General features: G+C 58.5%; 52 protein-coding genes (1 of these 52 running past the window's edge). 13 read left to right on the top strand and 39 right to left on the bottom strand.

Going from position 1 to position 57,671, the window contains the following annotated elements:
• From tilS to ruvC, 12 genes are all read right to left on the bottom strand, one after another.
• A protein-coding gene (tilS, locus tag AC2FFB_RS18810; protein WP_496694666.1) for a tRNA lysidine(34) synthetase TilS crosses the window boundary here: on the bottom strand, window positions 1-626 show its 5' end (the start). It extends 628 nt beyond the left edge of the window; only the first 626 of its 1,254 coding nucleotides appear in the window; it begins with the start codon at window positions 624-626; its stop codon lies off the left edge, out of view.
• On the bottom strand, window positions 623-1,447 hold the full coding sequence (ybgF, locus tag AC2FFB_RS18805; RefSeq protein ID WP_496714296.1) for a tol-pal system protein YbgF: 825 nt from the start codon (window positions 1,445-1,447) through the stop codon (window positions 623-625). The genes tilS and ybgF overlap by 4 nt, the downstream gene beginning before the upstream one ends.
• Window positions 1,448-1,451: 4 nt before the next feature.
• Entirely contained in the window at window positions 1,452-1,961 is a 510-nt protein-coding gene (pal, locus tag AC2FFB_RS18800; RefSeq protein ID WP_281973807.1) for a peptidoglycan-associated lipoprotein Pal, read from the bottom strand.
• Window positions 1,962-2,049: 88 nt separating this feature from the next.
• Window positions 2,050-3,369 (bottom strand): Tol-Pal system beta propeller repeat protein TolB, encoded by a 1,320-nt coding sequence (gene tolB, locus AC2FFB_RS18795; RefSeq protein WP_496875295.1) that lies wholly within the window; start codon window positions 3,367-3,369, stop codon window positions 2,050-2,052.
• Window positions 3,366-4,445: a cell envelope integrity protein TolA gene (gene tolA / locus AC2FFB_RS18790; protein WP_496875294.1), complete on the bottom strand. Its 1,080-nt coding sequence runs from the start codon at window positions 4,443-4,445 to the stop codon at window positions 3,366-3,368. The genes tolB and tolA overlap by 4 nt, the downstream gene beginning before the upstream one ends.
• A 9-nt stretch (window positions 4,446-4,454) precedes the next feature.
• Window positions 4,455-4,931, bottom strand: coding sequence for a protein TolR (tolR, locus tag AC2FFB_RS18785; RefSeq protein WP_142640204.1), 477 nt, complete (start codon window positions 4,929-4,931; stop codon window positions 4,455-4,457).
• Between the two features lies 1 nt (window position 4,932).
• Window positions 4,933-5,628, bottom strand: coding sequence for a protein TolQ (tolQ, locus tag AC2FFB_RS18780; RefSeq protein WP_142640185.1), 696 nt, complete (start codon window positions 5,626-5,628; stop codon window positions 4,933-4,935).
• Window positions 5,629-5,733: 105 nt separating this feature from the next.
• Window positions 5,734-6,117 carry a tol-pal system-associated acyl-CoA thioesterase gene (gene ybgC / locus AC2FFB_RS18775; protein ID WP_142640183.1) on the bottom strand — a complete coding sequence of 128 codons (384 nt, stop codon included), beginning with the start codon at window positions 6,115-6,117 and terminating at the stop codon, window positions 5,734-5,736.
• On the bottom strand, window positions 6,114-6,737 hold the full coding sequence (locus tag AC2FFB_RS18770; protein ID WP_496875293.1) for a hypothetical protein: 624 nt from the start codon (window positions 6,735-6,737) through the stop codon (window positions 6,114-6,116). Before AC2FFB_RS18770 ends, ybgC begins: the two co-directional genes overlap by 4 nt.
• A 61-nt stretch (window positions 6,738-6,798) precedes the next feature.
• Window positions 6,799-7,818 (bottom strand): Holliday junction branch migration DNA helicase RuvB, encoded by a 1,020-nt coding sequence (gene ruvB, locus AC2FFB_RS18765; protein WP_142640179.1) that lies wholly within the window; start codon window positions 7,816-7,818, stop codon window positions 6,799-6,801.
• Window positions 7,819-7,822: 4 nt separating this feature from the next.
• Complete coding sequence (gene ruvA / locus AC2FFB_RS18760; protein WP_496714303.1) at window positions 7,823-8,500, bottom strand: Holliday junction branch migration protein RuvA; 678 nt, start codon at window positions 8,498-8,500, stop codon at window positions 7,823-7,825.
• On the bottom strand, window positions 8,497-8,994 hold the full coding sequence (ruvC, locus tag AC2FFB_RS18755) for a crossover junction endodeoxyribonuclease RuvC (RefSeq protein WP_142640175.1): 498 nt from the start codon (window positions 8,992-8,994) through the stop codon (window positions 8,497-8,499). Before ruvC ends, ruvA begins: the two co-directional genes overlap by 4 nt.
• 333 nt (window positions 8,995-9,327) lie before the next feature.
• Here ruvC and AC2FFB_RS18750 point away from each other — a divergent pair, with 333 nt between their 5' ends.
• A complete protein-coding gene (locus AC2FFB_RS18750; protein WP_142640173.1) occupies window positions 9,328-9,540 on the top strand; it encodes a DUF1127 domain-containing protein in 213 nt (70 codons plus the stop codon).
• 102 nt (window positions 9,541-9,642) lie between these two features.
• Here AC2FFB_RS18750 and AC2FFB_RS18745 read toward each other — a convergent pair whose 3' ends face one another.
• The 4 genes from AC2FFB_RS18745 to AC2FFB_RS18730 all read right to left on the bottom strand — a co-directional run bounded on the left by AC2FFB_RS18745 (window position 9,643) and on the right by AC2FFB_RS18730 (window position 14,542).
• Window positions 9,643-9,987, bottom strand: coding sequence for a hypothetical protein (locus AC2FFB_RS18745; protein WP_142640171.1), 345 nt, complete (start codon window positions 9,985-9,987; stop codon window positions 9,643-9,645).
• Between the two features lie 107 nt (window positions 9,988-10,094).
• On the bottom strand, window positions 10,095-10,967 hold the full coding sequence (locus AC2FFB_RS18740; RefSeq protein WP_142640169.1) for a 50S ribosomal protein L11 methyltransferase: 873 nt from the start codon (window positions 10,965-10,967) through the stop codon (window positions 10,095-10,097).
• A gap of 66 nt (window positions 10,968-11,033) precedes the next feature.
• Complete coding sequence (locus AC2FFB_RS18735; protein ID WP_271952281.1) at window positions 11,034-12,266, bottom strand: MFS transporter; 1,233 nt, start codon at window positions 12,264-12,266, stop codon at window positions 11,034-11,036.
• An 80-nt stretch (window positions 12,267-12,346) separates the two neighbouring features.
• Window positions 12,347-14,542, bottom strand: coding sequence for a primosomal protein N' (locus AC2FFB_RS18730; RefSeq protein WP_496694661.1), 2,196 nt, complete (start codon window positions 14,540-14,542; stop codon window positions 12,347-12,349).
• Between the two features lie 88 nt (window positions 14,543-14,630).
• On the opposite strand from AC2FFB_RS18730, the gene fsa reads away from it, so the two are divergent.
• From fsa to AC2FFB_RS18710, 4 genes are all read left to right on the top strand, one after another.
• Complete coding sequence (gene fsa, locus AC2FFB_RS18725) at window positions 14,631-15,284, top strand: fructose-6-phosphate aldolase (protein WP_496875292.1); 654 nt, start codon at window positions 14,631-14,633, stop codon at window positions 15,282-15,284.
• Between the two features lie 197 nt (window positions 15,285-15,481).
• The gene (locus tag AC2FFB_RS18720) at window positions 15,482-16,189 is read left to right on the top strand and encodes a DUF484 family protein (RefSeq protein WP_142640161.1); all 708 of its coding nucleotides are present in this window, start codon (window positions 15,482-15,484) and stop codon (window positions 16,187-16,189) included.
• Window positions 16,186-17,106, top strand: coding sequence for a tyrosine recombinase XerC (locus AC2FFB_RS18715; protein ID WP_496694660.1), 921 nt, complete (start codon window positions 16,186-16,188; stop codon window positions 17,104-17,106). The genes AC2FFB_RS18720 and AC2FFB_RS18715 overlap by 4 nt, the downstream gene beginning before the upstream one ends.
• A 67-nt stretch (window positions 17,107-17,173) precedes the next feature.
• Window positions 17,174-17,869 carry a CDP-alcohol phosphatidyltransferase family protein gene (locus AC2FFB_RS18710; RefSeq protein ID WP_496694659.1) on the top strand — a complete coding sequence of 232 codons (696 nt, stop codon included), beginning with the start codon at window positions 17,174-17,176 and terminating at the stop codon, window positions 17,867-17,869.
• Between the two features lie 2 nt (window positions 17,870-17,871).
• Here AC2FFB_RS18710 and AC2FFB_RS18705 read toward each other — a convergent pair whose 3' ends face one another.
• The 10 genes from AC2FFB_RS18705 to AC2FFB_RS18660 all read right to left on the bottom strand — a co-directional run bounded on the left by AC2FFB_RS18705 (window position 17,872) and on the right by AC2FFB_RS18660 (window position 30,358).
• The gene (locus AC2FFB_RS18705; RefSeq protein ID WP_496694658.1) at window positions 17,872-18,339 is read right to left on the bottom strand and encodes a hypothetical protein; all 468 of its coding nucleotides are present in this window, start codon (window positions 18,337-18,339) and stop codon (window positions 17,872-17,874) included.
• 76 nt (window positions 18,340-18,415) lie between these two features.
• On the bottom strand, window positions 18,416-18,871 hold the full coding sequence (locus AC2FFB_RS18700) for a methylated-DNA--[protein]-cysteine S-methyltransferase (protein ID WP_496690477.1): 456 nt from the start codon (window positions 18,869-18,871) through the stop codon (window positions 18,416-18,418).
• A gap of 132 nt (window positions 18,872-19,003) precedes the next feature.
• Window positions 19,004-21,916, bottom strand: a complete 2,913-nt coding sequence (gene ileS, locus AC2FFB_RS18695) for an isoleucine--tRNA ligase (RefSeq protein WP_496875291.1) — start codon at window positions 21,914-21,916, stop codon at window positions 19,004-19,006.
• Between the two features lie 163 nt (window positions 21,917-22,079).
• On the bottom strand, window positions 22,080-24,773 hold the full coding sequence (locus AC2FFB_RS18690) for a DUF2339 domain-containing protein (protein ID WP_496875290.1): 2,694 nt from the start codon (window positions 24,771-24,773) through the stop codon (window positions 22,080-22,082).
• Window positions 24,774-24,868: 95 nt separating this feature from the next.
• Window positions 24,869-25,348: a DUF2269 family protein gene (locus AC2FFB_RS18685; protein ID WP_496690495.1), complete on the bottom strand. Its 480-nt coding sequence runs from the start codon at window positions 25,346-25,348 to the stop codon at window positions 24,869-24,871.
• The gene (locus AC2FFB_RS18680) at window positions 25,348-26,655 is read right to left on the bottom strand and encodes an SDR family oxidoreductase (protein WP_496714309.1); all 1,308 of its coding nucleotides are present in this window, start codon (window positions 26,653-26,655) and stop codon (window positions 25,348-25,350) included. Before AC2FFB_RS18680 ends, AC2FFB_RS18685 begins: the two co-directional genes overlap by 1 nt.
• A gap of 91 nt (window positions 26,656-26,746) precedes the next feature.
• Complete coding sequence (locus tag AC2FFB_RS18675; protein ID WP_281973820.1) at window positions 26,747-27,457, bottom strand: VIT1/CCC1 transporter family protein; 711 nt, start codon at window positions 27,455-27,457, stop codon at window positions 26,747-26,749.
• Between the two features lie 54 nt (window positions 27,458-27,511).
• A complete protein-coding gene (locus AC2FFB_RS18670) occupies window positions 27,512-28,501 on the bottom strand; it encodes a YcjF family protein (RefSeq protein ID WP_142640202.1) in 990 nt (329 codons plus the stop codon).
• Entirely contained in the window at window positions 28,494-28,949 is a 456-nt protein-coding gene (locus AC2FFB_RS18665) for a GNAT family N-acetyltransferase (protein WP_271952301.1), read from the bottom strand. The genes AC2FFB_RS18670 and AC2FFB_RS18665 overlap by 8 nt, the downstream gene beginning before the upstream one ends.
• Entirely contained in the window at window positions 28,946-30,358 is a 1,413-nt protein-coding gene (locus AC2FFB_RS18660) for a YcjX family GTP-binding protein (RefSeq protein WP_496875289.1), read from the bottom strand. The genes AC2FFB_RS18665 and AC2FFB_RS18660 overlap by 4 nt, the downstream gene beginning before the upstream one ends.
• 108 nt (window positions 30,359-30,466) lie before the next feature.
• On the opposite strand from AC2FFB_RS18660, the gene truA reads away from it, so the two are divergent.
• Window positions 30,467-31,234 (top strand): tRNA pseudouridine(38-40) synthase TruA, encoded by a 768-nt coding sequence (gene truA, locus AC2FFB_RS18655; protein ID WP_142640134.1) that lies wholly within the window; start codon window positions 30,467-30,469, stop codon window positions 31,232-31,234.
• Here the strand turns inward: truA and AC2FFB_RS18650 are convergent.
• The 5 genes from AC2FFB_RS18650 to AC2FFB_RS18630 all read right to left on the bottom strand — a co-directional run bounded on the left by AC2FFB_RS18650 (window position 31,231) and on the right by AC2FFB_RS18630 (window position 35,435).
• Window positions 31,231-32,133: a nickel/cobalt transporter gene (locus AC2FFB_RS18650; protein WP_142640132.1), complete on the bottom strand. Its 903-nt coding sequence runs from the start codon at window positions 32,131-32,133 to the stop codon at window positions 31,231-31,233. The genes truA and AC2FFB_RS18650 overlap by 4 nt on opposite strands.
• Complete coding sequence (locus tag AC2FFB_RS18645) at window positions 32,118-32,765, bottom strand: DUF1007 family protein (protein WP_142640130.1); 648 nt, start codon at window positions 32,763-32,765, stop codon at window positions 32,118-32,120. Before AC2FFB_RS18645 ends, AC2FFB_RS18650 begins: the two co-directional genes overlap by 16 nt.
• A gap of 73 nt (window positions 32,766-32,838) precedes the next feature.
• Window positions 32,839-33,627 (bottom strand): thioesterase family protein, encoded by a 789-nt coding sequence (locus AC2FFB_RS18640; RefSeq protein WP_496824845.1) that lies wholly within the window; start codon window positions 33,625-33,627, stop codon window positions 32,839-32,841.
• Between the two features lie 26 nt (window positions 33,628-33,653).
• Complete coding sequence (locus AC2FFB_RS18635) at window positions 33,654-34,889, bottom strand: acyl-CoA dehydrogenase family protein (protein ID WP_496875288.1); 1,236 nt, start codon at window positions 34,887-34,889, stop codon at window positions 33,654-33,656.
• 189 nt (window positions 34,890-35,078) lie between these two features.
• Complete coding sequence (locus AC2FFB_RS18630) at window positions 35,079-35,435, bottom strand: hypothetical protein (RefSeq protein ID WP_496701077.1); 357 nt, start codon at window positions 35,433-35,435, stop codon at window positions 35,079-35,081.
• A 174-nt stretch (window positions 35,436-35,609) separates the two neighbouring features.
• Here AC2FFB_RS18630 and AC2FFB_RS18625 point away from each other — a divergent pair, with 174 nt between their 5' ends.
• From AC2FFB_RS18625 to AC2FFB_RS18615, 3 genes are all read left to right on the top strand, one after another.
• Window positions 35,610-36,443 (top strand): bifunctional allantoicase/(S)-ureidoglycine aminohydrolase, encoded by an 834-nt coding sequence (locus AC2FFB_RS18625; RefSeq protein ID WP_496679189.1) that lies wholly within the window; start codon window positions 35,610-35,612, stop codon window positions 36,441-36,443.
• Between the two features lie 81 nt (window positions 36,444-36,524).
• Window positions 36,525-36,845, top strand: coding sequence for a hypothetical protein (locus AC2FFB_RS18620; protein WP_142640120.1), 321 nt, complete (start codon window positions 36,525-36,527; stop codon window positions 36,843-36,845).
• 54 nt (window positions 36,846-36,899) lie between these two features.
• Window positions 36,900-37,886, top strand: coding sequence for a type I glyceraldehyde-3-phosphate dehydrogenase (locus tag AC2FFB_RS18615; RefSeq protein WP_496875287.1), 987 nt, complete (start codon window positions 36,900-36,902; stop codon window positions 37,884-37,886).
• Between the two features lie 40 nt (window positions 37,887-37,926).
• On the opposite strand, the gene AC2FFB_RS18610 is transcribed toward AC2FFB_RS18615, so the two are convergent.
• From AC2FFB_RS18610 to puuE, 3 genes are all read right to left on the bottom strand, one after another.
• On the bottom strand, window positions 37,927-39,354 hold the full coding sequence (locus AC2FFB_RS18610; protein ID WP_142640116.1) for a nucleobase:cation symporter-2 family protein: 1,428 nt from the start codon (window positions 39,352-39,354) through the stop codon (window positions 37,927-37,929).
• 63 nt (window positions 39,355-39,417) lie between these two features.
• A complete protein-coding gene (locus tag AC2FFB_RS18605; RefSeq protein ID WP_281996058.1) occupies window positions 39,418-39,900 on the bottom strand; it encodes an ureidoglycolate lyase in 483 nt (160 codons plus the stop codon).
• The gene (puuE, locus tag AC2FFB_RS18600) at window positions 39,897-41,315 is read right to left on the bottom strand and encodes an allantoinase PuuE (RefSeq protein ID WP_496696890.1); all 1,419 of its coding nucleotides are present in this window, start codon (window positions 41,313-41,315) and stop codon (window positions 39,897-39,899) included. Before puuE ends, AC2FFB_RS18605 begins: the two co-directional genes overlap by 4 nt.
• A 209-nt stretch (window positions 41,316-41,524) precedes the next feature.
• Between puuE and uraH the strand changes: the two genes are divergently transcribed.
• Window positions 41,525-41,881, top strand: coding sequence for a hydroxyisourate hydrolase (gene uraH / locus AC2FFB_RS18595; RefSeq protein WP_142640109.1), 357 nt, complete (start codon window positions 41,525-41,527; stop codon window positions 41,879-41,881).
• Window positions 41,882-42,022: 141 nt separating this feature from the next.
• Here the strand turns inward: uraH and AC2FFB_RS18590 are convergent, their stop codons facing one another.
• Window positions 42,023-42,943 (bottom strand): LysR family transcriptional regulator, encoded by a 921-nt coding sequence (locus AC2FFB_RS18590; RefSeq protein ID WP_281973831.1) that lies wholly within the window; start codon window positions 42,941-42,943, stop codon window positions 42,023-42,025.
• 96 nt (window positions 42,944-43,039) lie between these two features.
• Between AC2FFB_RS18590 and AC2FFB_RS18585 the strand changes: the two genes are divergently transcribed.
• From AC2FFB_RS18585 to AC2FFB_RS18575, 3 genes are all read left to right on the top strand, one after another.
• Window positions 43,040-44,263, top strand: a complete 1,224-nt coding sequence (locus tag AC2FFB_RS18585; RefSeq protein ID WP_496692314.1) for a urate hydroxylase PuuD — start codon at window positions 43,040-43,042, stop codon at window positions 44,261-44,263.
• A 156-nt stretch (window positions 44,264-44,419) separates the two neighbouring features.
• Window positions 44,420-46,225 carry an autotransporter assembly complex protein TamA gene (locus tag AC2FFB_RS18580; protein WP_271952324.1) on the top strand — a complete coding sequence of 602 codons (1,806 nt, stop codon included), beginning with the start codon at window positions 44,420-44,422 and terminating at the stop codon, window positions 46,223-46,225.
• Window positions 46,222-50,295, top strand: coding sequence for a translocation/assembly module TamB domain-containing protein (locus tag AC2FFB_RS18575; protein WP_496875286.1), 4,074 nt, complete (start codon window positions 46,222-46,224; stop codon window positions 50,293-50,295). The genes AC2FFB_RS18580 and AC2FFB_RS18575 overlap by 4 nt, the downstream gene beginning before the upstream one ends.
• Before the next feature lie 457 nt (window positions 50,296-50,752).
• Here the strand turns inward: AC2FFB_RS18575 and AC2FFB_RS18570 are convergent, their stop codons facing one another.
• The 4 genes from AC2FFB_RS18570 to AC2FFB_RS18555 all read right to left on the bottom strand — a co-directional run bounded on the left by AC2FFB_RS18570 (window position 50,753) and on the right by AC2FFB_RS18555 (window position 57,464).
• Window positions 50,753-51,685: a LytTR family DNA-binding domain-containing protein gene (locus AC2FFB_RS18570; protein ID WP_496714320.1), complete on the bottom strand. Its 933-nt coding sequence runs from the start codon at window positions 51,683-51,685 to the stop codon at window positions 50,753-50,755.
• Between the two features lie 311 nt (window positions 51,686-51,996).
• The gene (fdhF, locus tag AC2FFB_RS18565) at window positions 51,997-54,780 is read right to left on the bottom strand and encodes a formate dehydrogenase subunit alpha (protein WP_496875285.1); all 2,784 of its coding nucleotides are present in this window, start codon (window positions 54,778-54,780) and stop codon (window positions 51,997-51,999) included.
• A 13-nt stretch (window positions 54,781-54,793) separates the two neighbouring features.
• Window positions 54,794-56,497 (bottom strand): NAD(P)H-dependent oxidoreductase subunit E, encoded by a 1,704-nt coding sequence (locus tag AC2FFB_RS18560; protein ID WP_496875284.1) that lies wholly within the window; start codon window positions 56,495-56,497, stop codon window positions 54,794-54,796.
• Between the two features lie 85 nt (window positions 56,498-56,582).
• Window positions 56,583-57,464, bottom strand: coding sequence for a LysR family transcriptional regulator (locus AC2FFB_RS18555; protein WP_496694643.1), 882 nt, complete (start codon window positions 57,462-57,464; stop codon window positions 56,583-56,585).
• Between the last annotated feature and the right edge of the window lie 207 nt (window positions 57,465-57,671).

Raw genomic sequence — 57,671 nt, 5'->3', positions numbered from 1 at the left:
TCGGACAAGCCGGTCAACGCGTCGCGCGCCTTGATACGATCAAACCGCCGGTCGTGATTCGATGGATCCTCGATCCAATCTGCCCCAATCTTGGCAAGATAATCGCGCAGTTGTTGCCGGGTGATCCCCAACATCGGCCGCAGCAGCATGATCCCTTGATAGTTCCGCATTGCGGGCATGCCGGACAATCCCGTCACACCAGCAGCGCGCGCCAATCGCATCAGCATGGTTTCGGCTTGATCATCGGCGGTGTGTCCCAGGGCAATCGCGCCGATCTGCCTGTCACGCGCCCAGTCTGACAGCAACTGGTACCGGGCCTGCCGCGCCCTATCCTGCAGGTTACCTGTCTGGTCCCACCCCTGCCAGTGCAACGTCTCATGTGGAAGGCCCAGACCCTGGGCAAGCTGCGCCACCCAATCTGCCTCCGCCACCGCTTCGGGGCGCAGATTGTGGTTCACCGTGGCGACAAACAGCTCAACCTGTTCCTCTTGGGCGATGTGCTTCAACAAACTCAGCAAAGCAACTGAGTCACCGCCACCGGATACCGCAACGCCTAGACGGCGCGGAAGGTTTTCCGGCAATCGCGCGCGGAGTTCGGATTTCAGGAGTGTGCCTTGTGTGGTCAAGTACAACCCAGTGACGTCATTTCCTGCGTGGCACTGGAGACCAATACCGAGGCCGGGAACCGGACGCTAACCTCGCTCAGTGTGATACACGCCTGTTCGGTCTGTCCCAGACGGCCCAGCGCAGCACCCAGTTCGAACAAAGCCTCAGGCGCATAGGCGCCTTCGGAATCACCCGTGAAGCTGGCCAGAAAAGCCCTTGCAGCTTCGCGGGTGTCGCCAATGCCTTCCAACGCCTGCCCGCGCTTTAGGTGTGCTTCGGGCGCAAGCGGGCTTCCGGGATATGATGTATCGAATACTGCGAACTGATCCGCGGCGGCCTGGAAGTTTCCATCGGCCAGCGCCTGAGCAGCAGCATTGAAATCCGCTTGCTCGCCTACTGCCAACTCACCCAGGTCGGAATCGGTTGGCGCTGTCGGAGCAGCAGGGGCTGCGGATGTGATGTCCGTTTCTCCGCCCAGAGTTGTTGTATCACCGAGCGTACTCAGGTCGCCGCCTTCCAGTTCGACCAAGCGAAACTCAAGATCACCGATGCGGTTGGTGCCGTCGGTTACAATATTCTGTACACGCTGGTTCAACTGCTCGGTCTGGCGCGTCAGGCGCTGCAACTCGGCCTCTATGGCATCAACGCGTTCAAGTATCGAACTGCCGGACAGGTTCGGGGCCGGAGAGCCGGTTGTTGAAAACTCGCGCTTGAGCCGCTGAATTTCCACATGCAGCACCGTCAGTTCCTGCCGGATATCCGCCAAGGTTTGCTGATCCTGTGCTTGTGCCAAACCGGCGGTCGCCAAAACTGCGGCCAGAACCCATCCTGCTAGTTTCATCGCCTTATCCCAACGTTGATCCGGTCAGCACCGTCACTGCACGACGGTTTTTCGAATAGCAGTCCTCGGTGCTGCAAATCTCGATCGGACGCTCTTTGCCAAAGCTGACAGTTGTCAGCCGGTTGCCCGCTACTCCGCGGGAAATCAGGAACTCGCGGGCGGCATTTGCCCGGCGCGCACCCAGTGCGAGGTTATACTCACGCGTGCCCTGCTCATCCGCATGGCCTTCGATCGTTGCCACAAAGTCGGGGTTGGCCATCAGCCAGTCGGCCTGCCCCTGCAGCACTGACTGCGCCTGCGGAGTAAGCGTCGACTGATCGACCGAAAACAGAACCCGGTCACCAACAGTTTGCTGGAAATATGCAGGCGAGCGCGGATCACTTGGAGAGCCCGCGGCCAGCCCGCCGTTTGCGCCATTGCCAAAGCCGCCGCCCAGCGCAGACGGATCGTTATTGGTGCAGGCTGCCAACGCGCCAAACACACCTAGTGCTAGGATTTTGCCCAATACGTTCATCTCAGGTGCCTCGTTGTTTTTTCTCTTTATTGCCGTCTCTGTAGCACAGTGCAGGTTCCTTGTGAACTTTTCCTGCCAGCAGCCGTGATCAATTCTGCAGTGGGCCCCATGACGGATCGCTGCCCCCATCCGGGGTGCGGATCGGGCGCAGGTTGCGTCCCGAGATATCCACCGAATACAGCGTCGCCCGGCCACTTGCGCCCTGGGTTTCTCGGGTGAACATGATCACGCGACCATTAGGGGACCATGTCGGTCCTTCGTCCAGAAACGACGAGGTCAGCAAACGCTCTTCGCTGCCATCTGTTCGCATGACACCGATATGAAATCGGCCTTTGTTCTGCTTGGTAAACGCAACCAGATCGCCACGGGGGGACCAGACCGGCGTTCCATAACGGCCCTGACCAAAGCTGATCCGCGTCGCCTCACCCCCGTTTGCGGGCATGATGTAAAGCTGTGGCGTGCCCGAACGGTCGCTTTCAAACACGATCTGGGAACCGTCTGGCGAATAGCTGGGGGCGGTTTCGATCGCGGGCGTATTGGTCAGCCGCACGCTTTGCCCGGAAGCCAGATCCATTTTCCACAGGTCCGTATTGCCGCCCTGAATAAGTGAATAGACGATCGACCGTCCATCCGGCGAAAACCGGGGCGAAAAGCTCATCGTGCCGCCCTGGGTGTTCAACTCAGTCCGCCTGACCCGCTCGATATCCAGAACATAGATGCGCGGTTGACCGGATTCGTAACTGGTATAAAGCAGTTGATCACCGGCAGGTGAAAAGCGTGGTGCCAGAACAATGGCTGAACTGTCGGTCAGGTACTGCACATTCGCGCCGTCATAATCCATGATCGCCAGGCGCTTCAGGCGCTGATCCTTGGGACCACTTTCAGAGACAAAGGCAACACGACTATCGAAATAGGCGCCCTCGCCCGTTACACGGTTATAGACTTGATCCGCCACTTTATGGGCCATGCGCCGCCACCCTTCAGTCGTCCCGGCAAACTGCAGACCGTTGCCCAGCTCCTGCCCAGAAAACACATCCCAGACCCTGAACCGCACCGTCAGGCGATTGCCCGACACATTCACAGCACCTGTCACCAAAGCCTCGGCATTGATGGCTTTCCAATCCGCGAACCGAACGGGATCTTCAAAGCTGGCCACTTGGCTGATGAAAGCATCAGACAGAATTTCGCGGAACAGCCCTGTTCCGGTTAGATCGGCGGCCACAACCCGCGAGATATCCTGGGCATATTGCGCAGCTGCTGTGCTGTCCGGCACAAAATTCGGAACCGAAAAGGGCAAGGGTTCGATAATCCCCTGATCCAATTCCAAGCGAAGCGGTCCACTTTGGGCGTGAACAGGTGCCGACACCAGTGTCAGGCCAAGCAACAGGCTGGTCAGAAGTCTCATCATTTGATCCGCATCCTCTCGGGATTGAATGTAATCTCAATATCCTGCCAATGCTCGTATTTATCGGTTGGCAGGTCATAACCTTTGGCTCCACAGCGCAAAATGGCACGTCGAGCGGCCTCATAGGCTTGTCTGGCTGCGCCGTCAGAACCGCCTGAGCTGTCGATCATGCGCAAGCTGCCACCAACCACCTTGCCATCAGGGGTCAACGAAAATCCGACAACAACAACTGTCTGCAGAGCATCCGTGGACAAGGACCCAACGTTCCAGCATTGGGAAACAGCCAATCGCATCGCGTCCTTTTCGCCGCTGGTCAAGGGCGGACCAGAGGGTTCACTCCCTTGTCCCAACGCCTCGGCCAGCGCATCGTTGATGGCTGTTTCCGTCTGCGCGGGCTCTGTGGGTTCGGGCTCGACCGGCGGTGTCGGGCGGTTGGGACGGGTCCGCGGGCGCGGCGATGTTCGGGGGGCGTTTTCCTTGGGCTCTTCCGCTTCGGTCACAATCTCGTCAGCCTTTTCCTCGGGGGCGGTCTGATCCTGCTGTTCCTGCTGGGTCTCGGCTCCCTCGTCCAAAGATACGGCCGGGGTTTCGATTTCATCAGGCGCGGCCTCGGGCGGAGGCGGCGCAACCGGCACCGGCGCAACATTCTCGGCCGAGCTGGGCTGTGCTTCTGGCCCAGAAGGCACCGTAACGTCGACGATCTCGGGGTCAGGCGTGTCCAACACCGGTGGCTGTTCAATCACCACCGGTACTGGCGGCGGCTCAACCGGTTCAGGCTCAGGATCCGGGTCCGGGTCGGGTTCAGCAGGTTCCGCCTCTTGCAACGAAGGCTGCTCCTCCACTACCGGTTCCGGCGCTGGCTCCTCTTCTGTTGGGGCTTCGGGCGGCTGTAGCGCTGTTGGCGTTGGCACTTCGGGCGCATCCCGCTGAGCGGTCATTGCCGCAAATTGCTCAGCCGAAATGACCGACACGTCCTGCACGGCCATAGGCAACGGTTCGGACCGGAAGGTACCGCCAAAAAATGCCCAACAAATCAGACTGACATGGGCAATCGCCGAGATCTTGGTGCCGGTATCCACCGTGCGGCCTCACTCTCCACCGTCGTCCAGTGTCGGGCCGCCCGTATCGGTCACCAGCCCCACATTGGAGAACCCACCCGCATTAAGCGCGCCCATTACCTGCATCACCTGCGCATAAGGGATCGCACCATCCGCGCGCAAAAACACTCGGTCGCTACTGCGTTCTGCTGCGATGGCGCGTAGTTTGCCAATCAGCTCTTCGCGCAGAATATCCGTGGTTTGGATTTGCACCCTGCCATCCGCGGTCAGCGTGACGGTCAAAGGTTCCTCGTTATCGCCGGGCAGCGCACTGGCCGCCGTTTTGGGCAGATCAACAGGCACACCAACAGTCAGCAAGGGCGCGGCCACCATGAAAATGATCAGCAGCACCAGCATAACGTCCACAAAGGGTGTGACGTTGATCTCAGCCATCGGCTGCGCGCGACCGCGACGCCGACCCCGCCGGCGTCCATTCCCGCCCGAGGATTGCTGAACCGCAGCCCCCATCTCAGCTGTCCAGCTGGCGCGACAGAATGGTGGCGAACTCATCGGCAAAGGCTTCATAGCCTCCAACGATCCGATCACTATCTGCGCTGAGTTTGTTATAGAAAATCACCGCCGGAATCGCGGCCAACAGGCCCAGGCCGGTGGCCAGCAACGCCTCGGCAATACCGGGCGCGACAACAGCCAGGTTGGTGTTCTGCTGCTCGGCTATCTCGATGAACGCATTCATGATACCCCAGACCGTTCCGAACAGACCAATGAAGGGTGCAGTTGAGCCGACAGTGGCCAGAATGGGCAGGCCCTTTTGCAGCGCCTCGGCCTCTTTCGCGATGGCCACATCCATCGACCGATCAATGCGTGCGGTGGCACCAGCTATCAGCCCGCCATCAGTGCGGTGCGAGCGGCGCCATTCGATCATGCCCGAGGCAAATATCTTCTCCGAACTGCCATCGGGTTGGGTACCGATCTGCTCGAACAGTTCATCCAAGGGGTTCCCGGACCAGAAAGCCTCATCAAAAACCTGAGCTTCACGCCTTGCAGCACGGTAATTGATCAGTTTCTGGATGATGATCCCCCAGGACCAGACTGATGCGCCAATCAGCATCAGCATTACCAGTTTAACGATAAAAGTCGCGCGGGCAAAAAGCCCCCACATGGAGAAATCGATCTCCTGCGCCAGCGCCAGCGTTTCAGCTTCCATGAACCTGCTCTTTGTTTTGCCTGACAGCCTTACGGCCTTGTTTTGTCAAACGCTAACGCAGATGGGGGCGAATTGCCAACAGAACCACCCGGGCCCTGCAAATTGTTACAACAATGCGCGAATCTCTGCCGGAAGGCGTACGGGCTTGCCCTGCGCATTCATACAGACGGCGGTAACGATGGCGCGAAAAATCTCCTCTTCGCCCCGTTTGACCACTTGCGCCATGATCAGACGGACACCGGACAGAGACTTGATTTCGGTCTCGATCTCCAGATCGTCGTCAAATTTGGCCGGGGCCAGGTATTCCGCCTCGATCCGGCGCACGACCCAAACGATACCTGCGTCACGCATGGCATTCTGGTCATTGCCCAGGCGCCGCACATAGTCCGACCGGGCGCGTTCGATGTATTTCAAATAGTTAGCGTGATAGACCACGCCGCCCATATCGGTGTCTTCGTAATAAACTTTAACGGAATAGACGTGCTTCATTGCGGTTGATCCAATCTGGCAAACAATCTCAGCGCATGAGAGGCATCCTGCGCCGCGCCCGGCAGGACAGGATCGTATGCCGCCCGGATCAACCAGGCAATGTCTGGTCGCAATATCGTCGCGTCACCCGCCACTGCCAAGGGCGACTGGTTGCGAAAAGCGGTATCGGACCAGAGCAGCACCGTTTGCACCACCTGGCTGAGCGCAAGCGTTTCAGCGGGGACTTGCGACAATTCATTGTCCATCCGCAAAAACACAAAGGCCGCACGAATGGCGCCGTCTTCTTCAAAACGGAATATCCGGTACTGGTTGGCATCGGCCGCGATCAACCGATCAACCAACGGCCCCAGATCAGGGACCAAACGGTCCAGATCGGGCACTTCTGTCAGTTCTTTCCAGTCGCGGAAGAAAAAGACCATGCAGTTGGCGCCAAGCTCGGGGTCGGTTTCTGCCATCTGATGCCCTGCCAGTGTTACCACTGCCTCGAACGCGCCTTTGACCGTGGCCAAACTTTCATCTTCGACCCCAAAGACGATCGGCACGATGGGGCGGCCCCAGCGCGCAAACAGGAACTCTCCGCTTTCGCGGGTGAACAGGGCTTGAATGTCGTCGGGTGTCACGCGCAATCCTCGGCAATCGGACAATGTTTGGCGAAACCCTTAAAAGCTCGCAGGCTCGGCTTCAACCAAACAGATCGTTTTGCCCCTTGGGTGCGGCCATGCCCAGATGCGTCCACGCCTTCTGCGCCAGCATCCGGCCACGCGGTGTGCGTTGGATCAGGCCTTGCTGCAAGAGGAAGGGTTCGATCACCTCCTCCAGCGAGTCCCGGCTTTCCGACAGAGCTGCCGACAAGGTTTCGATACCTACCGGCCCGCCCGCGTAATTCTCGGCGATCAGCTTCAGATACCGGCGGTCCGCGCCGTCCAGCCCCAGATGATCGACCCCCAGCCGCGTCAACGCCCCATCAGCCAAATCGCGGGTGATCCGTCCATCGCCTTCGACGATTGCGAAATCCACCACCCGCCGCAGCAGGCGCCCGGCGATCCGAGGCGTTCCGCGTGACCGGCGCGCGATCTCTCGGGCGCCGCTGTCATCAGCCGGTGCCCCAAGCTTGCGCGCGTTGCGGGTGACAATCTCGTGCAGTTCATCAACGGTATAGAACTGCAGACGTGTCGGGATGCCAAAGCGGTCGCGCAGCGGCGTGGTCAGCAGCCCCATCCGGGTGGTGGCCCCGACCAGAGTAAACGGCTGCAACTCGATCCTCACCGTGCGCGCGGCCGGGCCTTCACCAATCACCAGATCCAGCTCGAAATCCTCCATCGCCGGGTACAGGACCTCTTCGACCGCTGGATTCAATCGATGGATTTCGTCAATGAACAGCACATCGCGCGCTTCCAGATTGGTCAGGATCGCCGCCAGATCGCCCGCCTTTGCCAGAACCGGGCCAGATGTCATCCGAAAATTCACCCCCAACTCACGCGCGATAATCTGCGCCAGCGTGGTTTTGCCCAGACCGGGAGGGCCATGGAACAGCGTATGATCCATTGCCTCACCCCTTTGGCGAGCGGATTGGATAAAGATACGCAGATTGGCGCGCGCCTCGGCTTGACCGATGAATTCGTCCAGTCCCTGCGGGCGCAAGGCGCGGTCATTGTCTTCCGGCAACGGCTCGGGGCGCAGGGTGGGATCGGCATCTACCATTCAATCACCCTTTCGGAGCCAATAGTTTCAAAGCAGCGCGGATCAGGTCCGCCTCACCCGCTTCGGGCAAGCTTGCCGCGGCTTCGGCCACGGCTGACGCGGCCTCGGACGGGCCATAGCCCAGATTGGAGAGTGCCGACAATGCCCCGGCAGATGCTGCTGCATTACCTGATGCGCTTATGGTGAGCCGCTTTGGTACAGGTGTCGGTTCAGTCAGTTCCACCACATCCAGCGCGGGGCCATCCAATGCCTCGGTCACCGTGCCGCCCATGGCCATAACGCCGGGTGCCTTGTCTTTGAGGTCCAGCACGATCCGCTGCGCGGTTTTGGGGCCCACGCCCTTGGCTGCCTTGACCGCCCCCCAATCGCCCAGAGCAATCGCCCTGCTGACACCATCGGGGCCCAAGGCGCTGAGGATTGCAAGCGAAACCTTGGCCCCGACCCCTTGCACCGAGCACAGCAGGCGATGCCATTCCTTCTCGACCAGCGAAAGGAACCCGTAAAGCTGCATCAAATCCTCGCGCACCACCATGTCGGTGTAGATCGAGATCGCCTCACCCACGCCCGGCAGCGCAGCCATCGTACGGTCCGAGCAATAGACCAGATAGCCGACCCCACGCACGTCGATCAGCACGTGATCCGCCGCGCGGTAATCCAACCGGCCTGTCAGCTTGCCAATCATGCCCGCACCTGTTTCATCCGCGACTGTGGCGTTGCCCCGTAAAAGGAATGACAGATCGCTATCGCCAGCGCATCCGCGGCATCCGCGCCCTTGGGCTGACAGCCCGGCAGTTGCAACTTGACCATATGAAGAACCTGTTCCTTTTCGGCATGGCCCACGCCCACAACCGTTTTCTTGACTCGATTGGGCGCATATTCTCCCACTGGCAATCCGGCCTGCGCCAGCGTCAACAACGCCACACCCCGCGCCTGACCCAGCTTAAGCGTACCGGCCCCGTCCTTGTTCACAAAGGTCTGTTCGATGGCGGCCTGATCGGGCTGATGCTCGGCAATCACTTCGACGATCTGATTGTGGAGCGATAACAACCGCTCTCCCAGATCATCCCCGTCCGATTTACATAACCCATTGGCAACATGACTGAGACGGCTGCCATGTGATTCGATGACGCCCCATCCCAGGGTCCGTAGCCCCGGATCAATGCCCAGAATTCGCATATATAGCCTCGGCCTGCTCGGGTTTGTGTGTTCTTTTTTACCGACTAGCACGAAACAAGAACATTTTCCAAGCGAATTGACTAATGGTCAGATTGCGACACGGTCGTCCTGTCTCCGACAGAATGGGCTGATTACGACCGGAAAAGGTCGGGTTTCGACCAGTTTGATGAAGGCAAAATTGCCAATAAATTAAGGCGTTTCCATGTTTTTCGAGCATTGCAAAAAACGCATAGGACACATGCAATTTCTATGCTTGTGCAGTCAGAAAACCATCCCTAAATGCCCGTCAGATCGCAAGATCAGAGTTTAACACAAACCGGAAGGAAACAGGATATGGCTGCACTGGACACAACCCGCACCACCACTGGCTCATTTGGCCTCGTCGGCCGTATCGGCGCGACTTTCGCAATGGTCGTAAACGCCGTTGTCGAATGGAATGATGCCCGCGTTACACGCAACGCGCTGAGCGGTCTGTCGGACCGCGAGCTGGAAGATATCGGCCTGTGCCGTGGCGACATTGAAATCGTCGTTGAAGGCCGCCGTTAAGGCAAAGCAAACCTACCGTTGATTTTCCCCCTCTCCCTCGGGGCAAAGAAGAACGCCGCGTATCCCCGGATACGCGGCGTTTCTATTCAAAACGGAAGAAACTTAGCGGAGAACTTTGCTGAGTTGAGACGAGAGGGCCTGTGATACCGGGTCGATCTGCATGATCCATGCCCCCGCCTTCTCCACTTCGGTCCCTTGCGCAAGGCTATCGACACGATACTGGTAGGCCGACGACCCCAAGCTGGTCAGCAAAAGCGTTTTGAAGGCGAACAGCCCAGCCAAGCAGATCAGCAGAGCCTTTGCAGGCACCGCGGACTGAACCCGCTGTGGTTTCATAACAACCAGGCCATCTTTGCGCATAGTCGCACGATAACCACGGGTCATCTTCGAATGTTTCTTGTTCAGCCGATGAACGCGCTGATCAAATTCAATTTGTTTTCCAGTCATGGCAGCCTCCAAATCAACCGCCCCCCAATTCCACGTCATTGACGGTAAAAACAGATTGCGACAAAAAAGAGGCGAAACCCCACAAAACTCCTGCAAATGGCCCGATTTTAGCCCTGTTTGGTTAAGACTAGCGACGTCCATTCACCAATTTGGTCATTTCTAGAGGCATTGAAGCCATTTTGGAGATAAACGGAAACAACGTCCTCGGCTTGCTCGTTAAGGATTCCCGATAGAATCGCCTTACCCCCAACCCGCAGATTCGCTGAAATTTCGGGCGCCAGGGCCACCAATGGGCCCTTGAGGATGTTGGCGAATATCAGGTCATAGGGCGCAAGAGATTTCAGCTCCGGATGATCAAACCCCGCAGCCTCGACACATTGAACCTTCCCTGACATGCCGTTTGCCTTCAGGTTGGCTTCGGCGACGTCGACGGCGACCTCATCAATGTCGCTGGCGATAATGTCGCCATCCCAAACGCGGGCTGCAGCCATCGCAAGAACGGCGGTGCCGCAGCCGATATCTGCAACTTTTGTCGCGGTAAAACCCTGATCGAGCAGAAAATCCAGAGCCTTGAGACACCCAAGGGTGGTGCCGTGATGCCCGGTACCGAAAGCCATTGCAGCCTCAATCAACAAAGGGATACGGCCTTCGGGCAGCTTGTCGGCATCGTGACAGCCATAGACGAAAAAGCGGCCAGCCTCGACAGGCGCCAATTCACGGCGGACATGGGCGACCCAGTCGGTTTCGGGCAGTTCCGAGATTACAAAGGGTTTGGATCCGAACGCAGCCGCCAGAACCGCCAGTGCCGTTTCATCCGGCGCTTCGGTGAAGTAACCGCCAATCTCCCACAGGCCCGAACCATCTTCGACTTCGAATACGCCCACGCCCGTGGGTTCGGGATCAAGACGCTCCATGGCTTCGCCCAGACCATCGGCTGATTTTTTGCCGGTCAGGGTGGTAAGCGCGGTGAATGTGGGCATGGGAGCCTCCTGTGTCAGCTGACACAGCGCCTAGGGTGCGGGCCCGCGAAGGTCAAGCATTGGCAGCTATTCCGCCGGAGCGGGCGCGTATTTCGACAGTATCGTCTCATTCCCAAGCTCTGGGTGGCGCGGGATCAGCAGCGACAGCGATAACGAAATCAACGCCATCGCTGCAGCCACCGCAAAGACCGCTCCGGGCGAGTACACCCAGAGCAGGCCCAGAAGCGCTGGTAGGAATACCGCGGCGATATGGTTGATCGTAAAGGCAACCGCTGCGGTTGGCGCAATATCTGCCGGATCGGCAATTTTCTGGAAATAGGTTTTAAGCGCCAGAGCCAGCGCGAAAAGCACATGGTCAATCACATAGAGAGTAGCCGCCAGAACAACGCCCCAACCGAACCAATAAATGCCGCCATAGGCTGCAAATACAACTGCCAGGCCTGCATATTCGAAAATCAAAGTGCGACGTTCACCGAATACGGACACAGCTTTGCCTAGCATCGGCGCAACCGAAATGTTGATAACCAGGTTGATCAAGAAAAGACCGGTGAGTTCGTGGACCTCAAACCCGAATTTCTCGACCATCATGAAACCGGCGAAAACGACAAAGATCTGACGACGCGCGCCCGCCATGAACTGAAGCGCATAGTACAGCCAGTATCGGCGGCGCAGCACAATTTTTTTGGTTTGCGGAGTCGGCGCGTCGAACTGCGGATAGGCGACCAGACAGAACAACGCCAGCAAAGCCGTCAGCCCACCCGCAGCCATGAATACAGTGTTATAGGACAGATCGAACCGATCCCACGTCAGGACAATCAGCCCATAGATAACCAATGTCGAAGCTGATCCCATGGCGACCATCCAGCCCAGAAATTGCGGCGCTCGGTCCTTGGGCAACCATTGCAGCTGAAGGGATTGGTTCACGGTTTCATAATAGTGGAACCCGATCGAGCTCAGCAGTGTGACGAACAACAAGCCACCAAGGCTTGGGAACCACGCTGTCACCGCAGTCGCAACACCCAGCATGATCAGCGAGATCATCGCCAGCACCTGCTCCCGAACAAACAAGATCACGGCAATTACGCCTACAGCCAGAAAGCCTGGGATCTCGCGCACGGTATGCAGCAGGCCGATGTCGGCACCGTCGAAATTCGCCACTTCAATAACGAAATTATTCAACAACGCGCTCCATGCGTTGAAAGCAATGGGCATGGTCAGTGCCATCACGAATAAAAGCGTGATGGGACGGCGCCAGAACGGAAGGCTTTGCGCCTCGGAAAGTGGCATGGGTTTCAGCATGAGAGTCCCTCTACGCCCATTTTCAGGTTTTGGCGAGTGGGAAGAAGGGCACGCACATTGGCTCTGCATGAATGCAGAGGTCAGTAGAAATTTTGCGGGTCAATATCAACGGTCAGCCTGATGTCGCCCTTCAGCCGCAGCGGTGCTATCCAACGGGCGATGGCATCCTGAATTGGCGCTCCTTTGGGGGCTTTGACCAGCAGCCGCACCCTGTGTCGCCCGCGGATACGCGCAATGGGCGCAGGCGCTGGACCAAAGACCAGCGCACCGATCTGCCGCAACGGGGCGTCGTTGCGGGCCATGGCGTTGCCGATGTCAAAAACGGGACCGACCTCGGGGCCAGACAGAACGATACCGGCCATGCGTCCATAGGGGGGAACTCCGGCTGCCAACCGCCCGGCCGCTTCGGCTTTCCAGAACCCCTCTTCATCGCCCGACAGGATGGCGCGAATGACGGGATGTTCCGGCTGGAACGTCTGCAACAGCGCCTGTCCGGGCTTATCCGCCCGCCCAGCGCGGCCAGCCACCTGCCGCATCAGCTGGAATGTGCGTTCGGCGGCGCGCAGGTCCGCCCCATGCAGGCTGAGATCGGCGTCAATGACACCCACCAATGTCAGTTTCGGAAAATTGTGCCCCTTGGCCACCAGCTGCGTACCAATGACGATATCGGCGTCACCGGCAGCAATCTCTTCGATCTTTGCTTTCAATGCGCGCGCCGATCCGAACAGATCGGATGACAGCATGGCAATATTCGCCTCGGGAAATGTTGCCTCAGCCTCTTCAGCCAGCCGTTCGATCCCCGGCCCGACCGGGGCCAGCTTGCCCTCGACCTGACAGGAGGGGCAGACCTCGGGCATGGGTTTGGTCTCACCGCATTGATGGCACATCAGACGCTTGAGAAACCGGTGTTCAACCATGCGTGCATCGCAGTGATCACAGGCAATCTGCTCGCCACAAGCCCGGCACAGGGTGACCGGCGCATATCCCCGGCGGTTAATAAACAGAAGGGATTGTTCACCCCGCTCGATCCGCTGATGGACGGCCTGCCGCAGCGATGGAGAAATCCACGTCCCCGGCTGCATCTTCTCGGCCCGCATGTCGATGGGCTTCATCTCGGGCAACACCGCATCGCCAAAGCGCGAAGTCAAATCGAGCCGTTCATACTTGCCCGCCTCGGCATTGGCCCAGCTTTCCAGCGAGGGCGTCGCGCTGGCCAGAATCACCCGCGCGCCACAAATGGCCGAACGCAGAACAGCCATGTCGCGGGCGCTGTAGTGCACCCCGTCTTCCTGCTTGTAGGACGTGTCGTGTTCTTCATCGACCACCACAAGCCCCAGATTGCGGAACGGCAGAAACAAAGCGGATCGCGCGCCGACAACCAGTTGTGCGTCCCCCTGCCCGACCATGCGCCAGACCCGGCGGCGTTCGGTCATGGTCGCGCCCGAATGCCATTCGGCCGGGCGCGCGCCAAACCGTGCCTCGACCCGCGTCAGAAATTCCGCAGTCAGCGCAATTTCGGGCAACAGGACCAAGGCCTGCCGCCCCATGCGCAGGGTTTCGGCGACGGCTTCCAGATAGACCTCGGTCTTGCCGGAACCTGTTACGCCCTTCAAAAGCGTCGTGCCGTAATCACCCGTCCGCTGCCCGGTTTGAAGCCGCAAAACCGCCGCTGCCTGATCTTCGGTCAGGTCCTTGCCCGGCAAATCCGGATCAAGATGCGGATAGGGCAGATCGCGCGGGCTGTTCTCTTCGCGCACGGCACCCTGTTTCACCAGCCCCTTGACAACCGAGGACGTCACCCCCGCCTGTTCGGCCAGTTCCTTCAGCGTAAAGGCCAACCCGCCGTAGTCGCGCAGCACCTCCAACACACGGGTCCGCGCGTCGGTCACCCTGTCAGGGTCCCTGTCGCCAAGCCGATAGACCTTGCGCATCGAAGGCGGATCGCCCAATCCGGGCGCGCGCGTGGCCAATCGCAACATCGCAGGCATCGGAGTCAGCGTGTAATCGGCGACGCGCCCCAGAAACAGGCGCATCTCTTCGCGCATCGGCGCGACCTCCAGAACCCGGATCACCGAGCGGGCCTTGGCAAGGTCAAAGCCACCCTGCCCCGGCCCCCAGACCACGCCCAAGACCTTGCGCGGGCCCAGCGGCACCTCGACAAAAGCGCCCAGAAAGCACCCGCCCTCGGGCGCCTTATAGTCGAGCGTCCGGTCCAGCGGTTGGGCGGTCAGCACCGCCACCAGCTCACCTTGATCGAAAAACTCCTGAGTGCTCAATGCATATCCTTGGCAAGGGGTTCCAGCATGGGTCTCTTTGAGGTAAAGCCATCCGCGACCAAGGCCAACCCATCAAAGGACTGCCCGCATGAAATTCTTCGTAGACACAGCCGAGATCGACGCAATCGCCGAACTGAACGATCTGGGCATGGTGGACGGTGTGACCACCAACCCTTCGCTGATCCTGAAATCGGGCCGCGATATTCTGGAAGTGACCAAGGAAATCTGCGATCTGGTCGACGGACCGGTCTCGGCCGAGGTCGTGGCAACCGAAGCCGACAATATGATCGCCGAAGGTCGCAAGCTGGCCAAGATCGCCCCGAATATCGCTGTCAAAGTGCCGCTGACATGGGCGGGCCTGAAAACCTGCAAAACGCTTAGTGACGAAGGCCAGATGGTCAATGTGACCCTCTGTTTCTCGACCAATCAGGCGATTCTGGCCGCCAAAGCCGGCGCAACTTTCATCTCGCCCTTCATCGGGCGTCTGGATGACATCAACCTAGATGGCATGGACCTGATCGCTGATATCCGTCAGGTCTATGACAATTACGGATATGAGACCGAAATCCTCGCCGCCTCGATCCGCACCGTGAACCACGTGACCGACAGCGCCCGCATCGGTGCCGACGTGATCACCGCACCACCCGCCGTGATCAAAAAGCTGGCCGATCATCCGCTGACCGACAAAGGCCTTGAAACCTTCCTGTCCGATTGGGCCAAAACGGGTCAGAAAATCCTCTGATTCTGCGCGAACCCGCGCGGCGCCAGGGGCGCCGCGCTCGGCCCAGCTGCTTTGAATCTGATCTCGGATCAGATCTCTGCAGACCGGAGTTTTCCCGACCACATTCCCCGCGAAATTCAAATTGACGCTCATTTTTCCCGAGGCAGATCCGGCAAGCCGTGCTATAACGCCGAAAAATAAAAAAGACCGGACAGGACATGAGCAGCAACACCATACTCAAGGACACCTTGCGCGAGGCGATTCTGGCCGAACCAGATGCCATTCTGGATGACAAGGACCTGATGCAGGCCCTCGTCACCGCAAATGAGCAGGCGCGTGGGAATAACGTCATCGACCTGCGCGGCATAGCCATGCAACGGCTCGAGGCCCGGCTGGACCGGCTGGAGGATACGCACCGCTCGGTCATTGCGGCAGCCTATGAAAATCTGGCAGGCACAAATCAGGTTCATCGGGCCATTCTTCGGCTACTTGAACCGGTCGGATTTGAGGAATTCCTGCAAATACTTGGTGCAGATGTGGCTGACATACTGCGTGTCGAACGCATTACGCTGGTTCTTGAAACGACGGCAGTCCAGAAAGACCCGGCTATCTCAAGACTGGCTGGCGTGCTGGCCATCGTCGAACCCGGTTTCGTCGACAACTATCTGACCTTTGACCACAGCGGCCCAGCACGCGAGGTCGTCTTGCGTGAAATCATCCACCCCGCGCACAGGATATTCGGCAGTGATGCGGATCACCTGCGCTCCGAAGCTTGTCTGAGGCTGGATTTGGGCGAAGGCCGCCTGCCTGGCATGATCATCATGAGCGCAAAAGACCCCAGGCACTTTACGCCAAAGCTGGGCACGGATCTTCTGACTTTCTTTGCTGGTGTCTTCGAACGGTCGATGCGCCATTGGCTGTCGTGAGCCTTATTTCTCCGGCTTGTCGTGACGCACTGCAAAACTGGCTTGATGGCCTGGGGGCCTTGTCAGGCCGGTCCGAAAACACGCTGACCGCCTATCGGGGGGATGTGTCCGAATTTCTGTCCTTCATGACACTGCACCATAGCGAAAGTCAGGGGATGGCGGCGATTGCACGGATTACGATCTCGGACATGCGGGCATGGATGGCCGATCAGCGCGCATCCGGCGTTGGCTCGCGCTCGCTTGCGCGCAAACTCTCCGCCGTAAAAACCTTCTACCGTTGGCTTTCGGAGCGTGAAGGGTTTGAGCCGACCGCAGTTCTGTCGACCCGCGCCCCCAAATTTACCCAAAAACTCCCTCGACCCATGGCCGAGGATGCCGCACGTGCGATGATTGAAACGGTCGAGATGCAATCAGCCAGCGACTGGGTTTCTGCCCGCGACGTTGCGGTCGTTACTCTTTTATATGGCTGCGGCTTGCGTATTTCCGAGGCTCTCTCACTGACCGGAGCGGATACCCCTTTGCCCAACTCGCTGCGGATCACCGGCAAGGGCAACAAAGAAAGGATCGTTCCGGTCCTGCCAGTCGCGCAAACAGCTGTAGATCAATATGTAAAGCTGTGCCCCCACCCCCAATCCAGGGAGAAGGCACTGTTTCGCGGGGTTCGCGGAGGCCCCCTGAACCCCCGAGCCATTCAGGGGGTGGTGGCCAAAGCGCGCCAGCAGCTTGGGCTGCCTTCCACTGTAACACCCCATGCCATGCGCCACAGTTTCGCGACCCACCTGCTGTCTGCGGGCGGTGATCTACGCACAATTCAAGAATTGCTGGGCCACGCATCGTTGTCCACCACCCAGGCATATACTGCGGTCGACACGGCGCGCCTGATGGAAGTTTACAACCGCACCCACCCAAAAGCCTGAGCAAACGCTATCCATATTGACCGGGCTTTTGGTTTGCATCTGGCCCGTGCATCATTCAAGAGACACCATGACACACAGATTCAAAGCTCTTTCCGTACATCTATTCACCGCGACCGGCGCCGTATTTGCAATGCTCGCCATGCTGGCCGCCGTCGAAGAGAAATGGAGCCTGATGTATCTGTGGCTGGTCGTCTCGTTTATTGTGGACGGTATCGACGGCCCCTTGGCGCGGCACTATCACGTCAAAAAGAACGCCCCGGAATTTGACGGGGTGCTTCTGGATCTGATCATTGATTACCTGACCTATGTGTTCATCCCGGCCTTTGCCCTGTTCAAATCGGGCTTGATGGACGGCTGGACCGGCTGGTTCGCCATCATCGTCATCACCTTTGCCAGCGCCATGTATTTCGCCGACACGCGGATGAAAACGAAGGACAATTCCTTTTCCGGCTTTCCGGGCTGCTGGAACATGTTCGTCATTGTGATCTTCGCGCTCGAGCCCAGTTTCTGGGTTATCCTGCTGCTGGTGACGCTGCTTTCGCTGGCAATGTTCCTGCCATTGAAGTTCATCCACCCGGTGCGCACTGAACGTTGGCGCAATGTGTCATTGCCGATGGCATTTGCCTGGACCTTCTTCGCCGGATGGGCTGCCTGGGTCGATTTCCACCCCGAAAGCTGGGCCCATTGGGGTCTGGTGATCACCAGCTTGTATCTGGTGTTCGCAGGAATTGCCCAGCAGGTGATCCCGCCACGCAAAGCATAAGGTCACAGGACCTCCTGCACCTCGAACTCGGTTCCGTTATGGGCGAACACATCACCCTGTTGCAGGCCAGCCATCGCCAGGTAAATCGGGCTTTGGGTTGAGATGCCCATATAGGTTTTGCCGTCCACTTCGAACCGCGTGGTCGAGACGCAGACCACAAAGCGCCGGTTGTTGAACTTGACCACCGCACCCGGTTGCACCCTGTCGGTCAGATCAAAATCCGTATTCTCGATTACATCGATCTTGGCATGATGCGCATGCACCGGCGCATCGAAGGCTGCTGCCAGATCGGCATTCTCGCGCGAGGCTGCGATGTCATCCTTGTCATGCCCTTCCCGGTCATCAAGCTGCGAATCTTTCAGGAAAGCGTCGTAATGCGCCAGTGCGGTCGCAAGCTCTTGCTCCTCAAGCGACATAAGGCGGTCGATGATGGCCTTTTTACGAACTGCCAAGTCTGGTTGATCGGTCATACCATGCGATCCTTTGAAATCTCTATTTGAAACAAATTGGGCATCAACCAGCGGGATTGCAACAGAATTCCGCTTGCTAGATCAGCAGACCGGCGGCGCGTTCATGGCGCAACAGCGCGACTTTGGTTTCAATCCCGCCATCACCTGAAAACCCGCCCAGCCCGTTTGCGGCCAGCACCCGGTGGCAGGGGATAATCACCGGAATGGGATTGGCGCCACAGGCCTGCCCCACAGGTTGCGGGGGCTGACCGAGTTCCTTCGCGAGATCACCATAAGTTCTGGTTTCGCCCAGCGGAATGGCAAACATCAGGTCGCAAACCTGACGCAGGAATTCCGACCCCTCGATACGGTAAGGCAGATCGAACCTGTCCAACCGCCCCTGATCATAGGCGTGCAGCTGCGCGGCGGCCTCCTGCAACAGGGGCGTGACTTCGCCCTGATTGCCGCCATTCCAGATCAGACGCGTCACCGCGCCATCTGTTTCTTCAACACCCAAAGTCCCGAAACGGGTCTCAACCGCAATCATTCCCATGCGAACAGGCTGACAGAAACCGCGCGCATCACAACCCGAATTCTGCGGATCCGGATCTTCATCTGGCCAAAAATACCTCGGAGCGCGAGGCAGAGCCTCGCAAAAGACTCCGCCTCTGCCGCAGAACGTCGACTAGTTCAGCGCGTCGTTACAGCGCCCGCACACGCCGTCATGTGCATGGCGCCCCACATCAGGCAGGATTTTCCAGCAGCGCTGACATTTCTCGCCCTCAGCCTTTTCGAACACCACGGCCACGCCCTCGATTTCCGGCACGCGGAACGCCTCGGCCGGGGCCGGATCTCCGGTGACGGTCAAACCGGACGTGATGCACATGTCATCGACGTCAAACGTTGCCAGAAGATCGCGGGTTTCACCATCTTCGACATGCACGATCGGTGCGGCCTCAAGGCTGGAACCGATGACCTTATCCTGTCTCTGAACTTCGAGCGCGGCAGTCACAGCGCGGCGGACCCGGCGGATCTTGGCCATGCCAGCCTCAAGCTCGGTATTGCGCCAGTCGGCAGGCGTCTCCGGGAAGTCCACCAGATGGACCGAGCTGTCATCACCCGGGAAACGCTCCAGCCAGACCTCTTCCATAGTGAAGACCAGAACTGGGGCCAGCCATGTGGTCAGACGGTGGAACAGTATATCCAGCACGGTGCGCGCGGCACGACGGCGCAGATTGTCGCCGTCGCAATACAGCGCATCCTTGCGGACGTCGAAATAGAAGGACGACAGATCAACGGTTGCAAAGGTGAACACCGCACTGAACACGCCCTGGAAGTCGAAAGACGCATATCCTTTTCGCACCTGTTCATCCAAATCGGCCAGACGGCTGAGCACCCAGCGTTCCAGGCGCGGCATATCCGCAGGGTCCACCCGGTCGGCCTCAGAAAAATCAGCCAGCGAGCCCAGCATGAACCGCATGGTGTTGCGCAACCGACGATAGCTGTCGGCGGTGCCCTTCAGGATTTCAGGTCCGATCCGCTGGTCAGCGGTGTAATCGGTCTGAGCCACCCACAGGCGCAGGATATCGGCACCGTATTGCTTGATGACCTCTTCGGGCACGATGGTGTTTCCCAGCGATTTGGACATCTTGTTGCCCTTAGCATCCAGCGTAAAGCCATGGGTCACCACGTTGCGATAGGGCGCGCGGCCCTTGGTGCCACAGGCCTGCAGCATGGACGAATGGAACCACCCACGATGCTGGTCGGTGCCTTCCATATATACATCGGCGATGCCGTCCTCGGTTCCGTCCTCACGGTCGCGCAGCACAAAGGCATGGGTCGAGCCCGAATCGAACCAAACATCCAGAACGTCGAACACCTGATCCCAGTCATCCGGGTTATAGTCATTGCCCAGGAAGTGCTCTTTCGCGCCGTCAAGATACCAGCAATCGGCCCCGTCCTGTTCAAACGCTTCTTTGACGCGCGCATTCACGCCAGGGTCGCGCAGAAGAAAATCGGGATCGGTCGGCAAAGCGCCCTTCTTGGTAAAGCAGGTCAACGGTACGCCCCAGGCGCGCTGGCGCGACAGAACCCAGTCTGGCCGGGCCTCGATCATGGAATACAGGCGGTTGCGGCCGGTCTGCGGGGTCCATTTCACCAACTCGTCGATCGAACGCAGGGCGCGTTCGCGGATGCTATCGCCCATTTCGCCCATGCCGTCGTCCAGTTTGCGGTCGACCGAGGCAAACCATTGCGGCGTGTTGCGATAGATGATCGGAGCCTTCGAGCGCCAGGAATGCGGATAGCTGTGCTTGATCTTTCCGCGCGCCAGCAACCCGCCAACCTCAACCAGCTTATCGATCACGGACTTGTTGGCATCACCCTCACCGCCCTTGCGGGACAGGATGTATTTGCCGCCAAAGAACGGCAGATCAGCGCGGAACGAACCATCGTCCATCACGTTATAGGTGATGACCTGCTCCAGCATGCCAAGATCACGGTAGAGCTCGAATTCCTCCATCCCGTGCGACGGCGCGCAGTGAACAAACCCCGTTCCTTCTGTGTCGGTCACGAACTCAGCCGCGCGGAAGTCGCGGATGTCATCCCATTCGCCATTACCGCCCTCGGCCCCGGCCAGCGGGTGGGCCAGTTGGACAGATGACAGCTCATCTGCAGTGACATCACGGACGCGGGTCCACTGGTCGTCATTCAGCCGGGCGCGGCCCAGCACGTCAGCGGCCAGATTGTCCGCCAGCAGGAGCTTGTCGCCAACAGCAGCCCAGCATTCCTCTGGCGCATCAGTGACTTCGTACAGCCCGTAGGAGATGTCCTTGCCATAGACCACAGCCTTGTTCGACGGCATGGTCCAAGGTGTCGTCGTCCAGATCACAACAAACGCGTCATCCAGATCGCCCGCATTCACAACCTTGAACTTCACCCAGATGGTGAAGCTTTCCTTGTCGTGATACTCGACCTCGGCTTCGGCCAGCGCGGTTTTTTCAACCGGCGACCACATGACTGGCTTGGACCCCTGATAGAGCGTTCCGTTCATCAGGAACTTCATGAACTCATCCGCGATCACAGCCTCGGCGTGATAGTCCATGGTGATGTAGGGATCGGCCCAGTTGCCGGTGATGCCCAGACGCTTGAACTCTTCACGCTGGATGTCGATCCAGCCCTCGGCGAACTTGCGGCATTCCTGACGGAAGTCGACAACGTTCACCTCGTCCTTGTTCTTGCCCTTCTTGCGATACTGTTCCTCGATCTTCCATTCGATCGGCAGACCGTGACAATCCCATCCTGGCACATAGCGCGCGTCGTGGCCCATCATCTGATGGCTGCGCACGATCATGTCTTTGATCGTCTTGTTCAGCGCGTGACCGATATGAAGGTGACCGTTCGCATACGGAGGGCCATCGTGCAGGGTAAAGGGCGTGCGGCCCTGTTTTTCACGCAGGCGGTCATAGACACCGATCTCTTCCCAGCGTTCCAGCCATGCGGGTTCGCGTTTGGGCAGGCCTGCGCGCATGGGGAAATCGGTTTTCGGCAGGTTCAGCGTGTCTTTGTAATCAGGTGTTTGGGTCGTGTCGGCGCACATTGGGGGCGTCCTTTGGATGTTCTGGTCGTATTGGGATCGAAGCGGTCGGTGCGAGTTCTCAAACACCTTTGCCCGGCGTCTCAGTGGTCAGAGCGCCGGGGAAATAATTCGAATAATGATGGCCAGACGGGCATACATGGCCGCGCTTATAGGACGCCGACAGCTAATGGTCCAGAGGTTCCGCCCCTTGTGGCGATTGGCGCAGCTTTGCCCAACGATTCAGCCACGCCAAACCGGCCAGTGCAAGCCCCAGCGCCAGCAGCGAAAAGACCCGGATCAGGCCGCCCAGCCCGGCGATGTCGATCAGAAATACCTTAGCCACGGCCAGTCCGATCACAGCCAGCCCCACTTTGCGCAACAGGTCGGACCGACGGGCCAAAGATTGATAAAACAGCGCCGCACCTGCAATCAAAAGGGCCAAGGTATAGGTGTAAAGCTCTGGTTGGCTGACCCCAGCCTCGGCATACATGCCATCGGGACCCTGCCAGAAATGACGAATAGAAGCACCCAACCAATATGCTGCAAGCGCACCCGCAAGACCGAAACAGCCCTGCCGCAACCAAACCGGCATCTGTTCAATGCGCCAGGCTGACATGGCAAGGACCCCGGCAGGAAGAAGGTAGGCTATGGCAAGCGTGTTCATCAGCGCAGGTCCCAACACGGGATCACTGTGCAGATAAAGAACAGGATTTGCCTCGGTCAGCGCTTGCGCAAGTCGGAACAGGGCATGGGCGGCAAAGAACGCCGCCAGCCCATAGCGGACATAGTTCAACGGCCCGCCCAAATCGAACCGCCGTATCTGTGCCGCCGCCAACAGCAGCCAGATCACTGCCATCAGGCCCAACCCCCAATGGCTATCCTCCATCCCGCCTTGACCGAACCCTTCCAGCCATCGCAGCAGCAGCAATGACAGCAATATCCCCGCGGTTGCCCAGGCTGCGCTTTCCAGTAGCAAGATTGCAACGGGGCGGTTCAATCCCCGGATCAGGCCCCAGGCGAGAACATATCCAAGGGTGGCGGCGCCATAGACCAACGTCATTTCACCGACCGGCACCGTATTGGCCCAGTACAGGCCCGGGTTCAGGATCAGCCGCACAGTCACCGTGAAGACCCCGGCCCAGATAAACCAACTGAGCTGAGGCAGGTTGAACCGACGATCCAGCGCGGCAGCGGCTACAACGGTCACAACCAGCGCAATCGTCAAGGCGCCAGAACTCAGCACGATGACACAGGCAAATGCAAGACAGGACAGCGCGGATAACGTGGCCAGCGCAGGACGTATACGTTGTTCACCATCCACGCGCGCATAGCGTTCGGCAAAGACCACCATCAAGGCACCCAGAGCCATTGCGTGCAGCCCCCAGAAATACGAGCCCAAAACCTCGGCCGGGCGCCAAGCGATTTCAAGCGCGATGGCAAGTATCGGTGCGGTTATAACCGCCCCAGCCGCCCAGACCACGCCATAGCGCCCCTGCTGCATCGACCGCCACGCCGCCGCAACCGACAGGGCTGCACCCAGTGCCACAAGCAATGTCACGACAAAGGGAAAATCCGCCTCGGGGGTTTCGGCATAGGTCTCAGCAAAACGCTGTGCGACTTTGCCCCGATCCCACCCCTGGAGAAATACGAGCCAGACAAGGCCAACAATCGAGAAAACACTGATGTCCTGAAGCGCCCTCGCCCCGCTTGTCCAAACGGTCATCGCAAAGGTCAGACCAGCCAAAAGCGTCAGGCTCAACCAGAACTCACCGGCAGAATCCGGCCAGTGCAGCGCCAGGATGGCCGAGGTGACCGCAACCGCACCAAATGCCAGACGCGTCGGAAACTCGGGCCATGCCTCGCCGCTTTGGCGTCGGATCATTTCGCTGACCATCGGGCCGGTGTGATCAGGCCAAATTCGCCGGACCGGAATCGCAATAGTGATGAGCGCAAAGGCGGTGATGCAGGTCAGATAGCCCGGCTCTGTCATCGGTTCCGACAGGACCAGCAGCAGACACGAAGAATAACCTCCGACCAGTGTCAGAACCGAAATCCACGCCCATCGGCGGACGGTGTCTATGCCCAGGCCCAGAACCGTTATGGTTAGGAAGTAGCCATATAACCAGGTCGGATCATCCGAAGAGCCACCGACCAAGAACGGGGAGGCAAAGGCACCTGTCAGTCCGACAGCTGCCAATAGCGGACCATGGAACCAACCCAAAACCAACCCGACAGATGCAACGCCAATCATGGCGACAAGCGCAAATTCAGGGCCGATCAAGCCATATAGTTGCCGCGCCGCCAGAACACCGCCAAACAGTGTGACCAGCCCCGCGCCTGAGAACACCGAAGGCAAATAGGCGCTCGCGGAGTCCACGCCATCGCCATAGCGCCTGCGAATGACCTCTCCGCTGACAATCAGCGCCGCGCCAAACAGCAATGCGGCAACGACACGTGCCGACGGCGGCAGTAACCCGTTCTCGACGCCGTATTGCACCAAAAAAATTCCCGCCAGTGCCAGCGACAGTGCCGAAACGACATAGAACCAGTTTTCCTGCAGCCATTCCTGCAGCAACGCGAAACGGTCAGAGCTGAAAACCAGTGCTTCTTGAGGAGATTGCGGGGGGATTGGCTGTTCGGTCTCAGGTTGGTCGGCTATCGGCCACACTGGAGGCGCTTTGGCCGGAATTGTCTGCGCCTTGGACTCGGGCTCTGTCGCGAGTTCTGGTTCAGTATTGGTGCCATGTTTCAGTGACAGGATGTCCGCCTCTAACTGGACGACCCGCCGCCGCAACCGAACCTGACTGACAAGCAGCAGCACAATGGTCAAAGGAATAGCCAGCGCAACCAACGCAAGAAGGACCAGAAGGGATTCCAACCTGTTTCTCCTATCAAGTTCTCTGCAGGCTAACCTGATGCATCAGGTAGAAACAGTCCGGAATACCGTCCTGCATACCGCGACACGGCCTGAAATCAAAACAGGTCTATTGAAGGGCGGGAAACCATCAGCCAGACTATGGCCAAAACGGCCAGAAATGCGGGGATCCCACATGCAAACCAAAGCCGGAACAATATGAAATACGAACGCGGCAAAGCAGCATCGCGATCTGCCGCCTCTTGCGCGAAGTTCCGCATCTTTATCTGCATCCAGACGACCGGCAGCCAGAAGACCCCGGTCAGGACATACAGCAATAGTGACAGCAGCACCCACCCTTCGACCAGTGACCAGCCCAATCTGAAGGCCAGCAAGCCACCTGAAATTGGCTGCAAAACAACGGCGGTTGTGGTGAACAGCATATCGGCCAGCACCACGATTGCCGCCGTCTGGGCGATGAAACGCGGGTCGCGTGACCGATGGGCCATCAGCATGAAGAATGCGATTCCGGCCCCGGTTCCCAACAAGACGCAGGCCCCGATCACATGAAACCAGCGCAAGATCAGATCCGGGTCCATCATCGGCTTTTCACCATTGGCAGTGCGACCAGAGACAACATGATCGCGGGCATGACCTTAACAAGCGGTCCAAGCGGGTCGAGCCACAAGACAGGAGCCGTAATTGAGGCCGCCAATAGGTAGAAAACCGCCACACAAAGTTGAGCGATGCAGGCGCGTTCTGCCCATGGTCGCCAAAGGATCGCAAGCCCCAGAAAGATATCGACACATGACCAGAACAGCACGCTGGCCACAGCGGCACCACTGGTCCAGCCTGCGACGGTTAGGACTTGTGTGGCTTGCGGCAGGCTCAGCAATCCGAAAACACCTGAGAGAACCCAGAAAAGGCTGAGCACCGCAACCGTCAACGGCATCAGCAACGACATCCGTGCAGCCAACCTGTGTTCGCGGGAACAGGCCATGCTGCGATAAATCTCGGGCATCGAACCCATGGATTCGCCTGTCACCCTGCGAAAAGGGGCCGGGTCGCCAAGAACTCCGGTAGCCATGACCGTCATTGCGTTGCTGCGAAGGGGCGAACGCCACCCCAAGCGCCCAAGTTGATCGGCGCAACCGGCGGCGAACTTAGCAACCACAGCCGGTGCCGTTATCCGAACACGTGCCTTCGGGAACCCCATCCAATGGCGGGTTTCGTCCAGAACCTCGGACAGCGAATGAGCCTGATCCTCGACCAGATCATAGGTACCCTGTGGCAACGTCTCATCAACGGCCGCCGCCACGGCGCTGCACAAATCGGCCATTCCAACACATTGAACCAGCGTCTGCGGATAGGCGATCGGTTGCACAAGCGGAATTGCGGCCAGCATGCGCAACAAGGTCGTTCCACCATAGTCAGTCTGTCCGATCACAAGGCCCGGCCTTAGAATCCACAGCGGCACACCACTGGCCTGCAAGGCGGCATCCCCGGAGGCTTTGGTGCGCATGAATTCCGTGTCTGCCTCTGGGCTGCTTCCGGTTGCAGAAATCTGAACCAAAGCAATCTCGCGCGCGGCGCAGGCCTGCCCGAGGGCGGCAATCGCAGTGTGATGCACCGCCTCAAGATCGTCCTTTGGTCCGTCCTGCAACGCCCCGGCGCAGTTCACGATACAATCAAAACCTGACAGAATTTCCCGCCAATCGTGTGGGTTCGTGAGCTGGCGCAAATCTCCCTGAGCCAAAGACATCCCAGGCAGGATTTTCTCACCCAGGTTTGTATCGCGCACAAGGCCGCATACATTGGCACCTCGATCCGAAAGAGACCGCATCATCGCCGCGCCGATAAACCCATAAGCGCCTAGAACAAGTATATTTTTCCCAGAACCTTGCATCGGGCACCTAACCTGCTGAAGTTGCGCCCCAACCTAGCGGGTCGAGCGGCAGCCGTCTGCGGCACCGGGCAAACTGCGACAATTCCGACCGCTAGGGGTGAAACAGTGAACCGACGAAATAGGCGATTGCGGCAGCGGCCCCACCAATCAGCAGCGTTTCGATCCCTGACCGCCACCACGGAGCCAGCGACCAGCGGCTTTTGAGGGCACCAATGGCAAAGAAAACACCCATCGTCATCCAGGCCGAAGCAGCAAATGCCCGGTCCACCGAAAACAGAAACGGCAAAAGCGGAACCATGCCGGCCACAAGAAAGGCAAAAAACGTCGCCACCGCAGCTTTGCGCGGATGCGGATCGACGCTGCCCAGGCCATATTCTCCCTCGATCATCAGGTCGATCCAGTTGTCATGGTTTTCCGTGATCGCATCGGTGGCTTCGTCCAGCACACGGCCCGACAGTCCTTTCTGGGCTAAAATCTCGCGCACCTCGTTCCGTTCACCATCGGGGTAAAGATGTATATGACGCTCCTCGATCGCGCGAATGCGCCGGATGTTATCCAGTTCAGCCTTGGTGCCCGAGTAATTTCCCGCCGCCATCGAAAACCCGTCAGCCAGCACATTGGCCAGCCCCAACGCTATGATGATGAACGGTGACAGCCCCGCCCCGGCAACGCCCGCAACGATGGCAAAAGTGGTGACTGATCCATCGATCCCGCCGTAAACCACATCACGCAAAACGCCACGCCCCGGCGGCGCGTTGATACGTGCCGCGATTTCTTGCTGGCTGTGTCCATGGTCTGTCATGGGTGCCTCCTGCTTTGTTATGATGCGCGGCTGGCAGGAACGCTTTGTCTCAGGTCAAGTTTTCGAAAACAGCCCCGCCAGCGCACGCTTGATCATCGACCGGGTCGAGGGCTTGTGACGGTCCGAGAACGGTAAAGGACGGCAGACCTCCATCGCGGCCACGCCGACGCGCGCGCTAAGCGCCCCGTTAACCAGGCCTTCGCCAAACCGCCGCGACAGTTTGCTCAGGACAGACCCACCCAGCACCGGTTCAAGCAAGTCGTCGCCCATTGCCACCGCGCCGGTTGCGACCAGATGCACAAAGACCGCCCGGGTCAGGCGCCAGCTGCCCAGAAAACCGGCCCTTCCACCATAGATCTCAGCTATGCGCCGGATCATTCGCAACGAGGCTGCCAAAGCCGTCGCCACATCCGCAAGAGCCAAAGGAACCAGAGCGGTCACCGTCGCGACCTGACGCGCTGCGGCCTCGACTTCTCGACTGGCAGCGGCATCCAGAGGGGCCAGCAGCTCGTCCTCGGCCAGAGCCATCAGATCCGAGGCATCGAAAGGCTCGGCGATACGTTCGGCCAGCCTATCGCGGCCCCATCGAACGTCCTCGCGCCCGTTGTAAAATGCCAACAACCGGTTGGTTACGGCGCGGGCTTGCGTCAGATCCGCCTCTGCCAACGCGGTGTCTGCGGCGCGACGGATTCCATCAACACGCGAAAGCCGCCCGATCGCGGCAAGTTCTCGCAAAGCGATGATCAGGGCAACCAGCAGCAACGCGCCAATCAGGCCAGTTACGACCCATCCCAAAACCGGCGCGCGCAACAGCAAAGCGGTCACAAAATCCCATGCCGCCACCGAGACAACCGCGCCGATGACCGCCGCCGCCAGTCCCCAGAACCAGCGTGACAGGGCCGACGGTTTCCGTGCAGCCAGACGCGCGGCGGCCTGCATCGCCTTCCCCTGTGGTTCGCCCGCATCCGGAACGGGCGGTGCCAAAGCGACATCCGCAACAGGTTCCTCGGGATCAAGATCGATCAGAACTGGACCCTTAGCCATCAGAAGCCCTTTCTCTGTTCCAGACAAATTTGATGTCCGGCAGGTTTTCGTCATTATCGGCCCCGTCACCGCGGGCAATCTCTGCAAATCCGTTGCGCTCGTAGAATCTTCGCGCGCCATGGTTGGCCTGAAAGGCGAACAGGGACAGCTTTTGTCGGCCAGATTTCGCCTGATCCAACAGGCGCTGCCCGATGCCCTGATTGCGCGCTGACGCACGCAGGTAAAGCGAATGGACCTCTGAACCATTCAATGCCAGAAAACCAACTACACCATCCTCGTTTTCAGCAACGGTGATCCAGTCGCGATCAATCATCACGCCGCAAAAGGCGATGGTTTCGGCACAGGAATGCAGCTCTGGCATCCACTCATTTTCACAAGCAAAACCATGCAGGATTTTCCCCGTCGCGCCAGCATCCGTGCTGCGCGCAGGGCGGAGCGTTACGGTCATAGCCGGTCTCCGATCAGGAACTGGGCCGCGCGATCAAGCCGGATATGGGGCGGGCCGTCACCCGATCGCAGGGTCAGGTTCGCAGGCGCAAAACTCATGAACCCATAGTCTTCGCCTAGCCAGCTTACTGCTCCGCTGCGGGCTGCCCCCAACAAATGAGCCGGGTCTTCGGGCAACTCACCGGGGTAGAAGGCCGCCTGCTTGCCATCAAGCAAAGTGCCCCGCACGCAGGCAAGCGGCACTCCTTCATGGGTTCGCATCTCTTCGGTTGTTGCCCGCAAAGCCGCCAGTGACACAGCCGAGGTCTCGGCCCCGGCAAAACTGGCGCGGTCACGGGCGTCGCGTGTCAACGCCTCCATGATGCTGGTCAGACGTGGATGCTGCAGGTGGTGCAAATGATCGGCCTTGGTGGCGGCAAACAAAATGCGCTCGACCCGTTTGCCCAGAAGATACTGGCTGAGCCACGCGTTGCGCCCCGGACGGAAGGCCGACAGGATATCTCCCATCGCCCGGCGCATATCCTCAACCGCTTTCGGCCCTTTGTGAATCGCACCCAGCGCGTCGACCAGAACAACCTGTCGATCGATCCGGGCAAAATGTTCGCGAAAGAACGGTTTGACCACGCGCAATTTATAGGCTTCGTAGCGCCGCGCCATTTCGCGGTGCAGGCTGTTACGGGTGGCGACCCCTTCGACTGGCAGCGGCGCGAAGGTCAGAACCGGTGATCCCGCCAGATCACCCGGCAACAGGAACCGTCCCGGGGTACAATCGTAAAACCCGGCATCGCGCGCCGTGTTCAGATAGCCCGAGAACGCCTGCGCCAAAGATTGCGCCACCGGCTCATCATGTTTTGCCTCTGGCGCGACCGCTTTGGCCTGCGCCAGAAACTCTTGTACTTCGGCCCGCTCTGTGATGCGGTTCAGCGTTTCGGTTGACCAGTCGTCATATGATTTGTCCAGCAGGGCCAAGTCCAGCAACCATTCGCCCGGATAATCTACAATATCCAGATGCACGGTTCGCGGCCCCTTCAGGCCAGACAGCAGACCGGCAGGGCGAACCTTGAACGACAGGCGCAACTCGGACACGGCGCGGGTGCTTTCGGGCCAATGCGGGTTTGGCCCGGTCAGCGCAGCAAGGTGGTTTTCATAGTCGAACCGGGGCACGGTATCATCCGGCTGCGGCTGAAGGTAAGCAGCGTTGATCCGTCCCTCATGCTGCGCAACAAGGCCCGGCATTCGCCCACGGTCCAGCAGATTTGCAACAAGCGAGGTGATGAACACCGTTTTGCCCGAACGCGCCAACCCGGTGACACCAAGGCGGATGACCGGCTCGAACAGAGCTTCGGAAACGCTGTCGCCCACGGATTCCATGCCGCGCACAAGACTGTCTGCCATAGATGAGATGACCAAGCCGTCGCCCCGCTTTTATCGTTTCGCTCAAGATAGGTAGCCACCGTCCGACATGCCAGCGCTTTCCGGCCCCTTGCCCGCCGCCGCGCAGCACGGTACCAGCAGCCCATGCCCAGATACGCGTTGAAAGTCGAATATCACGGAAAGCCGTTTGCCGGGTGGCAGAGGCAGAAAGATCAGCCCTCGGTTCAGGGGGCGATCGAAGAGGCATTGTCGCGGATACAACCCGGGGACCACACGATCGCTGCGGCAGGTCGCACCGATGCCGGTGTCCACGCGCTAGGACAGGTCGCCCATTGCGACCTGATCAAGGAATGGGACCCTTTCCGACTGTCCGAAGCGTTGAACTATCACCTCAAGCCGCAACCAGTGGCCATCGTGAAAGCCGCACGGGTGGACGATGGCTGGCATGCACGGTTCTCGGCGCTTGAACGGCAATATCTGTTTCGCATCCTGATGCGCCGCGCGCCTGCAACCCATGACGCGGGGCAGGTTTGGCAAGTCAGTCACCCGTTGGATATTGATGCGATGCAGGCCGCGGCGGACATGCTGATCGGACGGCATGATTTCACCACGTTCCGGTCCACGATCTGTCAGGCGGCCAGCCCGGTCAAAACGCTGGATGAGTTGCGGGTGGAACAGGTGCAGGGCTTTTCAGGCCCCGAGGTTCATTTCCACGTCCGGGCACGGTCGTTCCTGCACAATCAGGTGCGCAGCTTTGTCGGCACTCTGGAACGTGTCGGCGCCGGGCCCTGGACGCCTGAAGATGTGCGAGAGGCACTGCAAGCTGAGAATCGCGCCGCCTGCGGGCCGGTTTGTCCGCCGCAGGGGTTGTATCTTGCGCGGGTCGGCTACCCGAACCCGGTGTTCGACTAAAGCGCGCGCAGCAACAACCCGCCAGCTATCACCGCTATCAGCAACCCGGCGACCAGCTCGATGGTTGGGGCCAGCACCTGTGCAAACCGCGTCGCTGAGGCCGAGGCCAGCATCCCGCCGCGCAGACCGAATGAGGTCCACCCGACCAGAGTGGTCACTGTCGCAGTGCCCAGCGCCATGCAGAACGCCCCGGCGATGCCAACGATGGCGATGCCCATCTGCCAGGTCAGGATCAACACAAACAGCGCCCCGGTACAGGGGCGTGCGGCGATTCCAGCGATCAGCAACGCCGCCTCGCGCAGGCTACCGACCTGCGCCACCTCATCCGCAGACGGACCATGCCGGTGGCCGCAATCCGAACAGGTTTCGTGATCGTGGTGATGATGATCTGCGCCGTGATCCCGGCTACGTTTGGCAAAGCTCCGCAAGGCGCGAAACACTAGCCAAAGCCCGATCGCAGTGATCGCCCCATAGCTGACTGGGGCCATGATTTGCTCCGTTGTGTCAACCAGTCTTTCCCGAGACATCTGGAACACCAGCACACCGGCATAGACTAGAACAATCGCGGTTACGGCCTGTCCAAGGCTGGACAACACACTGATCGCTGAAAGCCGCCAGAACGCCACACGCCGACCAAGCCCATAGCCACCGATCAGGACCTTGCCATGCCCAGGACCGATGGCGTGGAAGAACCCGTAAGCGAAGCACACCGTCAACAAAGTCATGACCGCCTGAGGTTGTTCGGCGCGGGCAGCGCGCAGCGACCGCGCAATCTGGTTCTGAAACGCACGCTGTTCACCGGCAGCCCATGCCGCAAGTTGGTCAAACCCGCCGCTGAACCAGAACCAGAGCAGAACACCGACCGCCAGAACAAACGGGACAATCAGGTATTTGGACATGAAATACGGATCTCAGTTGCAAAGTTTTCGCCCACCATCGGGATGTCATTTTCCTCAAGGTCGTAATTGGCATCCAGCGTCAGCAGAAACGCCTGCATTTGGGCAAGCTGTCCGTCGACATCTGGCTCGACGCGGTCAATCTGGCAGGTCTTACTCCCCGAAACCGTCACCGGGCGCGTCAGGTCATATGCGGTATAATATGTCTCATCAAACGCCTTCGCCGATAAGGCGGTGGCCGGTACAGGCCCACCTTCGACACTGCGCAGATGCGAGGTCACGATGCGCCCGTCCTCCATCAATGCTTTCGGCTCCAGTGGGCCAGAAAGCGGCAATACCTCAGACTCGGACCAGACGACCAGATCACCGTTATAGCCTTGATCCCACTGTGCATCGAACCCGGACAGATGATCCTGTTCACTTTTGCTGAGGATACCGTCGCCATCCTGATCCAGCTTCATGTCCTCGAGGACAAGCAAAGAGTAAAACTCGTCATAGGCCCAGGTCACACGGACATGGGTCAGCTGCCCCGAAGCGTCCACGACGAATTCCAGCCCCGTGTCGATAAAGACATGCGGGTGCGTCATCGCCGGGATCGGCAAACAGCAGGTCACTAGGGTCACAAGCCAGCGCATGGACGAAAGATAGGGTGTCGGACTGCGCCCGGCAATCCCATTTGGGCCGGGCGCGCAGAAGCTGGCCGATGGCTCAGGCAGGTGGGAACAACACAAGGGTCTGCAGGGCTGTTCCAACCGGCCCTTCGGTGTCATACAAAACCGATTGCGACATGCCGATACCCGAGGGCTGCCAATGGCAGACAGACTCGGAGGCCAGCCAATCCGAGACCGGCTCGCGGTGCACCTGAATCGTCAGATCGGTATTCATGAACCCCATCTCGGTTGTTGGGGCATTCCACGAAATACCATTGCCGCAATCTGCCAGTGGACACAGCGCCTGAATCGGAGATTGCACCTCGTCCCCAAGCAGCGGAGGCGTGCGCATCCAGATCGTTTTGGGACCGACACCCTGATTTCCACCCTTGGGATAGAGGACATCGGAATAGGTCGCGAACCCCGGAAGATCGTGCCGAATTTCGCCGATGGGAAATGGGCCGTCCACCGTGTCCGCCAGTTGCGGAGATGAGAGAGCGACATTGGGAACCTGGCCAAGGTCGCGGCGGGCAAGGTGCATAGTTGTGGCTACGGCGCATAAAGTGTTGTCCAGATCGTGCACAGTAACCCGAGTGGTCGCTAGCGTTCTGGTGTGCCGCGTCGTCTCGGCCGCAACCCGCAACCCGGACAGGGGCAGCGGGCGCAGCAGATCGACCGTCAGCCGGGTCAGCATCTTACCGGGACCAATTTCAGATTCCGCGGCGCGCACGATCAGACCGCTGACCGGACCAGCATGGCAATGTTCGGCAGACCACGGACCCCGCGCCGGGTCATTGCCGACAAAATCCCCATCCGCGCGAAGTCTGAAATAAGGCAACCTGGACATGTCAGATTTCAAATCCACTTGGGACCTCAGACCTTTTCCTGTGTATGCTTTTTCAGCTCGGTCCGTGCGACCTGACGACGATGCACCGCGTCCGGCCCATCGGCCAGCCGCAGGGTCCGTACATGCGTCCACGCGGTCGCCAGCGGCGTGTCCTGACTTACCCCTTGCCCGCCATACATCTGCACCGCCTCATCAATCACCTTCAATGCGACCCGCGGGGCCACGACCTTGATCTGGCTGATCCACGGGGCCGCCGCGCGCGCATCGCCCTGATCCATGTACCAAGCAGCCTTGAGGCAAAGTAGCCGGGCCATTTCGATCTCCATCCGGCATTCGGCTATGATATCGAAATTCGCCCCAAGCTGCGCCAGCTTCTTGCCAAATGCTTCGCGTTGCAGCGACCGTTTGCACATCTGCTCCAGGGCCATCTCTGCCTGTCCAATAGCACGCATACAGTGGTGAATACGTCCCGGCCCCAATCGACCCTGAGCGATCTCGAACCCACGCCCTTCGCCCAGCAGGATATTCTCGGCAGGCACCCGGACATTGGTAAAGCGAATATGCATATGCCCGTGCGGCGCATCATCATGGCCGTAGACTTCCATCGGGCGCAGCACTTCGATCCCCGGCGTTCCCGCCGGCACCACGATCATCGACTGGCGTTTGTGAACAGGCAGGTCATCACCGCCAGTTCGGACCATTACGATATAGACCTTGCACCGCGGATCACCGGCGCCTGAGGCCCACCATTTCTCGCCATTCAGAACGTAGGAATCGCCGTCCCCTACACAGGACATCGAAACATTGGTGGCATCGGACGAGGCGACATCCGGTTCGGTCATCAGATAGGCCGAGCGAATTTGTCCTTCGAGCAGCGGTTTAAGCCAATCCGCCTTCATCTTCTCGGACCCGTAGCGTTCGAACACTTCCATGTTGCCGGTATCCGGGGCCGAACAGTTGAAAATCTCGGCACCCAGCGGGGTCTTGCCCATTTCTTCGGCGAAAAAGGCGTATTCGACGGTTGTCAGACCCAGCCCTTTTTCACTGTCGGTCAGCCAGAAGTTCCACAAACCCGCCGCCTTGGCCTTGGCCTTCAACCCTTCAAGGATATCCGCCTGCCGGTCGGTATATTGCCAGCGGTCACCTTTGTTGATTTCAGCATGGAACTCTTCTTCCAGCGGCATGACTTCATTTCGGATCATCTCTGTTACGCGGGTCAGCAGTTCGCGGTTTTCCTCGCGCAGGCCGAATGACATGTTCATGAGTTTTCTCCTCCGCCCCGACACGCGGGCATTACCTTTGGGCCGAGAATGACTTAGCCACCGTCATGATGTCCAGTTGGGTGACGGGACGTCACCCACCCCATATGAGATTAAACGGGTGCAGTAACAGGAGACTGGCGACCGTATAGCCGTCAATAACCTGCGTCGCGCGCGGGTGTAGCAACCCAATTAGGGTGTGAAAATCCAGTTACCATTGGCATCCTGGCACCTGCGGGTTCTGATCTCACGGGTCTGCTCGGCACTCGGAGGTCGGATAAAATGCTGCAGATGCACGCAATTATCGCGGACCTCGCGCACACGGACGGTGCCCTTGGCCCCGGTCTCGGTGCTGATCCATTCACTTTCGGCACCAACCTGCGGCAAACCACTGCCCAGCATGGTGTCTGTGGTTGCACTCAGCAATGTGAAATCATCCGGGCTCAACCCCGACTCTGCGATGATGCGAGACAGCGGTTTCGCGCTGCCGGCAACACCAATGCTCAGCACCAGAACACCTGCAACTAATAGTGATCCCCAAATTCTCATACCGCCTCGCAATTCTGCAACCAATTTACATTCAAGGATATACCCGCGAAGGCACAGGGCCAAGCCCTAGTCTGCAACCTTCAAATTATCCCGAAGAAACCTATTGCAACTCTGACGCTAGGCCATGCCGAGCGTCCCTCGCATAGTGCACGAAACACGAACCAGAGGCATTTGATGGCACACCCGACTTATTATGCGCCCCATGGCGGACACCCCGGACAGGACACCCTGTTAACTGATCGCGCCATGTTCACCGAGGCCTATGCCGTTATACCCAAGGGTACGATGCGCGACATCGTCACCAGCTATCTGCCCTTCTGGGAAGACACCCGCCTGTGGGTTCTGGCACGCCCCCTTAGCGGGTTCGCCGAAACCTTTTCGCAATACATCATGGAGGTCCAACCCGGTGGCGGTAGCGATACGCCCGAAACGGACCCCGCAGCGCAGGCGGTCTTGTTCGTTGTCGAAGGGGCGGTCACATTGACGCTTGAGGGAAGTGTTCACGTTTTGGAAACTGGTGGATATGCCTATATCCCAGCTGGTTCCAAATGGGCGTTGCGCAACCATACGGAGCAGCCAGCGCGGTTTCATTGGGTTCGAAAGGCTTATGAGGCAGTGCCCGGCCTGCCCAAGCCGGACCCGATCATCACCAATGAACAAGAGGTCGCCCCGAACGAAATGCCGGGCACCGAGGGTCGCTGGGCCACAACACGTTTCGCGGATCCGCAAGACCTGCGCCACGATATGCATGTCAACATCGTGACTTTTGAACCCGGTGGCGTGATCCCATTTGCCGAAACGCATGTGATGGAGCACGGGCTGTACGTGCTGGAAGGAAAAGCCGTCTACCGGCTGAATCAGGACTGGGTCGAGGTCGAAGCCGGAGACTTTATGTGGCTGCGGGCCTTTTGCCCTCAGGCCTGTTATGCGGGCGGTCCCGGGCGGTTCCGATATCTGCTATACAAAGATGTGAACCGCCAGATGCCTCTTTCACCAGGCGGGCGCTAGGATAAATTCGGCCTTGGCGGGACTGGGCAAGCGCGGTAATCTGGTGGAATAACAAACGGTTTTAGTTCAGGAGATTGTACGATGGCACTGCGCAATGTAACGCTGGCACTGGCGGCTGCAATCGGCCTGACGGCCCTGGATGTGACCCCTGCAACCGCCAAAGAGACAAATACCGTCAACGTCATGAGCCGCACCTGGGCCATTACCCAGGTTTCGGAAGCTCCGGTCGTATACCGTGCCACACGTGATAACAACAATCTCAACCCATTCGGCCCCCCGCCCCGGCTGCGCACTATTCAGGCCATCGCGGCTATTCAGCAGGCAACCGGGTGCAAGCCGATTGTGGCCAGCATGTACCAGAACATCTCGGGCCAGTTCTTTTCACAGGTCAGCTGTAACTGACCCGGACAGGAAACTGGCATTGAGGTTAATCCAAGCCACTGCCATAGCTCGCGCATGAAACTCGCAATTAACGGATTCGGCCGCATCGGCCGCACGATTTTGCGGCAGCTTCTGGCCATGCCGCTCGGTCACGACATCGAACTGGTGCTGATCAACGACATCGCACCGCTAGAGACCTGCGCCTATCTGTTCAAGTACGACAGCACTTTTGGGCCCTATCCGGGCAAAGTGGAACAGGGAACTGCGCAACTGGTTGTCGATGGGCACGCTATTCCTGTTACACACAGCCCCAACCTCAGCCGGGTTGATCTGTCCGGTGTAGATGTCCTGATGGACTGCACCGGCGTTGCCCGGACATCGGATGTTGCTAGTCAGGGCCTGACCGCAGGGGCAAGGAAAGTACTGATTTCCGGCCCCTCGCCTGCGACCGAGGCCACAATCGTTCTGGGTGCAAATGAGGATCAGCTGGGCAATGCGCGGATCGTGTCAAATGCCTCTTGCACCACCAACGGGCTGGCTCCGCTGGTCAAGGTTCTGGACGGGATCGCTGGTGTCGCGTCGGGCCATATGACCACCATTCACTGCTACACCAACAGCCAGCCGATGATCGACGCTCCGCGTGGTGATCTGGCACGGTCACGCGCCGGAGCGCTGTCGATGGTCCCGACCACCACCAGCGCTATGCACCTGATAGACGAAGTCCTGCCCCATCTGGCCGGGCGCATCTCGGGCGCGGCGGTCAGGGTGCCTACGGCAAGCGTTTCCGCGGTTGATCTGATTGTGACGCTGAAGCGCGGCCCGAGCGCCTGCGATTTTGAAACCGCCCTGCGTGCAGCCGTTGCAGAGTCTCCCGTTCTGGGTTGGACGGATGAGCCGCTGGTGTCGTCCGATTTGCGGACGCGGCCGGAATCTCTGATCATCGCAGGGCCAGAAACCCGGCAGATCGGCGAAACTCAGGTTCGTGTTTTTGGCTGGTATGACAATGAATGGGGGTTTTCAGCCCGCATGCTGGATGTCGCTCGTATGATGGCCGACACATAGGCGGACCGCGACCTAACGCGATCCGCCGATTTTCATTTGGTTACTTGCCGGGAAGGCTGCCCGACCCGTGCCCCGACATGCCGCCCGAAACTTCTTCGGTTGCCTCATCGGCCAACTCATCCGGCAGGATCAGATTCAGCACGATGGCGATCAGAGCCGCAGGCAGCAGCCCGCTTTTCATCAGGATGCCCAGAGTATCGGGCAAGTGTTGCACCGCACCCGGCTCGAGCTGGAGGCCGAACCCGATTGACAGCGCGATGGCAAAGATCACCATGTTGCGCCGATTCCAATCCACATCGGACAACATCGAAACACCCGCGGCGACAACCATCCCGAACATGACGATGACGCCACCGCCCAGTACTTCGATCGGAACGGTACGGATGATCGCGCCAACCTTGGGCACCAGGCCGCACAGGATTAGAAACAAGGCGCCGATGGTGACGACATTTCGGCTCATGACGCCGGTCATCGCGATCAGCCCGACATTCTGGCTGAACGACGTGTTGGGTAAGCCGCCGAACACGCCCGCCAGGGCCGAGCCGAAGCCGTCAGCATAGGTTGCACCGGTGATTTCCTTGTCCGTGGCTTCGCGCCCGGCTCCGCCTTTGGTCACACCCGACACATCCCCCACCGTCTCAACTGCCGAAACAAAGGCCATCAGACAGAACCCGATTATGGCGGCGAATGAGAACTCGAACCCATACTTAAAGGGCACAGGCAGGGCGAAAGTTGCAGCGCGGCTCCAGCTTGTTCCGATTGCCTCAAACGTGATCATGCCAACCATCAGGGCATAGACATACCCAACCGCAAGACCAATCAGAACGGCAGAAACCGAAAGCATTCCGCGGGTAAAGAACTTCAGCCCCAGCGTTACCACAACCACGACCAAAGCAGCCGACCAGTTCAGCGCCGAGCCGTATTCAGGCGTTCCAATGGCCGGAACCCCTCCGGCGGCGTATTGAATGCCGACCTTGACCAACGCCAGACCAATCATTGTCACCACAAGGCCTGTGACCAGAGGTGGCAAGGCAAAACGGATCTTGCCAATCACCGTGCCCAGCAGGGCATGGAACACCCCACCGATAATGACACCGCCAAATAATGCGGCCAGACCATCGACGCCTTTGCCAGCAACCAGCGGGATCATGATCGGCAGAAACGCAAAGCTGGTGCCCTGAACAATAGGCAAAGCCGCTCCTACCGGGCCAATCGTCACCGTTTGCAGCAAGGTCGCGACGCCGGCAAACAGCATCGACATCTGGATCAGGTACAGCAGTTCGGGAAAATCGGGGGAGTTCGAACCGAACCCGAACCCGGCGGCCCCTGCAACGATGATCGCAGGCGTCACGTTCGAAACGAACATCGCCAGAACATGTTGAATGCCCAGCGGAACTGCCTTGTGCAGCGCCGGGGTATAATTTGGATCCCGAAGCTGTTCGGGTGTCCCTATTGAAGTGTCAGCCATGAGTTACTGTCCTCTCTGTCAGATTCACGGGGGTCTTACCGCTTATGCTGCGGCTTCATTTGGCTACGACACCACCTGAAAAGGGGTATCGAACCAGTATTCTTCCAGGTTGGGCCCATCGCCGATCCGATCAACAACGGCGAACAATCCAGGGCCATGCAATGGTGTCAAAACGCCGTGCCACGTCCCACGATGATAATTCACCGCCTGACCGGGCCGGGTGACAAAGGCACACGGCTCGCCCGGCTGCCCGTCAACATCTGGTGCTACAACGACCAGAAAGGGTTGATGGGTCATGGGAACAAAGGCCTGACTGCCATCAGGATGCCGTTCAACCATATCCAACTGGTACGGCAGGGTTCGGGGGTTGGCGTTGAACAGGCTGATCCCGGCGCGGCCGCCCGCGAAATCAAGGGCCGCCCGGTCATGAAAACGCCCGCACTGGCCCTGGTTGATGATCTTGTCCGGGTCGCCCGATGCCTCGATCACATCTCCGAACGGGGCAAAAGCGTCAGGCGTTAAAGGAACAGTCCGGATCTGTTTCATGAAGGCAGCACATCCCTCAGGCGGAATTCGGCAATACGCTCGACCTGTCGGCAGGCCTCGGCGAATTCGGTTTCCCGGTCCTGATCTATCCGCCGCTGAAACGCCTGCTGGATAGAGGCTTTGTCATGATCACGCACAGCAATAATGAAGGGAAATCCGAACTTGTCGGTATAGCGCCTATTCAGATCGGTGAAGGCATCGCGTTCGGCATCCGTCAACGCATCCAGCCCCGCCGAGGATTGTTCCGCCGTGCTTTCCTGCGTCAGTCGCTTGGCCTGTGCCAGCTTGCCTGCCAGATCCGGGTGCGCGGTCAGCACGCCCAACCGCTCCTCATCCGAGGCCGAACGGAACATGCGCGTCAGTGCGTTGTGCAACCCGCCGGCAGTATCGTGAGCCGCGCCGAGTTCCAGCCCATGGGCGCGCTCTGCAATCCAAGCCGAATGTTCGAAGATCCCGCCATAAGCGGCAACGAAAGCGTCCCGCGCCATTTCTGACGGCTTTGGACCTGATACAGGCGGGTGCTGCGCTGCCCAATGCTGGGCGATCTCCAGACGGGTCGCGAACCAGACATCCGAGTGCCCACGCGCATAATCCAGAAACCGTTTCAGCGCCATGACCCGACCTGGACGACCGATCAGGCGGCAATGCAGACCGATCGACAACATCTTGGGCGCACCGGCTTCACCCTCGGAATAAAGCGCGTCGAAACTGTCTTTGAGATAGGAATAGAACTGATCGCCCGAATTGAAACCTTGCGGCGTTGCAAAGCGCATATCGTTACAATCGAGAGTATATGGTACGATCAACTGGTCCCGGCCAGAGGCCTGCATCCAATAGGGCAGATCATCCGCATAGGTGTCCGCCACATAGGCAAAGCCCCCCTCTTCTGCCACCAGACGCACGGTGTTCTCGGAACACCGGCCGGTATACCAACCATAGGGACGTTCCCCCACGACCTCAGCATGCAGGCGGATGGCCTCTTCTATTTGAGCGCGCTCTTCCGCTTCAGACATATCCTTATGTTCGACCCATTTCAGGCCGTGACTTGCGATCTCCCAACCTGCGTCTTTCATGGCGGCAACCTGATCGGGCGACCGTGCCAGCGCCGAAGCAACACCGTAAACGGTTATGGGCAAGTCCTGCATCAAGCGGTGCAGACGCCAGAACCCTGCCCGCGACCCGTATTCATAGATCGATTCCATGTTCCAATGACGCTGGTCTGGCCATTGCGCTGCGCCGACAATCTCGGACAGAAAGGCCTCGGACGCGGCATCACCGTGAAGCACGCAGTTCTCGCCACCCTCTTCGTAGTTCAGCACAATCTGAACGGCCAGATTTGCTCCGCCAGGCCACTGGGCGTTTGGCGGGTTGGCTCCGTATCCGATCATGTCACGGGGATAGCGAGGGGGCTGCATGAATGTTCCGTCTCAGTTGTGTTACACTACCTACGCTTTACCGCAGAATTGGAAGCAGTATTATCAAATCAATCCGAACGCTGTTTCCTTTTCTTTCGGCATTCCCAAAGTCTCGGGTTTCGCCCCAGACTGCGTCAAACAATACTCGATTGCAGTTTGCGGTTTTCAACAGCCACTCGTTGCGGTGATCGGAATATGAGGAGAAACGCGTGGCAGGATACCTGACAACCCATGTTCTGGACACCGCCAAAGGCTGTCCCGCAGAGGGGCTGAAAATTGCTCTGTACGCGATAACCCAGGACGGACGCCACAAACTGGCTGAGATGCTGACCAATGCAGACGGGCGAACAGACAGCCCAATACTACCGCAAGCAAACTTTGAAACCGGGGAATATGAGCTTGTTTTCAGCGCGGGTGACTATCTGCGCGCCTCTGGCCAGGCGGATGACGAACCGCTGTTCCTGGATGAGATTCCAATCAGGTTTGGTATGTCTGAAGCAGACGCCCACTATCATGTGCCGCTCTTGCTTTCGCCATACAGCTACTCCACGTATCGTGGCAGCTAACTGACCGGGCGAACCTTCCGCCCGTCGATCGCCCCTGCCGGGCCTCCTCCTGTTGAGCCGGGCGCCGCACCCGTTGGGCGCGGCGCGGATAGTGACGGTTACAGCCCTTCGAGAAAATTTACGCGCGGCCGGGAGCCTTTGCTAACCGTTGATGTCCGAGTTTTGCACAACCTTGCCAATTCGCGCGATCATGAAATCCATGAACAAACGCGCCTTGGGATCCTGGTGACGTCGATGGGTATAGAGACACGCCATCTGAACAGAGACAGGAGGTGTCTCCTTCGCAACCACCACCAGACGTCCTGCCTTGAGATGTTCCGCTGCCTCAAACACAGGTTTCATCGCGATCCCCTGCCCTGACAACGCCCAATCGGTCAAAACATCTCCGTCATCGCATTCAAACCGGCCCGACACGGCATAACGTCTTGGCCCGTCTGGAGTTTCCAGCATCCACTGAAACTCTGCAGCGCCGGGATACCGCAGGTTAAGACACTCGTGCTTGTCGGACACAAGATCGGCTCCGTTTTGCGGCATCCCCCTGCGTTTTACATAGTCCGGTGCGGCACACAGAACCCGCGCGCAATCCGCGATCTTGCGAATACGCAGGGTGCTGTCCTCGGGCTGACCAATGAAAAAGGCCAGATCCAATCCTTCGGTCGTCAGGTCCACTGACCTGTCGGTCAGGCGCAATCGCACATCAATTTCGGGGTATTCCGAGAGAAAATCCGGCACATGTGGGGCTAATAACCTGCGCCCGACGCCCAAAGGCGCGGCTACGAACAGTGACCCACGGGGGGCTTCGGTCAGGTGAACAACCTGCGCCTCGGCTTCATCTACGGCATCCAGGACCGCAACCGCTCCAGGGTAAAACGCACGTCCCTGCTCGGTCGGGCTGAGGTTACGTGTAGTCCTCTGAAACAGACGCACGCCCAAATGATCCTCAAGCTGTGATATTCGCGCCGAAGTCACCGCCGGTGAAACACGCAAATCCCTCCCGGCAGCAGACATGCTGCCCAGATCATAGACACGAACGAAGGTGCGAATATTGTCGAGATAGGACATCTTATCGTTTTTTTTGATACAGTTTGACAATATACGGGAATACCGAAGAAAAGCCAGTTTGCCTAGGGTGACGATAACCTACTGGAGAGAACTCTCATGTTTGAATTCGCCGTGTTCTGGGATTGGATGGCATTTGCTGTGCGCTGGCTGCACGTAATCACTGCTATCGCCTGGATCGGATCATCCTTTTACTTCATCGCTCTGGACCTTGGCCTGAATCGGGATATCCCCGGCCCCGCCGACGGGGAAGAATGGCAGGTACATGGCGGCGGCTTTTACCATATTCAGAAATACCTCGTCGCACCCGAGCGGATGCCGGATCATCTGACCTGGTTCAAATGGGAAAGCTATGCCACCTGGCTTAGCGGAGCTGCGCTGTTGATGATCGTCTACTGGGTTGGTGGAGAGCTTTATCTGATTGATGCCCAAAAGGCCGATCTGGCGCTGTGGCAGGGCATTCTGATCTCGGCTGCCTCGTTGACTATGGGCTGGCTTATCTACGACTTCCTATGCAAATCCGGTCTGGGTGAGCGCCCAACATTACTGATGGTGCTGCTGTTTGTCCTGCTGGTGGTGATGGGCTGGGGGTACAACCAGATATTCACCGGGCGCGCGATGATGCTGCATCTGGGCGCGTTCACCGCCACGATCATGACAGCGAATGTATTCTTCATCATCATGCCGAACCAGCGCATCGTCGTAGACGACCTTAAGAATGGCCGCACCCCGGACCCGAAATACGGCAAGATCGCCAAGTTGCGTTCGACTCATAACAACTATCTGACCTTGCCTGTGGTTTTCTTGATGCTTTCGAACCACTACCCGCTGGCCTTTGCCACCCAATACAACTGGATCATTGCGGCGCTGGTATTTCTGATGGGTGTCACAATCCGTCACTACTTCAATACACGCCACGCCCGCGCCGGTGATCCGACCTGGACCTGGCTGGTGACCGCTCTGCTGTTCATCGCCATCATGTGGCTGTCCACTGCGCCTATGTACAAACCTCTGGAGGAGGCCGAGGCGCAGCCGCTCACCGCATTTGAACAGAAATACGCAGCAGCAGACGGGTTCGAACAGGCACATGATGTCGTTCTGGGGCGCTGTTCCATGTGCCATGCGCGCGAACCGGTTTGGGACGGCATCCTGTGGGCGCCAAAGGGCATTCTTCTGGAAACCCAAGGTGACATCGCCCGCAATGCGAAACAGATTTACCTGCAGGCCGGTGTCAGTCACGCCATGCCACCCGCAAATGTCACCTATATGGAACCGGAAGATCGCGCGGCGATCATTCGCTGGTTCCGCAATGCTGGCCTTTGAACTGGCACTGAGCCATCACTTGTTCCGCTAATTTTCTTGGCCAAACGATAAACGCTTCCCCTACACGATTACAGATGTTCTAACTATCCTGAAGGGGCCGCCACATCCGAAAAGGCGCCGAAATTAATTTCTAGTTGGGGCAGCTGGAGCCAATAGATGCAGCGAATAAGACAATGCAGCTTTGTGAGAAATTGTCTGTTCGGAATAGTCGTCGCCACATTGCCCACATCGCTGGCCGCATTGGAAACCGTCCTCACGGCACCGGGCGCTCCGAAAGCGCTGGTTGAACGGATCGAAGATACCGCATCGGTGACAACCGCAGAATCCCGCGGGCTGGACACGCCGCTTGAACTTTTGTCAGCGGCCCTGTCGGACTATACCACCATAGTTCAGATCCTTTATGACGAAGGCTATTTCAGTCCCGTCGTCAGCATTAAACTGGACGGGAAAGAGGCGGCGGAACTCAGTTCACTCAACGTGCCCAATCAGATCAACAAAATCGTGATTGCTGTTAAAACCGGCCCAACCTTCACATTTGGCCAGGCGGTGGTCCGGCCGATCGCAACCGAAACGGTTCTTCCCGAAGACTATGCGTCGGGCAAACTGGCCACCACCGGCGCCATTCAGCAAGCCGCGTCAGCAGGCGTGCAGGGATGGCGTGACGCTGGTCATGCCAAGGCCGAGGTCAGCGGCCAGAAAGTCATTGCCCGCCACGCCCAGGCAAAGCTGGATTCCCGCATTGACCTCGCCCCGGGACCGCGTCTGAGCTTTGGAAAAATGTACATCAAAGGCGACAGCGATGTTCGCCACAGGTCCGTCGAACAAATCGCCGGCTTCCCAACCGGAGAGGTGTATTCCCCCCAGCAGGTGCAAAAGGTCGGAACCCGGCTTCGCCGCACCGGCACGTTTAATATTGTCTCGATCGAAGAGCACGACACTCCCAACCCTGATGGCTCCCTGGATTTCGATGTCTATCTTGAAGACATGCCCAAACGCCGCCTGACCTTCGGTTTGGAAGTGGCCTCGCGCGATGGGATGGAGCTGTCGACGACCTGGACGCATCGCAACGTGTTCCGCCGCGCCCAACGCCTGCGGTTTGAGGCATCGTTGCGCAATATTGGCGGGGCCGAGGATCTGGACGGGCGCATCGGGCTGCGGCTGGATCAGCCCGACCGGCTGGGCCCCGATGACAGTACGTTCTGGAGCGCCCTTCTGGAACGTCGCAACACCGACAATTACAACGTGACGGTGACGTCTCTGGCCTATGGTGCAAGACGCACATTTTCAGACCGCCTATACGCCGAGGCATCCGCCGGGTTTCAGTGGTCGGATGCAGATGACGCCTATGGCGACGGGCGTAAGTTCCGCTATTTCATCCTGCCGTTCCGCTCCGAATGGGATGAAAGGGACAGCAAGGTCAGCGCCGCCAATGGCTATTACCTGGATGCCCGTGTGATGCCATTTGTCGGCCTGTCCGACACAGAAACAGGCCTCAGGATGTTTGCGGACGCGCGTGCCTATACCAGTCTGCGGACGCAAGGTCGTCTCGTGCTGGCCGGACGGGTCCAGATTGGGTCGATTGTAGGACCCGCCTTGGACGGGGTCACACCCGATTTCCTGTTCTTTTCGGGCGGTGCGGGCACTGTGCGCGGTCAGCCCTATGAAAGCCTCGGCATTCCTGTTGGCAATGAGGTTGCTGGCGGCAAGTCTTTCCTCGGTCTATCTGGCGAAGTTCGCGGCAAAATCACCGAGACAATATCGCTGGTCGGGTTTTATGATTATGGTGTTGTCGACACGTCCTCTTTTGTCAGCAGCGCTGCAGAGAGCCATTCCGGCGCCGGGCTTGGTATCAGATATGACCTCGGTGGTTTTGGCCCCCTGCGTCTTGATCTCGCCCTTCCCGTTCAGGGCGGCACCGGGGACGGATTGCAGTTTTACATCGGAATTGGTCAGGCATTTTGACACATCGTTTCTCATATCCAGTTTTGGCGGCTGTTCTGCTGTGGGTGCCCTACCCCGTTCTGGCGCAGGACGAAGGCGGCAGTATGCTAGAGCAGTTTCTGCAGGATACCCTGTCCGGTGATGATCAGAACGTAACCGTCAAAGGCTTGCAAGGCGCCCTCAGCGCACGGGCCACAATCGCAGAGATCACGGTATCGGATGATGAGGGCGTCTGGCTGACCATCAAAGATGCCGAACTGGATTGGAACAGACTGGCCCTGATACGTGGGCGGTTCTCGGTCAATGCGCTGACAGCGCAAGAGATCGACGTAGCCCGTGCGCCGGGCACCACAACCAAAGATGCCCCTCCTCCCTCTGCGGAAACCCAGACATTCCAGCTGCCCGAGCTGCCTGTCGCAGTTGAAATCGGCGAAATCCGCGTGGATCAGCTGTCGCTGGGGCAGCCGCTGATTGGGGTAGCCGCCGACTTATCCGTCACCGGCAATCTGTCGCTTGCTGATGGAACGCTGGACACCAATCTCGACGTGGTGCGGCTGGATCGTGCCGGAGATGAGATCACACTGACCGCCGGGTTCGACAACTCGACAAGCGAGATCAATCTGGACCTGAACGTGGCCGAGGCATCCGGCGGGCTTATTTCGACCGCTTTGAACATTCCCGACAGCCCAACGATCGAGCTGACGGCAAAAGGCGCCGGACCGCTGACGGATTTCACCGCCGATATCGGGCTGAGCAGTGACGGGCAGCAGCGTCTGGCTGGGCAGGTTCGGCTTGGTTCGGCCCCTGACGACACTGCGGAAGGCATAGCATTTACCGCCGATCTGAACGGAGACCTGACACCCTTCGTCGGCCCTGCCATCGACCCGTTTTTCGGGGCGGACTCGCGGCTGTTCGTGCAAGGTCAGACCCTGCCCGAAGGGGCTCTGGACCTGTCCGATCTTCAGCTTGCTACGCAGGCGCTGAACCTAGAGGGGGAGTTGGCCCTGGCCGAGGGCGGCACATTGCAGTTTGCCGCCTTGCAGGGACGCATTACCCCGCCGCAGGGACAGGCGGTCACGCTTCCGGTTGGCGGTGGTGACAAAACGATCAAGTCCGCGCAGATCTCGACCTTGTTTGATCAGAAGAACGGCAATCTCTGGGATCTTAGCCTGACAGCAGATAGTTTCAAATCCCCCCAGGCCGAACTTGAGAGCATCCAAATTATCGCGCAAGGCGTGCTCGATCAGACCCTTGGATTTACGGTGAACGGTGATCTGCAGGCCAGCGTCACGGGCATAGATTTGACCGATCCGAACCTGAATACAGCCGTCGGAGACCGCATCACGCTGGACGGGCAATTTGAGTATGGTGATGACCAGTCGCTGACATTGTCCGGTTTCGAACTGATCGGATCAGATTACACTCTCGCGCTGGACACGCTGATCAGCGGATTGACCAGCGGGCTGGCGGTCGATGGCAAAGCTATGCTGGACGCGACCGATCTGTCCCGGTTCTCTGGCCTGGCCCAGATGGATCTGGCCGGGTCAGCCTCGGCAGAGGTTCAGGGCAAGGGCTCTCCGCTTGAGGGCAGCTTTGACGGCAAAGTGGTAGTTCAGGGCAACAACCTGTCGACCGGTCGCGACGATATCGACCCCGTGATCGCAGGCCAAACCACCATCACGCTGGACGCCAGCCGTGGAGGGGATGGCATTTCCATCCGCGAGTTTAATCTGGACGGTCAGGCCGCGCAGGCACAGGCAAGTGGCGAAGTGACCACGCCTGATGGCAATCTGACAATCGACGGTCAGGCCAGCCTCAACGCGCCCGACCTCTCGGTCTTTTCCGGGCTGGCCCAGCGACAGCTTGGCGGGTCGCTCAGCGCACAAATGGACGGCAAAGGCACCCTGCAGACGCAAGAGTTTGATGGCACGGCCAGCATTACGACGCAGGATCTGCAGACAGGTATATCCGAAGTCGATCCTCTGCTTGCAGGCAAAACCGTGATCGCCTGGGATGGTGCGAAAACGGGAGACCTTATCGACATACGCAAAGCCACCATCAACGGACGGGCCGTGACAGCACAGGTGAGCGCGTCGATCAATGACCCAACCGGCAATCTAGTTCTTGATGGTCAGGCACAGGTGACTGTCCCTGATCTTTCGCTATTTTCGGACCTCGCGGGCCGGGATCTTGCCGGGTCGGTTACCGCGGATATCAATGGCAACGGAGCTTTGTCCAGCCAGACCTTCGACATAGCCGGCGATGTCGATGCGCAGGACGTCCAGATTGGCATCAGTCTCGTCGACAAACTGATCGAAGGTCGAACGACGCTGCGTGTCGATGCCGAGAACAGTGATCAGGGTCTGAATGTCCAAAACTTCAAACTGCGGGGCACCGCCTTGACCGCAGACGCTTCGGGTCAGGTCAGCAAAGAGACCGGCGGGCTGAGCTATTCGGTAAAGCTGGACGATCTTGCGCGGATTTCCAAGACGTTGTCAGGACCACTCACATTGGAAGGCAACGCCGCGCCAACAGCTTCGGGCCTTGAAGGAAGAGTCAGCTTGCGTGGGCCGGACAGTTCATACGCGTCGCTGACGGGGTCTGTCGGCTCTGACGGATCGGCAGACTTGGACTTTGACGCCGAGCTAAACAAGGTCGAGCGTTTCGCCCCAGACTTTCCAGGTACAATCACCGCCAATGGGACCGCAAAGCGCAAGGCAGGCGTCTGGACTATCAACTCTTCGGCGCAGGGCCCGGCACAGATCACCGGCGAAATCTCGGGCACGTTCGATGAAACCACAGGAAACGCCGATCTGCATGCGCAAGGCGGGGTTAATATCGGTATCGCAAACCTGTTCATCACCCCCAACCAAATCGACGGGACTGCGCGGTACGACCTTAGCTTGAATGGCCAACCCTCGCTTGAGGCGCTCAGCGGGTCGATCACGACCTCTGGAACCTCGTTGGCGATACCGGGTGCCGGTCAGACCATTACCGGCATCAGCGGCGCGGTCGAGTTGGCCAACAACCGCGCCAACATCTCCCTAAATGGTGGAACCCGCGCCGGGGGTAATTTCACCGTCGCGGGCCCGATTGACCTGACGCCTCCGTTCAATGCGCAAATTACGACCACGCTCAATCGTCTCGTGCTGACGGATCAGCTTTTGTACGAGGCGATCCTGAACGGGCAAATCGCAATGACCGGAGCTTTGGCGGGCAACAGCACAATAGTCGGGCAAATTACATTCGAGGAAACCAATATTAATCTCGCCGCCGCCTCGGGTGCGGTCGGCGCTGCACCCATACCAGAGATCGAACATATCAACGAAAACGCGGCCAGCTATAGGACTCGGGAACGTGCCCGTTTGGTAAAACAGGACGATGCCACCCAAAGCGATTCCCGTATTGCGCTGGACATCGCTCTGCTCGCCCCCAAGGCCGTGTTTGTCCGAGGTCGAGGCGTGAATGCCGAACTCGGCGGACAGCTGTACATAGGCGGAACAACAACCTCGATCATTCCTTCGGGCCAGATCGCTCTAATCCGAGGCAATTTCGACATTCTGGGCCGCAGGCTGGCCCTGACAAAAGGGATCGTGACCCTACAAGGCGACTTGACACCCTATATCGAATTTGAATCCTCAAACAGCACCTCGGACGGGACCGCTACAATCGAAATCGCCGGGCCGCTGGACGCCCCCGAAGTCAACGTGTTCTCGGATCCGGAACGGCCAGCAGAAGAGGCGCTGGCCATGCTGTTGTTTGGCAACCGTTTCTCTGAGCTGTCGCCCTTTGTCATTGCCCAGATGGCGGCTTCGCTGGCGCAGCTCAGCGGTGCAGGAGGGGATGCAACCAAGGGTCTGAGGGAGTCGACCGGTGTCGACACAGTCGATATCGGAGCAACGTCAAGCGGCGGAATTTTGGGCGCCGGGGCGTATCTGGGTGACAATCTCTATACCGACTTCAACGTGAACACCGAAGGAAATACCGAAGTGAACCTCAATCTGGACGTCACCGATAATATCACAATGCGCGGAACCGTTGACGGGCGGGGGGAAACGGGATTGGGTGTCTTTTTCGAGCGCGACTACTAATCCTGCGCAAAACTCTGCATCTGTGACAACAGTTTCGGGCCAAATCACAGGAAGGCAGGGAATTTCATTAACCCCTTTACTATCAATTTCTTAACATGACAGCGAATGCACAAGTCGCTCTATTCATTTCGTGCGACACGAATTTTCATTGCCGTTCGTTTCGAATTTTTGACGTTTCGTACCAATTTCATTGCCAGGTCCGTGCCTATGCAGGAAAAGAAGGCAGCGCCTGGTTTTGCGGCGTCTTTATCGAGTGACTTGTTGACCAGTACGACCTGATTATAGAGGGGGAAAAACTCAAAATCGGGGAAAGCAAAAGATCAAAATTCAAATCTTTTCATTACTAAAAATATTGAACTGCCCACCTTCCCATCCACTGCGTATTCTGTACCCAGCAGCGATGGGAAGGTGGATTATCTAAACGAACCGATAAGCCGGATGTTTCCGCCGAACGATGTCAGGTTTGTTGTTGTGAAGCTTTAACTGTTGCCGGGCTTTCCGCTGACGCCATCTCGGACAGCCAATCACGCACGGCGCCGTGCCGGCTACGGGCGATCGCGATCTTTTTGCCGCAGCCCAGAACCAGATATCCGACTTCATTCAGGCTTTTAGCAATATCCACACACCGATTAGCAACCCAAAAGGACCGATGCACCTGTAGGCCATAGCATTCTGGCATTTGCGATAGGATGCCTTTGAACGTTGAACGCACCAGCACTTCTTTTTCATCTACACGCAGGGTGACATAGTGCTGCTGAGCCTGAACGAACAAGATATCCTTGGCCAAAAAATTTTGCCCATTGGCGGACACTAAACCATTGGCCACAGGAACACGGGATTCCACTCTGCTATCCGGCTCTTCCTCGGGTTGCGGATCGCCGGCGCGCAGGCGGGCCAGATAAGGTGGAAAAACCCAAACGATTACGATCACTTCAATTCCAACGACGAGAAAGTACTGAGGCAGCAAAAGCGGCGAGTTTTCAAAGCTGAAAGACAGAAACGTACTGAAAACCATTGTCGTTGCGAATTGGGCAAACTTCATCGCCCCATACGCAACGGGAAAACATGTCAGCGGGGTGAAAAACCGTTTGATGCCCAGATATCGGCTGCAGACTGCCTCAAAAAGCAACATCAGAACCACCGAACCCATATACCCCAGCAATCCGAACATCCAATAGATCGATCGCCCCAGCCCGTTTAGCGGTTCAGCAAACAATGACGGCGTCGCACCAAGGAGCAACAGCATCAAAGCGGGCAGAAACATCAGGAAGTTTCTGGACAGGAAAAAACTAAGGACTTCGCTCAGGATCGCATCAACCGACATACCCGGCAATACGACAAACGAAAGCTCAGCCTGTTTCAAATCGTTATACACGTCTTGCGGTTTCATTCAGCCCTTGTTGCTCTGATCGCACTACTACCATCTATTTCGGCTTCGGCGCCTAGGCCCGACCGCCCACAGGTTCGGGCCCTGCGCAATCGGTTCCCCAATTTCGTTTCCAAACCCAATCAAGACCTAACCTCACGACCGCAAAATGGGCGCTTGGTGGCGTTTTCTTAGGTTTAAAATTGCTGAAACCAGAGAAATATGGCGCAAATGGCGCAAAGCTGAGTGGGAAATGCCTATTTCCCCGTTGACGTTGCGGAAACCTAAAAGGGCGGCCTCGCAAGGCCGCCCTCAAAAACTCTACTCCGACACTCTTACTCAGCCGCGATTACGCCTTCGATCTTTTCAACGCGAATGGCCGAGAATTTGAACTCAGGGATTTTACCATAAGGGTCGATGGCCGAGTTGGTCAGGATATTCGCTGCCGCCTCAACATAGGCAAAGGGGATGAACACCATGTCCTCTGCAATCGCCCGGTCGGCACGCACCATGATCTCGATCGAGCCGCGACGGGTGGTCAGGCGAATGGTCTCGCCCGGTTCGATTCCCATCAGCTTTAGCTGACGTGGGTTCATCGAACAGTTGGCCTCCGGTTCAACCGCATCCAGCACCGTGGCCCGGCGGGTCATTGACCCTGTGTGCCAATGTTCAAGCTGACGACCCGTGGTGGCGATCATCGGATACTCCTCATCCGGCGCTTCATCCGGCTGGATCACACTGGCAGGAGTGAACTTGGCCCGCCCATCGGCACGAGGGAAGCCATCACCAAACACAATCGCTTGGCCCGGATCGGTCTCAGACAGCGACGGGTAGGTGATTGTTTCGGTCTCCAGCCGCTCCCAGGTGATGTTGTCGAGCGACGCCATGGTCAGCTTCATCTCATCAAACACCTGGCTAACATCGGTGTAATCCCAGTTCAGCCCGATGCGTTGCGCAAGCTCAACGGTGATTTTCCAGTCCTCACGCGCCTCACCCGGAGGTGCCACAGCCGGACGCACACGCTGAACTTGACGGTTGGTGTTCGACACGGTGCCGTTCTTTTCATACAGCGCCGAGGCAGGCAGGATGATGTCGGCGTAGTTCGCCGTTTCGGTCAGGAAGATGTCCTGCACGATCATCAACTCCAGCTTGGCCAGTGCGTCCCGCGCGTGGCCTACATCGGGGTCGGACATGGCTGGGTTTTCACCCTGAATATACATGCCCTTGATATTACCCGCATATGCTTGATCGATGATTTCAGTGACGGTCAGGCCTTTTTCGTTCGAGAAATCCTCAGATCCCCAGACCGAGCTGAACTGTGCCCGAATGCCGTCATCCATAACCGACTGATAATCCGGCAGGAACATCGGGATCAGACCCGCGTCAGACGCGCCCTGCACGTTGTTCTGGCCACGCAGCGGGTGCAGACCCGCGCCGGGTTTACCAACATTGCCGGTCATCAATGCCAGCGAGATCAGGCATCGTGAGTTATCCGTGCCGTGGATGTGCTGACTGACGCCCATACCCCAGAAGATCAGACCAGCCTTGGCCTGCGCGAAGGTACGCGCGACACGACGCAGCTGATCTGGCTCAATGCCACAAATGGGCGCCATTGCCTCGGGCGTGTAGGCGCGCAGATGCTCTTTTTCGGCTTCCCAGTTCTCGGTCCAGCGGTGGATGTACTGGCTGTCGTACAGTTCCTCTTCGACGATCACGTTCATGATCGCGTTCAGCATCGAGACATCGGCACCGGGGCGGAATTGCAGCATCTCATCAGCAAATTTACGCATGCCGACACCACGTGGGTCCATCACGATCAGCTTGCCGCCGCGCTTGGTGAACTGCTTGAAATAGGTCGCCGCAACGGGGTGATTCTCAATCGGGTTGGCCCCGATGATGATAGCCACATCCGCGTTTTCGATCTCGTTAAAGGTTGCGGTCACAGCACCCGAACCGACGTTTTCAATCAGCGCCGCCACCGATGAGGCATGGCACAGACGCGTGCAGTGGTCGACATTGTTGTGCCCAAATCCCTGACGAATGAACTTCTGGAACAGATATGCTTCTTCGTTGGTACACTTGGCCGAGCCAAAGCCCGCGACATTGCGTGGGTCCTGGTCGCGCAGCGCCTTCAGTCTGGAGGACGCCAGGTCCATCGCCTCTTCCCAGGTCGCTTCGCGGAAATGGGTCGACAGGTCTGACGGATCGACGTTCAACCCCTTGGCAGGCGCATCCTCGCGCCGGATCAGCGGCTTGGTCAGGCGGTGGGGATGGTGGATATAGTCGAACCCAAACCGGCCTTTAACACACAGGCGGCCTTCATTGGCAGGGCCGTTGATCCCCTCGACATATTTCACCTTGCCGTCTTTGACCTTGAGCGAGACCTTACAGCCAACGCCACAGAACGGGCAGACACTTTCGGTCTCGGAATCATAGTCCTTGCTGTCGCCAACCTGCTGGTCGTCCAGCACTGTGGCAGGCATCAGGGCACCGGTCGGACAGGCCTGAACACATTCACCACAGGCGACACAGGTCGAATCCCCCATCGGGTCGTTCTGGTCAAACACCACCTGCGCAGTGTGTCCACGACCGGCCATACCGATCACGTCGTTCACCTGCACGTCGCGGCATGCACGAACGCAGAGGTTGCAGTTGATGCAAGCATCCAGATTAACCCGCATCGCGATATGGCTGTCATCCAGCAACGGGATTTTCCCGGGCTCTTTGGCAGGGAACCGGCTGTCGCTGACATCGTTCAGTTCGGCCATGTCCCAGAAATGGCTGGATTTATCGTGCGCCTCTTTGGGTTGGTCGGCGACCAGGAGTTCCATGACCATTGCGCGTGATTTCTCGGCACGGTCGGTATCGGTCTTGACGACCATGCCCTCGGCAGCGGGACGGATGCACGAGGCGACCAGCGTGCGCTCGCCCTCGACCTCGACCATGCAGGCGCGGCAGTTGCCGTCGGGTTTGTAACCCGGCTGGGGCTTGTGGCAGAGGTGCGGGATCGTGAACCCCTGCCCCTTGGCGGCTTCCCAGATGGTCCAGCCTTCGGGCACGGTGACGTCATTTCCGTTCAGATTGAAGGTGACGGTCTTGGTTGGGCTTGCATCAAGCATGGCTCTGTCTCCCTCAGATTTCGTCAGCGAAATGTTTCATGACCAGGCGGATCGGGTTCGGGGCCGCCTGCCCCAGTCCGCAGATCGAGGCATCGCCCATGACCTGGCACAGATCTTCCAGCAGATCCTGATCCCACTTGTCAGCCTGCATCAGCTTGACCGCCTTTTCACAGCCCGCCCGGCAGGGCGTGCACTGGCCACAGCTTTCATCCTCGAAGAAGCGCAACATGTTCAGCGCAGCATCGCGGGCCGTATCCTGATCGGACAGAACCACCACAGCAGCGGAACCGATAAACGTCCCGTGTGGTTGCAAGGAGTCGAAGTCCAGAGGGATATCATCCATCGACGCAGGCAGCAGACCCGAAGACGGCCCACCCGGCTGATACGCCTTGAAAGTCTGACCCTCGGCCATGCCGCCAGCCGCCTCAATCACATCCACAATGGTCGACCCTGCGGGCAGTAGATAGACGCCCGGCTGCGCCACCCGGCCCGAGACCGAATAGCTGCGCAGACCCGTGCGCCCATTCTTTTCCGTGCTGTTGAGGCATTCCGGCCCCTCGCGGCAGATTTTCGACACCCAATAGAGCGTCTCGACATTGTGCACCAAGGTCGGACGGTTAAAGACCCCAACCTGCGCCACAAACGGAGGCCGGTGACGCGGTAAGCCTTTCTTGCCTTCGATCGACTCGATCATCGCGGATTCTTCGCCGCATATATAGGCACCGGCGCCCCGGCGCAGATCGATATATCCCTTTTCAATCAGGCCAGCTTGTTCCAGCTCGGCAATCTCGCGGCGTAGAATTTCCAGCACCGCCGGATATTCATCGCGCATATAGATAAAGCAGGTCTCGGCCTCTACCGCCCAGGCAGCTATTAGCATGCCTTCAAGGAAGACATGCGGCGTGCGTTCAAGGTAGTAGCGATCTTTGAACGTGCCAGGCTCACCTTCATCGCCATTCACGGCCAGATAACGGGTGCCTTCGTTCATGCGAACGAAGCCCCATTTCTTGCCGGACGGGAAGCCAGCTCCACCCAGACCGCGCAAGCCCGAGGACAGGATGTCTTCCTGTACTTTCTCCCAATCACCGCTCTCGCGCAGCTCTTTCAGCTTTGCATAGCCGCCGTTTGCTTCATATGCCGCAAAGGTTTCATAGGCGGGCAGATGGGCGTGGGTATCATCCGCAGCAATCGCCGCCTGCACCTTTTCAGGGGTGGCATGGTCGATATGGTTATGCCCGATCTCCAGCACAGGCGCAGTATCGCAACGACCCATGCAAGGCGCACGCAGGACACGGACGTTGGAAGGATCAAGACCGTCTTCCAACGCCTTTTGCAACTGCTGGGCACCGGCCATTTCGCAGGACAGGGAATCGCAGACGCGGATGGTCAGCGCGGGCGGCGGGGTTTCATCCTCTTTCACCACATCGAAATGGGCATAGAAGGTGGCGGTCTCATATATCTCGGCCTGACCAATCCGCATCTCGACGGCCAGCGCAGCAATATGATCGGCGCTGATATGGCCGTGTTCGTCCTGAATCAGATGCAGAAATTCGATCAAAAGGTCGCGACGGCGGGGACGATCGCCCAGCAGGCGCGTGATCTCGGCCTGTGCCTCATCCGTGAACTGACGGCCTTTGGGTGTGTGCCGCCCCTTGCCTTTACCTGACTTCCAGACGCCCTTTGGCGCGCCTGATGGCTTGGTATCTAATGGTGCCATGATGCCCTCCGATTCAGGCCCCGTGTCTCATCAGACTAGCATATCGTCAAATCGCATATTTCAATCGCACGATAACGACACCTTATCACCGCAAAGACGCCACCACCGCGCGCAACGCTCCAACCGTTGGCAGTTCCGGATCGCGTGTCAGGGTCGCCAGACAGATAGGTTTGCTGACCACCGGATCGACCAAAGGCAGAACCTTTGTTCCCTTCAGATCCCCCAACGCCCGAACCAACACGCGTGGCACCACGGTGGCCGCCAATCCCTCACGCGCCATGACCATTGAGGCAGTGAACCCGCTGGTTTCCGCGACCACATGAGGATGCAGGCCCTGTTCGGCGAAAATCCGGTCTAATATGCGGCGGTTCTGCATCTGCGGTTCAAGCAGGCTGACCGGAAATTCGGCGACCCGCGCCCAGGGTATTGGCCCCGTTTCGTCTGTCATATGAGACGGGATCAACAGGACATAGGTTTCTTCATACAGCGACTGTACCTGCCGCAAATCGGTGCCGATACTGTCGCCATATGTGATGCCCGCATCCAGACTGCCTTCGTCCAGCCGATGTTGAATGGCCGTAGCCGACATCGTTTCGATCCGAGTGATGATGCGCGGATGCGCCTGCTGCAGACGCTTGATCAACCGGCCCGTAAAGGCGATTGCGGTCGGGATCACGCCCAGTATCAGAGTCCCCGTGATTTCCCCCTTTGCCGCCTGCACCTGCTGTTCCAAGGCCTTGGTGTCGTCCAGAATGCGCCGCGCCCGCTGGACGATCATCTCGCCCTCTTCGGTCAGGCCCTGAAACCGGTTGGCGCGGCGGACGATGGACACGCCCAACCGATCCTCTAGGTTGCGAATACGCATTGAAAACGCAGGCTGGGAAATCCCGCATTCCTCGGCTGCCTTTGCAAAATGCCGGTGCCGCGCCAAAGCGCTGAGCAGTTGCAGGTCGCGGATTTCGATCATGTGGCGGCATCACTCATATCAGGTCGATGCCGACACTAGCGGAATTCCTTGGGATACGGAAAGCAGGAGTTAAACCCGGCCCCTCCTCGAACCGATCCTTATTACCATTGGTAATGCCAAGTTTGGGCCTTAGGGTCAGGACTCATAGCCAATAGATGACGAGAGCTGCGATGGCGATTGCTGAGAGGAAGACCTTCGGGCACCTGT

This window comes from Ruegeria sp. YTSA219 (assembly GCF_059609985.1).
Note: the sequence above shows the minus strand (reverse complement) of the source record. Positions and strands in the feature narration are given on the sequence as shown.

Excerpts from the sequence above, each read along its gene's own strand:
- fsa (WP_496875292.1), top strand. The coding sequence starts at position 14,631 with ATGAAATTCTTCGTAGACACAGCCGAGATCGACGCAATCGCCGAACTG.
- AC2FFB_RS18555 (WP_496694643.1), bottom strand. The coding sequence starts at position 57,464 with ATGATCGAAATCCGCGACCTGCAACTGCTCAGCGCTTTGGCGCGGCAC.
- AC2FFB_RS18570 (WP_496714320.1), bottom strand. The coding sequence starts at position 51,685 with ATGAAACCGCAAGACGTGTATAACGATTTGAAACAGGCTGAGCTTTCG.
- fdhF (WP_496875285.1), bottom strand. The coding sequence starts at position 54,780 with ATGCTTGATGCAAGCCCAACCAAGACCGTCACCTTCAATCTGAACGGA.
- AC2FFB_RS18585 (WP_496692314.1), top strand. The coding sequence starts at position 43,040 with ATGTTTGAATTCGCCGTGTTCTGGGATTGGATGGCATTTGCTGTGCGC.
- AC2FFB_RS18625 (WP_496679189.1), top strand. The coding sequence starts at position 35,610 with ATGGCACACCCGACTTATTATGCGCCCCATGGCGGACACCCCGGACAG.
- truA (WP_142640134.1), top strand. The coding sequence starts at position 30,467 with ATGCCCAGATACGCGTTGAAAGTCGAATATCACGGAAAGCCGTTTGCC.
- AC2FFB_RS18750 (WP_142640173.1), top strand. The coding sequence starts at position 9,328 with ATGGCTGCACTGGACACAACCCGCACCACCACTGGCTCATTTGGCCTC.
- AC2FFB_RS18630 (WP_496701077.1), bottom strand. The coding sequence starts at position 35,435 with ATGAGAATTTGGGGATCACTATTAGTTGCAGGTGTTCTGGTGCTGAGC.
- tolR (WP_142640204.1), bottom strand. The coding sequence starts at position 4,931 with ATGGGGGCTGCGGTTCAGCAATCCTCGGGCGGGAATGGACGCCGGCGG.
- AC2FFB_RS18735 (WP_271952281.1), bottom strand. The coding sequence starts at position 12,266 with ATGCTGAAACCCATGCCACTTTCCGAGGCGCAAAGCCTTCCGTTCTGG.
- AC2FFB_RS18615 (WP_496875287.1), top strand. The coding sequence starts at position 36,900 with ATGAAACTCGCAATTAACGGATTCGGCCGCATCGGCCGCACGATTTTG.
- ruvC (WP_142640175.1), bottom strand. The coding sequence starts at position 8,994 with ATGCGAATTCTGGGCATTGATCCGGGGCTACGGACCCTGGGATGGGGC.
- AC2FFB_RS18700 (WP_496690477.1), bottom strand. The coding sequence starts at position 18,871 with ATGGGAATGATTGCGGTTGAGACCCGTTTCGGGACTTTGGGTGTTGAA.
- AC2FFB_RS18590 (WP_281973831.1), bottom strand. The coding sequence starts at position 42,943 with ATGTCCTATCTCGACAATATTCGCACCTTCGTTCGTGTCTATGATCTG.
- AC2FFB_RS18740 (WP_142640169.1), bottom strand. The coding sequence starts at position 10,967 with ATGCCCACATTCACCGCGCTTACCACCCTGACCGGCAAAAAATCAGCC.
- AC2FFB_RS18680 (WP_496714309.1), bottom strand. The coding sequence starts at position 26,655 with ATGCAAGGTTCTGGGAAAAATATACTTGTTCTAGGCGCTTATGGGTTT.
- tolQ (WP_142640185.1), bottom strand. The coding sequence starts at position 5,628 with ATGGAAGCTGAAACGCTGGCGCTGGCGCAGGAGATCGATTTCTCCATG.
- AC2FFB_RS18685 (WP_496690495.1), bottom strand. The coding sequence starts at position 25,348 with ATGGACCCGGATCTGATCTTGCGCTGGTTTCATGTGATCGGGGCCTGC.
- AC2FFB_RS18650 (WP_142640132.1), bottom strand. The coding sequence starts at position 32,133 with ATGTCCAAATACCTGATTGTCCCGTTTGTTCTGGCGGTCGGTGTTCTG.
- AC2FFB_RS18605 (WP_281996058.1), bottom strand. The coding sequence starts at position 39,900 with ATGAAACAGATCCGGACTGTTCCTTTAACGCCTGACGCTTTTGCCCCG.
- ruvB (WP_142640179.1), bottom strand. The coding sequence starts at position 7,818 with ATGGTAGATGCCGATCCCACCCTGCGCCCCGAGCCGTTGCCGGAAGAC.
- AC2FFB_RS18635 (WP_496875288.1), bottom strand. The coding sequence starts at position 34,889 with ATGAACATGTCATTCGGCCTGCGCGAGGAAAACCGCGAACTGCTGACC.
- AC2FFB_RS18710 (WP_496694659.1), top strand. The coding sequence starts at position 17,174 with ATGACACACAGATTCAAAGCTCTTTCCGTACATCTATTCACCGCGACC.
- ybgC (WP_142640183.1), bottom strand. The coding sequence starts at position 6,117 with ATGAAGCACGTCTATTCCGTTAAAGTTTATTACGAAGACACCGATATG.
- pal (WP_281973807.1), bottom strand. The coding sequence starts at position 1,961 with ATGAACGTATTGGGCAAAATCCTAGCACTAGGTGTGTTTGGCGCGTTG.
- AC2FFB_RS18560 (WP_496875284.1), bottom strand. The coding sequence starts at position 56,497 with ATGGCACCATTAGATACCAAGCCATCAGGCGCGCCAAAGGGCGTCTGG.
- AC2FFB_RS18610 (WP_142640116.1), bottom strand. The coding sequence starts at position 39,354 with ATGGCTGACACTTCAATAGGGACACCCGAACAGCTTCGGGATCCAAAT.
- AC2FFB_RS18675 (WP_281973820.1), bottom strand. The coding sequence starts at position 27,457 with ATGACAGACCATGGACACAGCCAGCAAGAAATCGCGGCACGTATCAAC.
- AC2FFB_RS18745 (WP_142640171.1), bottom strand. The coding sequence starts at position 9,987 with ATGACTGGAAAACAAATTGAATTTGATCAGCGCGTTCATCGGCTGAAC.
- AC2FFB_RS18645 (WP_142640130.1), bottom strand. The coding sequence starts at position 32,765 with ATGCGCTGGCTTGTGACCCTAGTGACCTGCTGTTTGCCGATCCCGGCG.
- tolB (WP_496875295.1), bottom strand. The coding sequence starts at position 3,369 with ATGATGAGACTTCTGACCAGCCTGTTGCTTGGCCTGACACTGGTGTCG.
- AC2FFB_RS18580 (WP_271952324.1), top strand. The coding sequence starts at position 44,420 with ATGCAGCGAATAAGACAATGCAGCTTTGTGAGAAATTGTCTGTTCGGA.
- AC2FFB_RS18670 (WP_142640202.1), bottom strand. The coding sequence starts at position 28,501 with ATGGCTAAGGGTCCAGTTCTGATCGATCTTGATCCCGAGGAACCTGTT.
- ileS (WP_496875291.1), bottom strand. The coding sequence starts at position 21,916 with ATGTGCGCCGACACGACCCAAACACCTGATTACAAAGACACGCTGAAC.
- ruvA (WP_496714303.1), bottom strand. The coding sequence starts at position 8,500 with ATGATTGGCAAGCTGACAGGCCGGTTGGATTACCGCGCGGCGGATCAC.
- AC2FFB_RS18665 (WP_271952301.1), bottom strand. The coding sequence starts at position 28,949 with ATGACCGTAACGCTCCGCCCTGCGCGCAGCACGGATGCTGGCGCGACG.
- AC2FFB_RS18705 (WP_496694658.1), bottom strand. The coding sequence starts at position 18,339 with ATGACCGATCAACCAGACTTGGCAGTTCGTAAAAAGGCCATCATCGAC.
- AC2FFB_RS18640 (WP_496824845.1), bottom strand. The coding sequence starts at position 33,627 with ATGTCCAGGTTGCCTTATTTCAGACTTCGCGCGGATGGGGATTTTGTC.
- ybgF (WP_496714296.1), bottom strand. The coding sequence starts at position 1,447 with ATGAAACTAGCAGGATGGGTTCTGGCCGCAGTTTTGGCGACCGCCGGT.
- AC2FFB_RS18620 (WP_142640120.1), top strand. The coding sequence starts at position 36,525 with ATGGCACTGCGCAATGTAACGCTGGCACTGGCGGCTGCAATCGGCCTG.
- puuE (WP_496696890.1), bottom strand. The coding sequence starts at position 41,315 with ATGCAGCCCCCTCGCTATCCCCGTGACATGATCGGATACGGAGCCAAC.
- AC2FFB_RS18720 (WP_142640161.1), top strand. The coding sequence starts at position 15,482 with ATGAGCAGCAACACCATACTCAAGGACACCTTGCGCGAGGCGATTCTG.